Source organism: Gabonia massiliensis (assembly GCF_001403595.1).
GTDB lineage: Bacteria > Bacteroidota > Bacteroidia > Bacteroidales > Coprobacteraceae > Coprobacter > Coprobacter secundus.
This window is the reverse complement of record NZ_LN877939.1, coordinates 1257866-1315536: the sequence shown is the minus strand read 5'-3', so window position 1 is coordinate 1315536 and position 57671 is coordinate 1257866. Positions and strand designations below refer to the sequence as shown.

At 35.1% G+C, this 57671-nt stretch carries 50 protein-coding genes (1 of these 50 cut by a window edge); 28 read left to right on the top strand and 22 right to left on the bottom strand.

Features of this window, described 5'->3' with window-relative positions; genetic code table 11:
- Both BN2628_RS09930 and BN2628_RS09925 read right to left on the bottom strand, forming a co-directional pair.
- On the bottom strand, positions 1 to 334 hold part of the coding region annotated (locus BN2628_RS09930) for an OmpH/Skp family outer membrane protein (protein WP_055097046.1) (this coding region is incomplete at its 3' end). The annotated region extends 192 nt beyond the left edge of the window; 334 of 526 annotated nt are visible.
- Between the two features lie 30 nt (positions 335 to 364).
- Positions 365 to 577 carry a hypothetical protein gene (locus BN2628_RS09925; protein ID WP_021930544.1) on the bottom strand — a complete coding sequence of 71 codons (213 nt, stop codon included), beginning with the start codon at positions 575 to 577 and terminating at the stop codon, positions 365 to 367.
- 163 nt (positions 578 to 740) lie between these two features.
- Between BN2628_RS09925 and BN2628_RS09920 the strand changes: the two genes are divergently transcribed.
- Positions 741 to 2204: an aminoacyl-histidine dipeptidase gene (locus tag BN2628_RS09920; RefSeq protein ID WP_055097044.1), complete on the top strand. Its 1464-nt coding sequence runs from the start codon at positions 741 to 743 to the stop codon at positions 2202 to 2204.
- 401 nt (positions 2205 to 2605) lie between these two features.
- On the opposite strand, the gene BN2628_RS09915 is transcribed toward BN2628_RS09920, so the two are convergent.
- The 7 genes from BN2628_RS09915 to porQ form a co-directional block, all read right to left on the bottom strand.
- Positions 2606 to 4699 carry an HD family phosphohydrolase gene (locus BN2628_RS09915; RefSeq protein ID WP_055097166.1) on the bottom strand — a complete coding sequence of 698 codons (2094 nt, stop codon included), beginning with the start codon at positions 4697 to 4699 and terminating at the stop codon, positions 2606 to 2608.
- 32 nt (positions 4700 to 4731) lie between these two features.
- Complete coding sequence (locus BN2628_RS09910) at positions 4732 to 6990, bottom strand: RelA/SpoT family protein (RefSeq protein WP_055097042.1); 2259 nt, start codon at positions 6988 to 6990, stop codon at positions 4732 to 4734.
- Between the two features lie 340 nt (positions 6991 to 7330).
- On the bottom strand, positions 7331 to 7735 hold the full coding sequence (locus BN2628_RS09905) for a hypothetical protein (RefSeq protein ID WP_055097041.1): 405 nt from the start codon (positions 7733 to 7735) through the stop codon (positions 7331 to 7333).
- Between the two features lie 260 nt (positions 7736 to 7995).
- Positions 7996 to 8976: a 6-phosphofructokinase gene (gene pfkA, locus BN2628_RS09900; RefSeq protein ID WP_044225938.1), complete on the bottom strand. Its 981-nt coding sequence runs from the start codon at positions 8974 to 8976 to the stop codon at positions 7996 to 7998.
- 106 nt (positions 8977 to 9082) lie between these two features.
- A complete protein-coding gene (locus BN2628_RS09895) occupies positions 9083 to 9946 on the bottom strand; it encodes a 4-hydroxy-3-methylbut-2-enyl diphosphate reductase (protein WP_055097164.1) in 864 nt (287 codons plus the stop codon).
- Between the two features lie 10 nt (positions 9947 to 9956).
- Positions 9957 to 10655, bottom strand: a complete 699-nt coding sequence (gene cmk / locus BN2628_RS09890) for a (d)CMP kinase (RefSeq protein WP_055097039.1) — start codon at positions 10653 to 10655, stop codon at positions 9957 to 9959.
- A gap of 103 nt (positions 10656 to 10758) precedes the next feature.
- Positions 10759 to 11781: a type IX secretion system protein PorQ gene (porQ, locus tag BN2628_RS09885; RefSeq protein ID WP_055097037.1), complete on the bottom strand. Its 1023-nt coding sequence runs from the start codon at positions 11779 to 11781 to the stop codon at positions 10759 to 10761.
- A gap of 245 nt (positions 11782 to 12026) precedes the next feature.
- Between porQ and BN2628_RS09880 the strand changes: the two genes are divergently transcribed.
- The 12 genes from BN2628_RS09880 to BN2628_RS09825 all read left to right on the top strand — a co-directional run bounded on the left by BN2628_RS09880 (position 12027) and on the right by BN2628_RS09825 (position 24246).
- Positions 12027 to 13004 carry a polyprenyl synthetase family protein gene (locus tag BN2628_RS09880; protein WP_055097036.1) on the top strand — a complete coding sequence of 326 codons (978 nt, stop codon included), beginning with the start codon at positions 12027 to 12029 and terminating at the stop codon, positions 13002 to 13004.
- A gap of 13 nt (positions 13005 to 13017) precedes the next feature.
- A complete protein-coding gene (locus BN2628_RS09875; protein WP_055097034.1) occupies positions 13018 to 13716 on the top strand; it encodes a hypothetical protein in 699 nt (232 codons plus the stop codon).
- Positions 13713 to 14486, top strand: coding sequence for a TatD family hydrolase (locus tag BN2628_RS09870; RefSeq protein ID WP_044225926.1), 774 nt, complete (start codon positions 13713 to 13715; stop codon positions 14484 to 14486). Before BN2628_RS09875 ends, BN2628_RS09870 begins: the two co-directional genes overlap by 4 nt.
- 100 nt (positions 14487 to 14586) lie before the next feature.
- Positions 14587 to 15810, top strand: a complete 1224-nt coding sequence (locus BN2628_RS09865; RefSeq protein WP_044225922.1) for a 3-phosphoshikimate 1-carboxyvinyltransferase — start codon at positions 14587 to 14589, stop codon at positions 15808 to 15810.
- A complete protein-coding gene (locus BN2628_RS09860) occupies positions 15807 to 16217 on the top strand; it encodes a phospholipase (RefSeq protein WP_087880310.1) in 411 nt (136 codons plus the stop codon). Before BN2628_RS09865 ends, BN2628_RS09860 begins: the two co-directional genes overlap by 4 nt.
- 16 nt (positions 16218 to 16233) lie before the next feature.
- Positions 16234 to 17052: a metal ABC transporter permease gene (locus BN2628_RS09855; protein WP_044226464.1), complete on the top strand. Its 819-nt coding sequence runs from the start codon at positions 16234 to 16236 to the stop codon at positions 17050 to 17052.
- Between the two features lie 111 nt (positions 17053 to 17163).
- The gene (locus BN2628_RS09850) at positions 17164 to 19956 is read left to right on the top strand and encodes a type IX secretion system periplasmic lipoprotein PorW/SprE (RefSeq protein ID WP_044225919.1); all 2793 of its coding nucleotides are present in this window, start codon (positions 17164 to 17166) and stop codon (positions 19954 to 19956) included.
- A gap of 3 nt (positions 19957 to 19959) precedes the next feature.
- Positions 19960 to 21501, top strand: a complete 1542-nt coding sequence (locus tag BN2628_RS09845; RefSeq protein ID WP_044225915.1) for a T9SS response regulator signal transducer PorX — start codon at positions 19960 to 19962, stop codon at positions 21499 to 21501.
- Positions 21502 to 21525: 24 nt separating this feature from the next.
- A complete protein-coding gene (gene tsaE / locus BN2628_RS09840) occupies positions 21526 to 21945 on the top strand; it encodes a tRNA (adenosine(37)-N6)-threonylcarbamoyltransferase complex ATPase subunit type 1 TsaE (RefSeq protein ID WP_021930562.1) in 420 nt (139 codons plus the stop codon).
- Positions 21946 to 21957: 12 nt separating this feature from the next.
- Positions 21958 to 22176 carry an immunity 17 family protein gene (locus tag BN2628_RS09835; protein WP_055097032.1) on the top strand — a complete coding sequence of 73 codons (219 nt, stop codon included), beginning with the start codon at positions 21958 to 21960 and terminating at the stop codon, positions 22174 to 22176.
- A gap of 35 nt (positions 22177 to 22211) precedes the next feature.
- Positions 22212 to 23156: a glycosyltransferase family 10 domain-containing protein gene (locus BN2628_RS09830; RefSeq protein WP_044225909.1), complete on the top strand. Its 945-nt coding sequence runs from the start codon at positions 22212 to 22214 to the stop codon at positions 23154 to 23156.
- A gap of 325 nt (positions 23157 to 23481) precedes the next feature.
- Positions 23482 to 24246 (top strand): outer membrane beta-barrel protein, encoded by a 765-nt coding sequence (locus tag BN2628_RS09825; RefSeq protein WP_021930565.1) that lies wholly within the window; start codon positions 23482 to 23484, stop codon positions 24244 to 24246.
- Positions 24247 to 24314: 68 nt separating this feature from the next.
- On the opposite strand, the gene BN2628_RS09820 is transcribed toward BN2628_RS09825, so the two are convergent.
- The 5 genes from BN2628_RS09820 to hisS form a co-directional block, all read right to left on the bottom strand.
- Positions 24315 to 25223: a DMT family transporter gene (locus tag BN2628_RS09820; RefSeq protein ID WP_055097030.1), complete on the bottom strand. Its 909-nt coding sequence runs from the start codon at positions 25221 to 25223 to the stop codon at positions 24315 to 24317.
- 145 nt (positions 25224 to 25368) lie between these two features.
- Positions 25369 to 26316, bottom strand: a complete 948-nt coding sequence (cysK, locus tag BN2628_RS09815) for a cysteine synthase A (RefSeq protein WP_021930567.1) — start codon at positions 26314 to 26316, stop codon at positions 25369 to 25371.
- Positions 26317 to 26488: 172 nt separating this feature from the next.
- Positions 26489 to 27832, bottom strand: coding sequence for a sulfatase family protein (locus tag BN2628_RS09810; protein WP_055097029.1), 1344 nt, complete (start codon positions 27830 to 27832; stop codon positions 26489 to 26491).
- Between the two features lie 32 nt (positions 27833 to 27864).
- Positions 27865 to 28365 carry a GNAT family N-acetyltransferase gene (locus BN2628_RS09805; protein ID WP_021930569.1) on the bottom strand — a complete coding sequence of 167 codons (501 nt, stop codon included), beginning with the start codon at positions 28363 to 28365 and terminating at the stop codon, positions 27865 to 27867.
- A gap of 7 nt (positions 28366 to 28372) precedes the next feature.
- Positions 28373 to 29737 carry a histidine--tRNA ligase gene (hisS, locus tag BN2628_RS09800; protein ID WP_055097027.1) on the bottom strand — a complete coding sequence of 455 codons (1365 nt, stop codon included), beginning with the start codon at positions 29735 to 29737 and terminating at the stop codon, positions 28373 to 28375.
- A 217-nt stretch (positions 29738 to 29954) separates the two neighbouring features.
- Between hisS and BN2628_RS09795 the strand changes: the two genes are divergently transcribed.
- Positions 29955 to 30827 (top strand): nucleoside phosphorylase, encoded by an 873-nt coding sequence (locus tag BN2628_RS09795; protein ID WP_055097162.1) that lies wholly within the window; start codon positions 29955 to 29957, stop codon positions 30825 to 30827.
- Between the two features lie 377 nt (positions 30828 to 31204).
- On the opposite strand, the gene BN2628_RS09790 is transcribed toward BN2628_RS09795, so the two are convergent.
- From BN2628_RS09790 to BN2628_RS09775, 4 genes are all read right to left on the bottom strand, one after another.
- Positions 31205 to 32380: a TolC family protein gene (locus BN2628_RS09790; RefSeq protein ID WP_021930572.1), complete on the bottom strand. Its 1176-nt coding sequence runs from the start codon at positions 32378 to 32380 to the stop codon at positions 31205 to 31207.
- The gene (locus BN2628_RS09785) at positions 32377 to 35466 is read right to left on the bottom strand and encodes a CusA/CzcA family heavy metal efflux RND transporter (protein WP_055097025.1); all 3090 of its coding nucleotides are present in this window, start codon (positions 35464 to 35466) and stop codon (positions 32377 to 32379) included. The genes BN2628_RS09790 and BN2628_RS09785 overlap by 4 nt, the downstream gene beginning before the upstream one ends.
- 21 nt (positions 35467 to 35487) lie before the next feature.
- Complete coding sequence (locus BN2628_RS09780; protein ID WP_055097023.1) at positions 35488 to 36642, bottom strand: efflux RND transporter periplasmic adaptor subunit; 1155 nt, start codon at positions 36640 to 36642, stop codon at positions 35488 to 35490.
- Between the two features lie 98 nt (positions 36643 to 36740).
- Positions 36741 to 37142, bottom strand: coding sequence for a DUF6769 family protein (locus BN2628_RS09775; protein ID WP_154668447.1), 402 nt, complete (start codon positions 37140 to 37142; stop codon positions 36741 to 36743).
- 634 nt (positions 37143 to 37776) lie between these two features.
- On the opposite strand from BN2628_RS09775, the gene BN2628_RS09770 reads away from it, so the two are divergent.
- From BN2628_RS09770 to BN2628_RS09740, 7 genes are all read left to right on the top strand, one after another.
- Positions 37777 to 38592 carry a MotA/TolQ/ExbB proton channel family protein gene (locus tag BN2628_RS09770; protein WP_021930578.1) on the top strand — a complete coding sequence of 272 codons (816 nt, stop codon included), beginning with the start codon at positions 37777 to 37779 and terminating at the stop codon, positions 38590 to 38592.
- Positions 38593 to 38617: 25 nt separating this feature from the next.
- Positions 38618 to 39235, top strand: a complete 618-nt coding sequence (locus tag BN2628_RS09765; RefSeq protein ID WP_021930579.1) for an ExbD/TolR family protein — start codon at positions 38618 to 38620, stop codon at positions 39233 to 39235.
- An 11-nt stretch (positions 39236 to 39246) separates the two neighbouring features.
- Entirely contained in the window at positions 39247 to 39903 is a 657-nt protein-coding gene (locus tag BN2628_RS09760; protein ID WP_021930580.1) for an ExbD/TolR family protein, read from the top strand.
- 31 nt (positions 39904 to 39934) lie between these two features.
- Positions 39935 to 40765, top strand: a complete 831-nt coding sequence (locus BN2628_RS09755; RefSeq protein WP_021930581.1) for an energy transducer TonB — start codon at positions 39935 to 39937, stop codon at positions 40763 to 40765.
- Positions 40766 to 40869: 104 nt separating this feature from the next.
- Positions 40870 to 41103: a hypothetical protein gene (locus BN2628_RS09750; protein WP_021930582.1), complete on the top strand. Its 234-nt coding sequence runs from the start codon at positions 40870 to 40872 to the stop codon at positions 41101 to 41103.
- 14 nt (positions 41104 to 41117) lie between these two features.
- Positions 41118 to 42071 (top strand): PstS family phosphate ABC transporter substrate-binding protein, encoded by a 954-nt coding sequence (locus BN2628_RS09745; RefSeq protein WP_021930583.1) that lies wholly within the window; start codon positions 41118 to 41120, stop codon positions 42069 to 42071.
- A gap of 22 nt (positions 42072 to 42093) precedes the next feature.
- The gene (locus BN2628_RS09740) at positions 42094 to 43731 is read left to right on the top strand and encodes a tetratricopeptide repeat protein (protein ID WP_154668446.1); all 1638 of its coding nucleotides are present in this window, start codon (positions 42094 to 42096) and stop codon (positions 43729 to 43731) included.
- Between the two features lie 159 nt (positions 43732 to 43890).
- On the opposite strand, the gene BN2628_RS09735 is transcribed toward BN2628_RS09740, so the two are convergent.
- Both BN2628_RS09735 and BN2628_RS09730 read right to left on the bottom strand, forming a co-directional pair.
- Complete coding sequence (locus BN2628_RS09735; RefSeq protein ID WP_055097018.1) at positions 43891 to 45462, bottom strand: Rne/Rng family ribonuclease; 1572 nt, start codon at positions 45460 to 45462, stop codon at positions 43891 to 43893.
- A 287-nt stretch (positions 45463 to 45749) separates the two neighbouring features.
- Positions 45750 to 46022: an HU family DNA-binding protein gene (locus BN2628_RS09730; RefSeq protein WP_021930586.1), complete on the bottom strand. Its 273-nt coding sequence runs from the start codon at positions 46020 to 46022 to the stop codon at positions 45750 to 45752.
- A 320-nt stretch (positions 46023 to 46342) separates the two neighbouring features.
- Between BN2628_RS09730 and BN2628_RS09725 the strand changes: the two genes are divergently transcribed.
- Entirely contained in the window at positions 46343 to 47623 is a 1281-nt protein-coding gene (locus BN2628_RS09725; RefSeq protein WP_021930587.1) for a hemolysin family protein, read from the top strand.
- Positions 47624 to 47701: 78 nt separating this feature from the next.
- Here BN2628_RS09725 and BN2628_RS09720 read toward each other — a convergent pair whose 3' ends face one another.
- Positions 47702 to 48253, bottom strand: a complete 552-nt coding sequence (locus tag BN2628_RS09720; protein ID WP_055097016.1) for a DJ-1 family glyoxalase III — start codon at positions 48251 to 48253, stop codon at positions 47702 to 47704.
- 175 nt (positions 48254 to 48428) lie between these two features.
- A complete protein-coding gene (locus BN2628_RS09715; RefSeq protein WP_021930589.1) occupies positions 48429 to 49118 on the bottom strand; it encodes a YiaD family glycine zipper/OmpA-like lipoprotein in 690 nt (229 codons plus the stop codon).
- A 240-nt stretch (positions 49119 to 49358) separates the two neighbouring features.
- Here BN2628_RS09715 and aroC point away from each other — a divergent pair, with 240 nt between their 5' ends.
- The 6 genes from aroC to BN2628_RS09685 all read left to right on the top strand — a co-directional run.
- Positions 49359 to 50432: a chorismate synthase gene (gene aroC, locus BN2628_RS09710; RefSeq protein ID WP_021930590.1), complete on the top strand. Its 1074-nt coding sequence runs from the start codon at positions 49359 to 49361 to the stop codon at positions 50430 to 50432.
- Positions 50433 to 50436: 4 nt separating this feature from the next.
- Positions 50437 to 51795 carry a dipeptidase gene (locus tag BN2628_RS09705; RefSeq protein WP_021930591.1) on the top strand — a complete coding sequence of 453 codons (1359 nt, stop codon included), beginning with the start codon at positions 50437 to 50439 and terminating at the stop codon, positions 51793 to 51795.
- Positions 51796 to 51807: 12 nt separating this feature from the next.
- Positions 51808 to 52737: a tRNA modification radical SAM protein MnmL/YtqA gene (locus tag BN2628_RS09700; protein WP_055097014.1), complete on the top strand. Its 930-nt coding sequence runs from the start codon at positions 51808 to 51810 to the stop codon at positions 52735 to 52737.
- A gap of 18 nt (positions 52738 to 52755) precedes the next feature.
- Complete coding sequence (locus BN2628_RS09695) at positions 52756 to 53874, top strand: DUF362 domain-containing protein (protein WP_021930593.1); 1119 nt, start codon at positions 52756 to 52758, stop codon at positions 53872 to 53874.
- A gap of 282 nt (positions 53875 to 54156) precedes the next feature.
- Positions 54157 to 55365 carry a glycoside hydrolase family protein gene (locus tag BN2628_RS09690; protein WP_021930594.1) on the top strand — a complete coding sequence of 403 codons (1209 nt, stop codon included), beginning with the start codon at positions 54157 to 54159 and terminating at the stop codon, positions 55363 to 55365.
- A 197-nt stretch (positions 55366 to 55562) separates the two neighbouring features.
- A partial coding sequence (locus tag BN2628_RS09685) for a SusC/RagA family TonB-linked outer membrane protein (RefSeq protein ID WP_154668461.1) occupies positions 55563 to 57671 on the top strand: 2109 nt, incomplete at its 3' end.

The window sequence follows — 57671 nt, the reverse complement described above, 5'->3', positions numbered from 1 at the left end:
GACGTTCTTGTGACAAGAAGGCATTGTTTTGATATTTGCGTTGAAATTCAGCACCTTCTTTGTCTAATTCGCGAGCTTTTTCGTTAAAGCTGGCACGGGCATTTTCTTGACGGCGAATTAGTTTTTCATTTAATTCTTTGGCGTAATCATATTTCACCAATAAAGAATCTAGATTTACATATGCAATCGGAAGTCTATTAGAGGATGTTACATTGCTCTTTGCTGGAGTTTCAGTAGTTTGGGCAGTTTGTCCGGTATTATTTTTACACTGAATGAACAACATTGCAATAGCAAGAGCCATGGCCGAATGCATAAATCTGGTAGCAGTCTTCATAATTTTCTTGTTTTATCTGGCTAATAAAATTTAATTTTCATTTATCAAATCGGACAATCTTTTTCGATTGCGATCTTTCAAATCAGTGGTCATAGCACAAGAAATACCTCTTTTCTTCATTTCTTTGTTTGATCCAATATGACTATTGGGGAAATGTCCGTTTTTAACAAATATGACTTTTATTCCTAAAAGAATGAAAGCTATTGCAACAATCCCAATGGTTAAAAGTATCGTATTCCACATTTTGACTATATTTGTACTGCAAATATAAAAATAAACTCTGATTTAATTGGTTTATAGCTTTATTTTTGACCATTATATCATAAATGAAGCTGAATTTAACACTAATTTATCAGGATGTGACCTATTTTGATGTGTTTTTAACTCGATAATTTTGAATAAAGCAATGGAAGTAAAAGATTTAAAACCGGAACTGATTTGGCACTATTTTGATGAAATAACCAAGGTTCCACGCCCTTCGAAGAAGGAAGGCAAAATTCGTGCATATCTAAAGGCCTTTGCACAGGAACATGGATTAGAAGAAAAGGAGGATAAAACAGGCAATGTTTTAATTACAAAACCTGCTACTTTAGGATATGAAAAAGCTCCGGTAGTGATTTTGCAATCTCATATGGATATGGTTTGTGAAAAAAATAATGCTACTCAACATGATTTTGAGAATGATCCTATCGAAACATATATAGATGGTGAATGGGTGCGAGCTAAAGGTACTACATTAGGAGCTGATAATGGCATAGGGATGGCTGCTACATTGGCTGTTTTGGCATTTGATAATTTGCAACATGGTAAAATAGAGGCATTATTCACTGTTGATGAAGAAACCGGTCTGACAGGAGCTTATGGTATGAAGCCTGGGTTTTTATCGGGAGATTATTTGTTGAATTTGGATTCTGAAGATGAAGCCGAGATTTATATTGGATGTGCTGGAGGAATAGATACAACTGCAATATTTACCTATAAACCTACTATGACTCCATCAGATTATTTCTTTTTCCGTATAGAGGTCGGAAATCTGAAAGGTGGACATTCGGGGGGGGATATACATAAAGGATTAGGCAATGCCAATAAGATTTTAGCGCGTTTCCTGTGTAAATCCTATAAAAAGTATGATATGGTTCTTTGTAGCATAAATGGAGGGAATCTTCGTAATGCTATACCTCGTGAAGCTTCGGCTATAATTGGGGTTCAGCATAGTGAAAAAGAGAAGATTCGCGTCGATTTTAATCATTTTATTGCTACTATTGAGAGTGAACTTGGAGGAATAGAGCCAGATATGACTTTGGTAATGGAGTCTGAAGACAAACAAGGTCGCTGCATCGACCGTCAGACAACATTTGCATTAATCAATTCTTTAAATGCTTGTCCACATGGTGTTATTGCTATGAGTCGAGATATTCCAGGATTAGTAGAGACATCAACAAATCTGGCTTCTGTAAAAATGGCTCCTGAAGATAAGATTGTAGTAACGACCAGCCAAAGAAGCTCTGTAGAGTCATTGAAAGATGAGATTGCTTGTCGTGTGGAGAGTGTCTTTTCTCTTGCAGGTGCCGTAGTGACTCATGGGGATGGATATCCAGGGTGGAAACCAAACCTTGATTCTTGTATATTAAAAATAGCAAAGGAGGCTTATGAAGAATTGTATCGGATAACTCCGGAAGTAAAAGCTATACATGCAGGATTAGAGTGTGGTTTGTTTCTTGAAAAATATCCTAACTTGGACATGATTTCTTTTGGACCTACATTACGAGGTGTTCATTCTCCAGATGAGAGAATGCATATTCCGGCAGTTGAGAAGTTTTGGAATCATCTGGTTTTGATTTTGAAAAAAATATCGGAAATTGAAAAGTAAAATAATATAAAGTTGCTATTTTCCGGGTATTCCCATCATTATATGATAAAAGAGGCTGTTTCGTTTGTTTCAAAACAGCCTCTTTCGTGTTATAAGTGTGTGTGGTTAGGGCCTCACGGCTTTATCTTCATCTAAATTGATATCTTTTGACAGCTTTTATTAAACTGGGGAAATAAAGATTTTAGGAGTAGATTTTGCTCCTTTTTATTCCCTATTTCGCTTCAAAGGTAATGTAATTTTTTCAGGAGAAGAAATCTAAATGAAAATTTCAGTATTATATTTCACATATCATTATGCTATAATCTCTCAAATCAAAGTATTAAAAAATTATTATTAAGGCTCTTATGTTTAAAAAGGTGTTTTTTTGTCATATTGAGGAAACATTTTAAATACATTATTTTTTAGTTTTTCGAACTATTTTCCTGTTCTGGGCTTTTTCCTCCGTTTTTTTTCAATTCAGGATAGCTGATTCGGGTGTGGTACATTGTTTTTAATTTTTCGATGAACACGCTTTTTATGGTTTCTACATCTCGGAAACTTATGGGGGCATCTTTCATCAAGCCGTCTGCAATTTGGCCGTCAATGATATTATTGACTAATTTGGCTATAGATTCTTCTGTATATTCTTTCAAGCTGCGAGATGCAGCCTCTACAGAGTCGGCCATCATTAAGATTGCGGTTTCTTTTGTGAAAGGATTAGGACCAGGGTATGTGAAAGACTCTTCATTTATCTTGAAGTCTGGAAATTCATTTTTAAAAGAATTATAGAAATATTTAGTTTTACTTTTTCCGTGATGTGTACTAATAAAGTCTTTAATGGCTTGAGGCAACATTAGTTTGTCGGCCATTTTTAAGCCGTCTTTGATATGTTGTATAATGATTTGAGCGCTTTGTTCATAAGAAATTGCTTGATGAGGATTTACACCAGATTGGTTTTCAGTGAAAAAGGCTGGATTTCCGAGTTTTCCGATGTCATGGTATAGTGCTCCTGTACGTACTAATTGCGCATTAGCCCCTATTTTTATTGCTGCTTCGGCTGCTAGATTAGATACTTGCATCGAATGCTGGAACGTTCCTGGACATATTTCGGATAATTGCCTGAGAATAGGAGAATTGATATCTGATAGTTCTACCAATGTGACATTTGATACAAAACCAAATGTCTTTTCTAACAAATAGATAAGTAAATAAGCAAAAAGTAAAAGAATACAACTTCCACCAAAGTAGGCAAACATATTCCAGTTTATTTTAGTCCAGTCTCCTTCTGATAATAAAGTATATCCTAAATAAGAGATAGAGTAAGCTATAAATACCAAAATGGCACAGCGTACTAATTGTGAACGTTTTACTAAGTCACTTAATGTATCAATAGCAGTCATTCCGATAATGATTTGCAAAAATATGAATTCCATTGCAAATGGAGCTACAAAGGCACAAAGTAACACTGTTATTAAATGGGCATAAAGAGCTGTACGAGAATCTATAAAAGTTACGATAATAATTGGCAGAATGGCAAATGGTACAATGTATATACCTAAAACTTTTAATTGACTTGTAAAATAAGCTGTTAATGTCACACCGACTATCATTATAAGTAAGAAGCCTAATCGGCGTGCGTCATTAAATATTTTGGGGCGGAATAATGCTAAGAAAAGGTAGAAAAAAACATATAAGCAAATTATCACGATAGCTTCACCTAATATGGTGATTTCTCTACGATCAAGATTGATTGTTTTTTTTAGAGTTACTGTTTCGAGCGATTTTAATATTTGGTAAGTATGAGGAGACACTATTTCACCTCTATCTATGATTCTTTCTCCTGCTTGTACTACACCAGATGATATTGATATGCGTTGTAGAAGTTCATCTTTTGCTTTTTGAGTAGTACCAGCATCAAAAGAAAGGTTTTCAACGAGATAATTGTTTAAATTACAATCGTGCACGAGACTGCGACTACCTTCATCGGGCAAATTTTCTATTATCTTTTCGTATGCCATGCGTGGAGATAATAGAGACGACATCAGGTAGGTTTTTGAAACGTTATTTTCCAATACACGGATGGCTGTTATTTTTTCTTTTTGTAGTCGTTCGTAATCATTTGAAGAGACAATTCCTTGTTGATAGACCTCTTGTATTTCTTTTTGTAATAAGTTATATAAATAGGTTGGGAGCTTGCTTTTCAAACTTGTTTTATATGCGATTTGTAAACTTTCTGATTGTTTGGTGGCAATATTAGGATTGAATGTATAGAAAGGTTGGAAATCTTTTAATACACTATCTTGTTCGGTTTTGATTTGAATACTGCTTTTATATATTGGAAAGTCGAAAGACGCAGTTAGAAGTCCGTATCTCCAAGGTTTACCTTCTTGAAAATGATATCTGAATTTACCTTCTCTGGGGAAGAAATATAGAGTCAGCAATACAGCGGCAATGAAAAATAACGATTGAAAAATCGTTTGTCGTGAAAAAAACGCTTTTAATTTTTTTGATGCCATATTTATATTCATTAAAGATTATAAGACGTAAATCAGCTCATAATACGTGTTGCAGATTTTACCTCTTTTATTTTCTTTATATTATCACACATCCTCTCAACATCTTTGATGTTATGTACCAATACACTGATTGTTCCCTTAAACAATCCATCGTTTGTTTCTATGTTGAGATTACGAATATTTACAGCTAAATCATTTGAGATAATGCGGGTGATTTGGTTTAATACCCCAACTTGATCTATTCCAGTTATTTCGATTGTTGCAGGAAAAGAGTCAATAATATTATCATCCCATTGGGTCGAGACTAGTCGAGGGCCAAAGCTGCTTTTCAGACGCATAGCAACTGGGCAAGAGCGTTTGTGTACAATTACATTTTCATTTTCGTTGACATATCCCAAAACATCGTCTCCTGGTATTGGGTTACAACAAGTTGCAATAGTATAATTTTTGGTGCTTCCGTCGTCTTTAAGTATATAAGTTGCTTTTCTGTCTATTTTATTTGTCGGTTCGTTATTGATAACCTCTTGGGGTTGTTGTGTGGAAGGTTTATTATTACTGTTTCCGACAAATGGAATGCGCAGGTATTTCATAAAGACATTTTGTCCTTTTTCTTTGAAAAGTTTTTTAGTACTGTCGTTTAATGAAATTTCATCAGCGCCTAATCTGTAAAACAGTTCTTCTTTTTTGTCTATTTTATAGTGATTGAGAAGTTTGTCTATATTTCTAATATTATCTTCAAAGTTGTTTTCTTTCAGGAAGCGATTATATATTTCTTCTCCTTTGACTATTACTTGCTTTCTGTCTTTACGTAGGGCAGCCATTAGGCGAGTTTTTGCTTTAGCTGTTGTGATAAAGTTTATCCATTCAGGTTTAGGACTTTGGGATTTAGATGTTAGTATTTCTACCTGATCTCCACTCTGTAGTTTTTGGCTGATGGGAACTAATCGATGGTTTACTTTCGCAGCTATGCAATGATATCCCATATCTGAATGTAGGGTAAATGCGAAATCAAGAGCTGTAGCATCTTTAGGCAATGTTTTTAGTTCTCCTTTGGGGGTAAAGACGAATATTTCAGAAGCAAATAAGTTTAGCTTTATCGTATCTAAAAAGTCCAATGCATTGGGCTCTGGATTTTCCAAGATTTCTTTAATTGTTTTAAGCCAGATGTCTAGTTCTGATTCTTCATCGGAATTACCGACTTTATATTTCCAATGAGCAGCAAAACCTCGTTCGGCTATTTCGTCCATTCGCCGACTTCGTATTTGTACTTCTATCCAGTTGCCGTCAGGGCCCATTACAGTAACATGTAGAGCTTGATATCCGTTTGCTTTAGGACGACTTACCCAATCTCGTATGCGTTCAGGATGGACTTTATAGATATCAGTAATTACAGAATATATATTCCAACATTCTTTTTTTTCATCTTCTTCTTTAGGACAATCGAATATGATGCGAACTGCATATAAATCATAAACTTCCTCAAATGGGATGTTTTTTGTCTGCATTTTGTTCCAGATGGAATAAACGGATTTTACTCGAGCTTTCATTTCGAAAGATAGTCCCATCTCGTGCAATTTTTTGAGTATAGGAGCAGAAAAATCCTCATAAATAGCTTGACGCTTGGCTTCAGTGTCTGCAATTTTCTGAGTGATTTGCCTATAAGCATCTGGATGCTCGTATTTGAAACTAAGGTCTTCCAGTTCTGTTTTGATAGCGAAGAGTCCCAGTCTGTGAGCTAAAGGAGCATAGATGTATAATGTTTCTCCTGCTATTTTATATTGTTTACTGGGAGTCATGGAGCCTAATGTCCGCATATTGTGAAGTCTGTCAGCCATTTTTATGAGAATGACACGAATGTCTTCGGACATAGTCAATAGTAGTTTTCTGAAATTTTCTGCTTGGGCAGAAGCTTGGTCTCCGAATATACCCCCTGATATTTTAGTTAGGCCGGCAACAATCATTGCTATTTTTCGGCCGAATAGGTTTTCTATGTCTTCTACTGTATATTCGGTATCTTCTACAACGTCATGTAAAAGAGCGGAGCATATGGATGTCGATCCTAAGCCAATTTCTCGGCATACAATACGAGCTACGGCGATTGGATGTAATATGTAGGGTTCACCTGACCGTCTGCGGATGCCCCGATGTGCTTCTTTAGCAAATCGGAAAGCACGTTCGATAATATCCACTTTTTTACGATGGTTCGAATTCAGGTAATCTGTTAATAATGCCTGGAATTCTCGTTCTATCAATTCGTTATCTGCTTTTTCCGCTTCAGATATGTTGCTCATAAACTGTCCATTTTACATAATCAGCAAACTTAAAAAAAATAATTCAATTATAATAACAGTTTTAGGTTGATTATTCCAGATTACATAATGAAAAAATATCGAGTATATGCGACATTTCAGCGTTTTTTTTGTTTTTGAGACGATTTAATGTGTATCAAATAAATTGGTGTAAGAAAGTGAACATGTAATTTCTTTTGTATTGATAATTTTTTTGTGTAAGTTTTTTAATGTACTTTTAAGATTTGGATATTGGGCTATTATAGATAAAAAAGGCATTTTCCTTTCTAAGGAAAATGCCTTTTTATCTGAATTTTATAGAAAATACTTTAGTGTGCAATTATTATTCACCGAAAAGTTTGATTGAACCGATTGGCTGGATGGGCTTTACTGACCGGATGTTTATGTATTTGGCGGGATAGCCTGATACTGTGACTGCTTTATTCCTTTTTCCGAAAAGACCTTTTTTCTGAGTAATGGTGAAACGTGGGTCAACTAAAATATCAGCATTTGCTGATTCTAATGCTTTAGCGATCGCATTCTCTTTTAGTTCATCAAGAGTATATCGTTTGTTTAAGCGGCCTTTTAAAGTAGCTGATACACGTTCCTCTTTGACACTTAAATCAGCTTCTGCTGCTGTTTGTACTTTTACTCCTGGCTGAACACTATTCGCTGTAGTTAAACTGGTAGTACAAGAGCTGAATGTAACTGTAATTGCAATTGCAATAAAGAATGATATTTTTTTCATAAATTAAGAATTAAATAATAAGATAAATGTGATAGTTTATTATTGGACAAAGGTAGAAAAATAATATATCCTTTATTGATGTAAATATGCTGTTAATGAAGATTTTATATATAAAATATATACTTAAAATATTTTATTTAACTTATAAATCTCTTTATGAAAAATTTGAAAATGGAGTCTTCAATTATGTATTAAAAAAAACGTAACAATTTATTTTGTTACGTTTTTTTAATATGAGAAATACGAATGTTATTTTAAAGTTAGATAGAAAGAATACGTAATGTATTTAACAGCTCTCTGTTGATAGGTTTGTCGTTTTTTATAGCTTTATTAAAAGGAACATATTCTATTTGGTCATTACGGACACCAATCATTACATTTCGTTGATCTTCGAGTAGAGCATCTATTGCAGCAGCTCCCATACGGCTGGCTAAAATACGGTCATTGGCTGTAGGAGAACCACCTCGTTGAAGGTGTCCTAATATGGTTACACGAACATCATATTGTGGATATTCGTTTTTTACTCGTTCGGCTAGATGCATAGCCCCTCCTGTACTTGGGCTTTCTGCTACAAGGACAATACTACTGTTTTTTGATTTGCGGAATCCGTTTTTAATCAGTTCTTCAAGCTGATCTACTTCTGTTGCTATTTCTGGAATAATTGCTGCTTCCGCTCCTGAAGCGATAGCTCCATTTAGAGCTAAGAATCCCGCATCACGTCCCATGACTTCGATAAAAAATAAACGTTCGTGAGAAGTGGCAGTATCTCGTATTTTATCGACAGCTTCCATAATTGTATTTAAAGCTGTGTCATAACCGATTGTCGTGTCGGTACCAAATAAATCATTATCTATTGTCCCTGGTAATCCGACAATAGGGAAATTATGTTCTGTTGCAAAAATACGGGCACCCGTAAGAGTTCCGTCTCCTCCGATAACAACAAGAGAATCTATTCCTTCTTTCACCAGATTATCATAGGCTAATTGACGTCCTTCAGGTGTTTCAAATTCCTTGCACCGAGCTGTTTTGAGGATTGTTCCTCCTTGTTGTATGATGTTACTTACATTTTGAGTTCTGAAAGGAACTATTTCATCGGTAAGTAGTCCTTTATATCCTCTGTAAATTGCTTTTACATCGAAGCCATTGTAAATTGCGGCACGTGTCACCGCTCTAATTGCTGCATTCATGCCTGGGGCATCTCCGCCAGAGGTCAGAATTCCAATACATTTAGCTTTTGCCATAATTCAGAATTTTTAAATTAGCCTGATTTATCAGTTGCAAAAATATGAATTTATATTATAATGAGTGTATTTTGTACGTATTTTTTTAAAAGATAAAAATTTATTTTTATAGCTTCGACTGTAAATAATCAAATACTTCTTCCATGAGCCATTTGGGAGTAGATGTAGCTCCACATATACCGATACTTGATGTATTTTGCAGCCATTCATTTTTTATTTCGGAAACATTCGAAACGAGCTTTGAATTTGGATTTACTTTACAGCATTCCTCGAATAACACCCTTCCGTTTGAGCTTTTTTTACCGCAGACGAATAGAATCAAATCATGTTTTTGAGCAAATTCTCGAATATTAGGTATACGATTGGCAACTTGTCGGCATATAGTATCATAATATTTGAATGGCTTATCTGAAGATTGTTTTTGGGTTATTTGAGATACGATATTTTTAAATCCATCTACAGATTTAGTAGTTTGGGAATAGAGGCGGATTTCTTTTTGAAAATTTATTTTATCCAAATCTTCTACTCCTTCTATTATCAATGCTTTTCCTTGAGTTTGTCCTACTAGGCCATTTACTTCGGCATGTCCGGGTTTTCCATAAATTATAATCTGTGTTTGCTCCGGAGTCGTTTCATTATAAGATTTTTTAATTTTACTCTGTAATTGTAAGACAACAGGGCAGGTTGCATCGATGATTTCTATTCCGTTTTTACGTGCGATGTCGTAAGTTTCAGGAGGTTCTCCATGAGCACGTAGTAGTACTTTTACGTTATGTAGTTGCTCAAATTGTTCATGATTGATAGTGATTAATCCTTTAGTTCTAAGACGTTCGACTTCATTGTTATTATGAACAATATCTCCAAGACAGTAAAGAATTTCACCTTTTTCAAGTTCTTCTTCTGCTTTTTTTATCGCATTTACAACACCGAAACAAAATCCAGAACCTTTATCTATTTCTATTTTTACCATAGAATTTGATTTATTTAAAGAGGGCTTTTTGATATTGCTCATATAACCATTTGTCCTGTTCCTCTAATGTCATGTTGGAATTATCGAGCAGAATTGCATCATCGGCTTTTTTTAGGGGACTTTCACTCCTATTTTGGTCTATATAATCACGTTCTTGAACGTTTTTAAGAACTTCTTGATAAGAAATATTTTCTCCTTTGGCTTTTAGTTCATCTAACCGACGTTTAGCTCTGGTTTCAGCTGATGCTGTAACAAAAATCTTTAATTCGGCATGAGGAAAGACAGTTGTTCCAATGTCGCGCCCATCCATAACTATTCCTTTAGTTTTTCCTAAAGCTTGTTGTTGAGCGGTCATGGCTGTGCGTACAAATTTAAGAGCACTTACAGGACTGACAAGGTTGGAGACTTGCATACTTCTTATTTCCTGCTCTACATTTTTTCCGTTAAGCCATGTTTCAGGACGCCCTGATAGTGTATTTATTTTAAATTCAATATGGATATTTTGCATTTGTTTTTTTAGGCTATTTTCATCTATCAGATTTCCATCTATCAGATTGTGGTTAATACAGTACAAGGTGACTGCTCGATACATGGCTCCACTATCGATGTATATATAGCCAATTCTTTTTGCCAGACCTTTAGCCATGGTACTTTTTCCACAAGAAGAGAAACCATCTATTGCAATAACTATTTTATTATTTTGTTTCATGAATCCTAAATTAAAAATAGAAAGACAAACTTAAACAAAATAACTGAAATGACCGAAAATATAGAAGTAGATTTCGAATGGTTAAAAAGCTATTTAAAATTTGTTAGCGGAGAAATTCTGAGACGTTTGTTGTCAAGTTGACCATAAAAGTTGAACCTCCTATATGATGTTGCGTATATGACGCCCCTACAGCAAACATTTTTACTCTAAATCCGGCTCCGAGGCTAAATCCCGATAAGAAATTACGTTTGTAGGATTTCATGTCGGTACGAGTTTTATAATTGTATCCCAAAGCAATGTATAAGTTTTGAGAAGGTATATAGTCTGCTGCAAATATTAGATGACGAAATAGATTTGATGCAAAATTGTTTTTTTCTTTTAATTCACCATCGGTACCGTTCATCTGGTCGCTTATTGTTGTATATGGCAATTTCCATTGTGTTAAATATTGTGCTGTGACAGAAAATCGAAATGGGGCATGAGCAAGGGTTTTTGATAAACCTAATTGTATATCCCAAGGCAATTTCTCGAATTTATTGTTAAATCGTTTCAGCTGTCCTCCGGCATTTTTGATTACGGCCGATAGAGACAGTTCAGTTTCTGGGTTATAATAATTGATCCCCATGTCGATACATAGTGCAAGAGCCGAATATTGTTCATAATTTGAGTAAACAAATTTTCCGTTTATCCCCCCACGAAGACGATCATTGATATCATAAGAGAACATACCGTTAAAAATAATGTCTTTTGGACTGAATGTTCCAATGATTACTCCATTGTTTTCAGTTTGTTTCATTTCTCCGTAGCCGAAATATTGTATTCCTACCCCCCAGGCTCCTCGTTCTCCTGTTGCTTTACTGAAAGTTGCTCCCGCAATGTTAATTCCTGCTACATATCGCATATAGTTCAGATTCAATTGCATATCCATTTCTTGACCTAATAATGCTGGATTTTGAGTAGCCATAGTAACGTCTTCTTCTATTATGGATATATTATTCCCTCCTAAAGCATTGGCATGGGAAGATATAGGTATATTTAGAAAATCGTAGGATGATTTTCCTTCCTGAGCCAAACAGTTGAGGCTGATATAAAAGAAACTTATGAGGCAATATATAAGCCGGTTCATTATCCTAATGATGAATTATCTAAGGTTCAAAAATACATTTAATTTATGAATTGTTAAAATCATTTTTTTATTAAACATTCTCTTTAATAACGGGAAAAAAGAGAATACAGTATATTAATCTGAAAAATATCTTTCGTTTTTTCTTATTTTTCATGATTTGGACGTATATTTATGTTTTCTTTGTTAGTACCTTTTTTATAAAGTCGTAAAAAAAATGTATTTTTGAAACCGTTAAATGAATACAAATGAAGACAGTAGAACAATATATTGAAGCAATTAACCAAGGTTTGGCTCAGATTCCATATCCGGAGTCTCCGGATGAGTTGTATGCACCGATTCGCTATGAACTTTCTTTAGGAGGGAAAAGAATAAGGCCGTTGCTTACACTAATGGCTTGTGAAATGTTTGGAGTCGATTATCACCAAGCTTTGGCTCCAGCTTTAGGAATAGAAATATTTCATAATTTTACATTGCTTCATGATGATGTAATGGACAATGCTGATGTCCGTAGAGGAAAACCTACTGTACATAAAGTGTGGAATGAAAATACTGCAGTTCTGTCAGGGGATGCTATGCAGATTTTAGCATATATGCAGATTATGAAAGCTCCGGATTTTTATTTGCGGGAAGTACTTGATGTTTTTTCCCATACAGCAATGGAAATTTGTGAGGGACAGCAGTATGATATGGAGTTTGAGGTGCGGGATGATGTTACGGAAGATGAATATCTGAACATGATACGGCTAAAAACAGCAGTATTATTAGGTGGAGCTTTGAAAATTGGGGCGATTATAGCAGAAGCGGGCGCTACGTCTGCCGAAAAATTATATCAATTTGGAGTCAACATAGGTTTGGCATTCCAATTAAAAGATGATTATCTTGATGTTTATGGAGATCCTGTAGTTTTTGGGAAAAAGATTGGAGGAGATATTCTGAATAACAAAAAGACCTATATGTTGATTAATGCGTTACGACTTGCTAATGGGGAGGACAAAGAAGAGCTTTTGGGATGGCTGAATCGGGAGGACTTTGATTCGAAAGAAAAGATATCTTGTATAACAGCTCTGTATAATCGATTAGGAATTAAGGAGCTTTGTGAAAATAAAATGCAGGAATATTATAGTAAGGCATGCGGATGTCTTAAGTCTATAGAAGTAGAAGATGATAGTTATAAGAGTCCGTTGTTGCAACTTGCTTCGGACCTGATGTATCGAGAATATTAATTGTTTTGAAAAGATGCCATATCGTCGATTGCCGAATACTGATAGTGCGAGAATACGTTCTCTTGAATGTGTCGTAAACAAAGATGATATGTTTTTGGCTCCAGAACCTGTGTTATCTTATCATATTGTAAATGAAACAAAAGTTTTTTTACCTCGTTTTAAGTCTGCGTATACTCTTTATCATCAATATTTAGATATACAGGTAAAAGATAATGCTAAGTACCAAGCGAAACTTCGTAATGCCCGTATGTATATTTCTCATTTTATTCAGGTTTTGGGTATGTGTATTATGAGAAATGAGATAAAAAGGAGTGCCGTAGAATTATATGGTCTATCTCAAAGTCGTTTTATTGTACCTGATCTAATGAGTGAAAATGCTATTTTAGAATGGGGTGCAAAAATTATTGCAGGAGAGACGATGAGGATACAACAGGGAGGAACTCCTATTTATAATCCGGCTATAGCAAAAGTTTCTGTTCATTATGATATATTTAGAGAGGCGTTCAATATTCGGAAAAACGCTATGGCAAATACAGCGAAAGCTTTATTTGCGTTATCTCAGATGCGAGATATGGCTGATAAAATTATTCTTGAGGTTTGGAATCAGGTAGAAAAATATTATTCTTTACTACCTGAGACAGAACGTTTGGCAAAATGCCGCGAATATGGTCTCGTCTATTATTATCGTAAAAGTGAGAAGGAAAATAGATGATAGATACACATACTCATATATATTTGACAGAGTTCGACAATGACCGGGATGATGTGGTTTTAAGGGCTCGAGAAGCAGGTATTACAAAAGTTATTTTACCTAATGTTGATTTGACGACTATTCGATCGTTGGATGAGGCGGTAAATCGATATACCGGTTTCTGTTTCCCTGCTATGGGATTGCATCCGACGTCGGTGGATAGTAATTATAAAAAGGCTCTTGACCATATTGCAAAGTTACTTGATACAAGTGAATATTGTGCAATCGGAGAGATTGGGTTGGATTTGTATTGGGATAAGACTTTTATTGCGGAGCAGATAGATGCCTTGACTCAACAGATGAGGTGGGCGTCATCTAAAAAATTACCGGTAATTATACATTGTCGAGAAGCTTTGCCGGAAATTTTGCAAGTGTTGAAAGATTTGAAGCATCTTTCTTTGCAAGGCGTTTTTCATAGTTTTTCTGGTACGCCTGATGATGTTTCAATGATATCGGAATTCGGTGATTTTTATTTTGGTATAAATGGAGTGGCAACGTTCAAAAATGTACATATGGAAGATGTTGTTAAGAAAATAGGGTTACATCGCCTTTTGTTAGAAACAGATGCTCCATATTTAACTCCAGTACCTTTTCGAGGTAAAAGAAATGAACCGGCTTATATAATTTATACAGCCCGTCGTTTGGCAGATATTATGGGAATATCATTATCCGAATTAAGTAACCAAACTACCTACAATGCTTGCCGGTTATTTGGTTTATCTACCAAATAAAATATCTATTTTTTTATTCTTTAGAGAATGCTATATTTTCTGGTCTTATTTATATTGTATTTTTCGTTACTTTTGTATCAGAATACAAAACAGATAAAAAATGTGCATTCAGGTTTTTCCTCCAGATAGAAGTTGTGCTGAAGTTGATCTGCCAGCCTCAAAAAGTATTAGTAATCGGGTTTTGATTTTGAATGCTTTGAGCTATAGCCCATATGTTATTGAGAATCTTTCTGATTGCGATGATACTTGTGTTATGGTACGAGCATTAGAATCAAATGATACCTGCTTTGATATACATGCTGCGGGGACTGCTATGCGCTTTATGACAGCATTTTTATCTAAGATTGTGGGGGAGTGGGTCCTTACGGGATCAGAAAGAATGAAACAGCGACCGATTAAATTGTTAGTCGATGCATTATGTTCTTTAGGTGCTAAAATCGAATACTTGGAAAAAGAGGGTTTTCCCCCTCTAAAGATATATGGTAGCGTATTGGAAGGTGGGAAATTGAGCCTTAATGGAAATGTGAGTTCTCAGTATATTTCTGCTTTATTGATGATTGCCCCGTACATGAGAAAAGGCTTGGAATTGCACTTGACTGGAAATATTATTTCGAAGCCTTATATTCATATGACATTGCAGTTGATGAAGGCGTATGGAGTAGAAGCACAATGGCAAGGAAATATTATTATCGTACGGCCTGGAGAATATCGGCCAATTCCTTTTAAAATAGAATCAGATTGGTCGGCTGCATCGTATTGGTATGAAATTGCAGCTTTATTGCCCGGTTCGGAATTTGAGTTAGATGGTCTGCGGAAAAATAGTGTTCAGGGAGATTCTAAAATTGCAGAGTACTTTTTTTCTTTGGGGATTTCTACCCAATATACGAACAGTGGAGTGAAAATAAAATATAATGGGAATATGTGCCGCAAGATGGTTTGTGATTTGACTGACCAACCGGACTTAGCTCAGACATTAATTGTTACATGTGCGCTTAAGGGAATTCCTTTCAGATTTTCAGGTCTACAGAGTTTGAAGATAAAAGAAACCGATAGAATAGAAGCATTGAAAAATGAATTGAAGAAATTGGGTTATCTGATTACAGATATAAATGATTCTATATTGGAATGGTCTGGTGAACGATGTGAGGCTGAATCTGAGCCTATTATTGAAACATATGATGATCATCGTATGGCTATGGCTTTTGCTCCAGTATCTATAACAAGAGGCAGTATCATTATTCGTAATCCTAAAGTTGTAAATAAATCATATCCATCATATTGGAAAAATATTGAAAATGCCGGATTTAAAATTAAGGATATATGATCGTTGTCATATTGATATTATTGGCTATTATCTGCTTAGGGGTTGTGGCTGCTATTTTGCAGAAATCTTATAATTGGAAAATAGAAGAGAAAAAAGAACAGTCTGCCTCAATACAGTCGCTTGATGGGTGTTGTGGAGCGCATGAAATTTGTGAAAAAGAGAGTTTGTTGGCTGCGGTGAGTAAAAATATAGAATATTATGATGATGAGGAACTGGATCGATTTAAGGGCTATTCTTCCAATAGTTATTCTTCCGGTGAAGTCCAGGAATTTGCGGATGTATTATATACCCTGAGGAGTGAAGAAGTAGCAGGTTGGGTAAGAAGTTTACAATTAAGAGAAATAGAATTACCTGATCAGCTAAAGGATGAAATAGTAATGATTGTCGGAGAGAGACGCCGGTCTTAAAAACATAAAAAAACATATGTTAGAAATATTGCGATATTCATTTTTTCAAAATGCTCTTTGGGCTATTTTGTTGATTAGTTTAGCAGGGGCAGTGATTGGTACCTATGTTGTTACGCGTCGTTTGGTTTTCATAACAGGAGGTATAACGCATGCATCCTTTGGGGGATTAGGTTTGGGCTTTTTTTTAAGTCTTAATCCTGTTGCCATAGCTTTGATATTTGCCGTATTGTCTGCATTGGGTGTAGAATGGATGTCAAGGAAAAATTCTGTTCGGGAAGATTCTGCTATAGCTGTTTTTTGGGCTTTGGGAATGGCTGTAGGGATTATATTTATATTTCTTACTCCAGGCTATACCCCGGGACTTAGTGAATTTTTGTTTGGAAATATTCTGACAGTTACACATACAGATTTGTTGATTTTTGCTTTGTATACGAGTGTCCTGTTCCTCTTTTTTATTTTGTTTTACCGGCAAATAATATATATTGCGTTTGACCGGGATTTTGCTTATACACGCCGTATGCCTGTACGTTTTTTTGAGTATGGAATGATTTTTTTTATTTCTATATGTGTCGTATTGTCTATTCGTTTAGTCGGGATTATGTTGTTATTATCTTTATTGACAATGCCGCAATTGATTGCTGATTTATTTTGTAGTCGTTATAAAAGTATTGTTGTATTTTCTGCAGTTATAGGTATAATATGCGGTTTGGTCGGATTGTTTGTTTCGTATTATATAAATGTACCGGCAGGGGCATGTATTGTATTTGTTTTGGTTGTTTTTTATGGATTAGCTCGGGCTATTGTGAGAATAAAGCAACCTTATATGGTTGAATAGATGATAATTGGGGAGAGTTTAAATAATTTTGTTTTTAGAAGAAAGAGACAATAAAAATGTTGTTTATCTGTTTATTTTATTAAGTGATTGTAATAAAAGAGCAACGATAAGTTGAATAAATATTTAGAATATCTCTGTATAGGGTTTTTATGCCTGTTATCGGTAGCTTCATGTTCTGTAAAAAAGAATACGAAAGCTACTCGGGCTTATCATGCCATGACTACTCGTTTCAATGTCTATTTTAATGGAATTGAGAACTTTAAGGAACAGCTTAAAGTAATGGAAGATAAGTATGAAGATGACTATACTCGTGAACGAATCTATATGCATCCTGTATCGGCATATTCCAACCCGAAAGATGTTAAGCCGGGAGGAAGTTTTGATCGCACTATCGAAAAGTGCCAAAAGGCCATACAGCTTCATTCTATAAAGAAACGGCCGCTAAGAAATAGTAAAAAAATGTCTGATCCGAAGTATCGTGAATTTGTAACTCGGGATGAGTATAATCCGTTTATTCATAATGCTTGGAGTTTAATGGGAAAAGCTCAATATTATAAAGGTGATTTTTTGGGAGCTTCGGCTACGTTTATCTATATAACCCGGCACTTCACTTGGAAACCTGATTTAGTTGCAGAATCTCGTATTTGGTTGGCTCGTTGTTACCTTGAAATGGGCTGGCTGTATGAAGCTGAAGATGTATTGCAGAAAATTAATAATGATGGATTACCCGATAGCCAGACAACGTGGTTTGCCACTGTTAATGCCGATTATCTTATACGTAAAGGAGATTATAAGCAGGCAATTCCTTTTTTGAAAACTGCGATTAAAGCAGAAGGGAATAAACGCCAAAAAATAAGGATGACATACCTTCTGGCTCAACTTTATGCAATAACTGGAGATAACAATGCGGCTTATGCGGCTTATGAACGGGTTATTAAGAAGGGGCCGGACTATAGGACGGAGTTGAATGCCAGGATACGTCAAACAGAGGTCTTTTCAGGGAAAGATATGGAAAAGATTTTGAAAAATTTGACTCGAATGACTCGGCAAGCAAAGAATGCAGAATATTTGGACCAGATTTATTATGCAATAGGCAATTTGTATCTTTCTCGAAAGGATACGGCTAAGGCTGTTGCCAATTATATTTTAGCTGCAGAAAAAAGTACGCGGAATGGAAAAGATAAAGCAATAAGTCAATTGACTTTAGGTAAGATATATTTTGACCGTAGAGATTATGTAAAAGCACAACCGTGTTATGCAGAGGCCTTGCCTTTGATTGACGAAAGTTATCCAGATTATAGTGAGATTGCAAAGCGCTCAGAGGTTCTTGATGAGTTGGTAGTGCATGCTCAGAATGTCGAGCTACAAGATAGTTTGCAGCATTTAGCATCTTTACCAGAAGCTGAAAGGATGAATATTATCCAGAAAATTATTGATGACCTTATTGCTGAAGAAAAAAAGGCAGAAGAAGAAGCAAGACGTCAGGCTTATTTGGAAGAACAAGAGGGAATGATGGCTAATATGCCGGTGAATAATAATGGCGCTAAGCAGCCTACTGTACCTACTATGAATATGGGTAATGGAAGCAATGCTTGGTATTTTTATAATCCAGCGTTAGTATCGGCAGGTAAAACAGAGTTCCAACGTAAATGGGGGCGGCGTAAACTTGAGGATGATTGGCGTAGACGGAATAAGGCCTCATTCTCTATGAGTGATTTTGCTGATAATAATATCAATTATGATGAGCCGGAAGAAGGTGATATTGAAGAGATAAGTGATAGTATTGCAAAAGGAGATACGATAAGTAATGTTATGCAAAATCCTTTATCCTCAGATCCGAAAGACCCTCAATTCTATGTACAGCAGCTGCCTTTGACTCCTGAAGATATAGCTAATTCTAATGAAATTATCTCAGATGGTTTGTTCAATATGGGATTGATTTTAAAGAATAAGTTGGAAGATATGTCGGCAGCGATAAGTGCGTTTAATGAGTTGGATCATCGTTTCCCGGACTGTGAATATATATTGGAAACGTATTATAATATGTATTTGATGTATATGCGTATGGGAGATAAGGAGACTGCTGAGGTTTATAAAAAACGTATTATTGACCGCTTCCCTAAGAGTGATTATGCAATAGCATTGGCAGATCCCAACTATCTTGAAAATCTAAGGAATATGGACGTGATGCAAGATTCATTATATAATCAAACTTATGAAGCGTATTTGGCTAACAATAGTACTAAAGTTCATGAATATTACGAGTTAGTTTCCCGTAAGTATCCCTTGTCTGATTTGATGCCTAAATTTATGTTTCTTAATTCATTATCTTATATTGGAGAAAAGAATATTGAGGCTTTTCAAACTGGATTGAAGGAACTCCTTGAAAAATATCCTGAAGCAGATGTCAGTCCTGTTGCTTCAGGAATGTTAAAAGGGTTGGCTCAAGGGCGTACGATAGCGACAGACGGAGGTAGCCCAAAAGGGATGATATGGACTATGTCATTAGGAGGGGATGGAGATTCGTTATCGTTGAGCAACGATTCTGTCGCACCATTTACATTAGATAAAGATGTTCCTCATTCCCTTGTTTTAGTATATGAAACCAATAGTATATCATCAAATCAATTATTGTTTGATGTTGCTAAATATAACTTTTCTAACTTTTTGATTAAAGATTTTGATTTGGAAATAATCTCCTTTAACGAAATTAGTATGTTAATTATCAAAGGATTTAATAACTTTGATGAATTATCGCATTATCGGAAGATGATAGAAGGAGAGAAGGGTATACCGTTGCCTCCTGGCGTACGTCCGGTAATGATAAGTGATTCGAATTTTAAACTGTTGCTTGATGGGCGTAGTTTTGAAGACTATTTTAATTTTGTACAAGAGAATCAGTAGCTTATGAGAAATGATTTGATACTTTGGGCCGATGATGAGATAGATTTGTTGAAACCTCATATTTTATTCCTGAAACAAAAAGGATATGAAGTTGTTACAGTTTCCAATGGAAGAGATGCTCTGGAACAATGCGAGAAAGAGCATTTTGATTTGATTATTTTGGATGAAAATATGCCAGGGTTGAGTGGCTTGGAAACGTTGAGCCGTATCAAGGAGATTAGTCCGGAAGTCCCGGTTATTATGATTACGAAGAGTGAAGAGGAAAATATAATGAATCAGGCAATCGGTAATAAAATTGCTGATTATTTAATAAAACCGGTAAATCCAAATCAGATATTGTTGTCGATAAAAAAAAATTTATATCGGCGTGAAATTATATCCGAAAATACTACATCTAACTATCAGCAAGAGTTCAATCGTATTGGGATGCAGATAAATGAAGCATCACATTGGGAGGATTGGTGTGAAATATACAAAAGGTTGGTTTTCTGGGAATTAGAGCTGACTCAGGCCGATAGTAATATGGCGGATTTGTTGAAGATGCAAAAGGTAGAAGCAAATTCTGCTTTTGTGAAGTATGTGAAAAAAAACTATGAAAGATGGGTAACGACAGAGGACCATCCGCTTCTGAGTTATGAATTATTTAAAAACAGAGTGTTCCCTTTATTAGATGGGGGAGAAAGAGTTTTTGTTATTCTTATCGATAATTTCCGCCTCGATCAATGGAAGGTTGTAAAACCTATTTTGTCTGAGTATTTTACTTTTGATGAAGAATTATATTTTAGCATATTGCCAACAGCAACTCAATATGCTCGGAATGCAATATTTTCAGGGTTGATGCCAGATAGAATTGCCAAAATGTTCCCTGATTTGTGGGTAGATGAAGACGAAGAAGAGGGTAAAAATCTCAATGAAGCACCGCTGATACAGACTCAGCTTGATCGTTTTAGAAAGAGATATACATTTTCATATAATAAGATAAATGAATCTCAGTTTGGTGAAAAAATCATTCAGAATTTTTCACAACTGGAACGTCATCCATTGAATGTATGTGTACTGAATTTTATAGATATGCTTTCCCATGCTCGAACTGAGTCTAAAATGATTCGAGAGTTAGCTTATACTGATGCTGCATATCGTTCGTTGACAGAGTCTTGGTTCAGGCATTCTTCTGCTCTGGATTTGTTCAAGAAAATAGCAGAGAAAGATTATACTGTAATTTTGACTACAGATCATGGGACTATACATGTCGATAATCCTGTTAAAGTTATTGCTGATAGAAATACGAATACAAATCTTCGATATAAAGTAGGTAAGAATATGAGTTATAATCCAAAGCAAGTGTATGAAATAAAAGCTCCGGAGCGTTATGGTTTACCTTCTCCCAATGTGAGTTCCGCTTATATTTTTGCTACGAATCGAGATTTTCTGGCCTATCCTAATAATTATAACTATTATGTTAGTTATTATAAGGATACGTTTCAGCATGGAGGAATCTCAATGGAAGAAATGATGGTTCCTTTTGTAACAATGAAAAGAAAATAAATATATAACAATAGAACTGCTAAAATGGAAACGACAATACAGATAAAATCATTAGAAAGTATACAGGAAGCTGCACATGAATTTGTTCAGAAAATGGGAGATAGCACGGTATTTGCATTTCGTGGAGAGATGGGAGCAGGGAAGACCACTTTCATCAAAGCTGTTTGTGAAGAATTAGGTGTTGAAGATGTGATTAATAGTCCGACATTTGCAATAGTAAATGAATACCGTTCCAGAACAGGAGAATTGATATATCATTTTGACTTTTATCGGATTAATAAGTTAGAAGAAGTTTTTGATTTTGGATATGAAGATTACTTCTTTAGTGGAGCTCTCTGTTTTATTGAATGGCCGGAGAAAGTGGAAGATTTATTGCCGGGAGATTGTATAAATGTGTATATTTCAGAAAAAGAAGATAGAACTCGGGAGATAATAATAAAATAAGTTTTGTTGTATATGTCGGTAAGTTCAGTTATTGTAACGACGATATTTTTTTTATTGGGTATACTTTCTTTATTAGCTTCACTTGCTAATTGGGATTGGTTTTTTGCAAGTAAAAACAGCATTATATTTAGTCGTTGGTGGGGAAGGAAAGGAGCTCGAATATTTTATGGGATATTAGGAATTATTATTGTAGGAATGGCTATAATTCTTTGTCTGGATTTTTTTAAGTAATAATTATTCAAGAAAAGCAATACTTCATATCTTTTATGAAAACTATTAAAGTCAAATTTGTTGATTTTTGGAAAGGTTTTGATCCCCGCAATAATTTTCTGATGGATATCCTAAAACAGCGATATCATATTGAATTAAGTGAATCTCCTGATTATTTGATATTTTCTGTATTTGGTTTTACGAATTTGAATTATGAGAGGTGTGTAAAAATATTTTATACGGGAGAGAATCTTACACCAGATTTCAATATCTGTGATTATGCAATAGGTTTTGATTATTTGTCATTTGGGGATAGGTATATGCGCTTGCCATTATACGCAGTCTATGGTATTGAAAAGTTGGCTTCTCCAAAGGTCATAGATAAAGAAAAAGTTCTCAAACGCAAGTTTTGTAGTTATGTAGTTTCCAATAATATTGGAGCACCGGAGAGAAACCGTTTTTTCCATCTTTTGTCTGAATATAAAAAAGTCGATTCTGGAGGTAGGTGGGAGAATAATGTTGGAGGTCCCGTTCCTGATAAATTGGATTTTATTAAGGATTACAAATTTAATATTGCGTTTGAAAATAGTATGTATGACGGGTATACTACGGAGAAAATTATGGAACCTATGTTAGTTAATTCTTTACCTGTATATTGGGGAAACAGATTGATAAATAAAGATTTTAATCCAGCATCCTTTATTAATGTTTCTGATTTCCCTTCGCAGGAAGCTGCAGTTGAGCATATTGTTATGTTAGATAATAATGACGATATGTATTTATCTATATTATCGAAGCCGTGGTTCAATGATGAAAATTATTTGGATTGGAAAGTACGTTTTTTCCATTTTTTTGATAATATATTTAATCGACCGATAGATGAATGCAAATACTTGACTCCTTATGGTTTTTGTAGACATTATCGAAATCAATTACGATCGGCAAGATTGTTGAAACAAAGGTTGCGTCAATTAAGTAACCCTTTAAGATGGTTTCGATGATTTTTCATATGATGTCTTTTTATGGTTAACATTAAAATAATAAAATGTTTTAATGTTAATAATAGAAGATGTATTTATTCTATTTATATGCTTGTACATTTCTGTTTATATATCCATTATATAAATAATGATAATAAATATTGTGTTAAAATATTTAAAATGCTTTGTACTTTTCTTTATTTACTTAATCTTTGCACCGATTAAATTATAATATATAGTTAAAATATAAAAATCGTAGATATAGAAGCTATATTAAAGGTTGAAACGGCCTATAATTCAATTATACGTTTCAAAATTCCAAAATTATTAACTAAAAAAAATGAGTATGAAAAAATTAGCTCTTGTATTAGCTGTAAGTTTAGTTACATGTGCAAGTTCTTTTGCCCAGTATCAACCAGAAGCTGGGACAGTAACAACTGAAATTCAGTTTAATCCTTTTAACCAGGACGGAGAAAACTTTTCGATTGATGGTTTGAAATTGCGTTATTTCTTTAATGAAAAACACGCTCTTCGTTTGAATTTGGGTTTTGGTGTTGGTTCTAATAAATATTCTGACGATGGAGTAAATGAAACTACTGATGAAAAATGGTCGACAGATCTGAAGTCAAAAACTGGAAACTTTACCTTAGGTCTAGGTTATGAATATCATATAAATGTAGCTCCTCGTTTCTCTGTATATGTAGGAGGTGAAACTGGATTTACTGTAACTACGGCTAAGACTAAAATTAATGGTAAGACCGGTTCTGATGAGACAGATGTAACAATCAAAAACTATTATACAAATGATGTAGAGAATGGAATGGGAAATTTTGACCCGACAGATCCATTTAATGGAATTTCTCCAACAGGAGCTTTCACATATAACTTGCAAGCTTTGACAGGTTTTGACTTTTATATGTATAAAGGTTTATACTGTGGAGCAGAATTTGGTTTACAGTTCCGTACAACTAAATACAAAAATTTAGGTATTGAAGGTAAGGTTGCGGGTACTGATATTAAATCAGAAGATTTTGAAGATACTGCGAAGAGAACAAGCTTGAGCTTGGCATTTAAGGCTGTACCGGCAATTCGTTTAGGATGGAAATTCTAAGATAAACATCTAAAAATATAAAAATGCTTCCTCTCATTATTCTGTGAGGAAGCATTTTTTTTACTGCACTATTGTTTTTTAAGCCGGGATATGATGCTTTCTCCTTTAAAATATATTATTAAAGAACTGACAATGATAAGCATACCAGTTATGGTACTAAATGTCGGGTATTCTCCCTCTAACATGACCCAGCTGAGAATAGCTCCAAGTATTGGATTGATGAGGCGGCACATATTAATGTCGGAAACTTTACTCCCATTAGTTTGTAAGGCTATGAACCAAAAGCTGAAAGCAAAAACGGAAATGAAGACTAGTGTTCCTAAGCATATATAAAAACCGGTAGGTTTTCCTATAAAGCTATGAAATCCCTCAGTCGAAAGACCTATGATATAGATAAATAATCCCCCAAAAAACATTTGGACTGCATTTAGAAATATGGGATTTATTCGTGCTTTATCTTCTGATACAGAAATAGCAGAGTATCCTTGAAAGATGATACTTAAAATAAGTAGTATAATCCCCGCTAAACCTTTCCAGTCAAGAGGCTTGCCGTCACTTCCGGTACCAATAATGAGTATAAGGCCGATAAAACTTATAATTAAGCTGATTATTTTATAACAATTTAGCTTATCATTTCTCGCAATTAGATGAGCCAATAGGACATTTATTAATGGTGTCATTCCCATGATTATCGAAGATATAGCCCCACTGACAAAGTCAACTCCCCAGTAAAATGCTGTGTAGCCCATAAACATGTTGATGAATATTAGATTCAAAAATAATTTCCGGTTTTCCAGAATCTCTTTCCACATACTTTTATGCCAGGAATAAATGAATAGAATAATTCCTACAATAGTAAATCGTAATCCGGCAAAATTCATGGGAGTAAAGTCATAACTGAGTCCTTGTTTGATAAATGGATTGACAATGGCCCATAATACTGAAGCCATTATGGCATATAGTAGCCCTTTTTTCATAATGTATATTTGTTGGTTTGAAGATGCAAAGATATAAATAATAACTATAGAGTATTTATATCTCGATGTTGTCCCAAAGAAAATACCATAGAAAGGGTGATAAGGTCCTTTCTATGGTATTTGGGTGTATAGATTTGATGTTGCTTTATAGCGGATATTCTTCGAAGGCGTATAATACGGTAGATAAATATCTTTCTCCGGTATCAGGTAATAATGTTACAATACTCTTATTCTTGTTTTCTGAGCGTTGAGCTAATTGGGTAGCAGCATAAGTCGCAGCGCCAGAGGAAATGCCGACAAGAAGACCTTCTTGTTGGGCCAATTCTCTACTTGTACGTATAGCATCATCATTTTCGACTTTAATAATTTCGTCAACAACAATATTATTGTAAGTTTTAGGAATAAATCCAGCACCGATGCCTTGTATTTTATGAGGTCCGGGTTTCCCGCCGGAGAGTACAGGAGAGTCTGCCGGTTCTACTGCAATGATTTTTATATTTGGATTCAATTCTTTCAATCTTTCGCCTACACCACTGATGGTCCCTCCTGTACCTACTCCAGCGACAAATATGTCTATTTGACCATTGGTATCGCGCCAAATCTCTTCGGCAGTGGTTCTTTTATGAATAGCCGGATTTGCAGGGTTTTCAAATTGTTGCAAAATGATACTTCCTGGAGTATTGTTTCGTAGTTCTTCAGCTTTGGCAATAGCACCTTTCATTCCCTCAATTCCTGGGGTGAGTATGATTTCTGCACCTAAAGCTTTTAACAAATTTCTACGTTCGATACTCATTGTATCTGGCATAGTCAGTATCAATTTATATCCTTTTGCTGCGGATACGAATGCTAACCCTACTCCGGTGTTACCGCTTGTTGGTTCTATAATAACGGCTCCTGGTTGTAAATTGCCTGTAGCTTCTGCAGTTTCTATCATAGATAATGCTACTCTATCTTTGACACTTCCTGCGGGATTAAAGTATTCCAATTTTCCGATAATCCGAGCAGGAAGGTTATGTTTACGATTAAAATTGGAAAATTCCAATAATGGAGTATTACCGACTAAGTCGGTTAGTTGTTTTGCTATTTTTGTCATAATGTTCAATTTTTTTATTCTGTATTGTACAAAGGTATGGACCTCTTTAGAAAAATGCAATCACCCCTATAAGGTATTTTTCTACCATATATGTGGTATTTACAAAAGAAAAACCATTTGCCTTCTTAACATTGGAGAAAGACAAATGGTTTTTGTTATGATAAGTAAATCTTTATTTTATTTTAGGAGTTGCATTTTTTAGCTTAGGCACATTATTATTTTCGTGCCATTCATTTAATAATTTACGATGTTGGTCAAGTATGTTCTTATATTTTTCCTCAACAGCAAGATTTATCATTTCACCTCTATCATTGTTCATGTCGTATAGCTGTTCTCTATATTTACCTTTATCATAAACAATATATTTATAATTGCGGGTGCGCACCATCCATCCTTTAGTGGTAGAGTTATCGAATTGAGTTTCACAAACGATATAGTCGTGTATAGGTGTATCAGATATTTTTTCGACTATTGGTTTGAAACTTTTTCCTAAGCAATAATCAGGTATGTCGGCATTTGCAAATTCACAAAGTGTTGGCAATAAATCTATCCCGTTATTTATAAGTTGGTGCGTTATTTTACCTGCATTTTTGTTTTTAGGAAGTTTTACTATGAGAGGTATATTGGTAACTTCCTCATATAATGCAGATTTTTGATTCCAATGATGGGCACCTACACCATCCCCGTGATCTGAAGTAAAAATAATTAATGTATTTTCGCTAAGTTTTAATTGGTCAAGGGCATCAAGGAGTTTCCCAATTTCGGAATCTACATTTTCAACTAAACGATAGTATGCGTTCCTATAACGGCGCCAGTCATCAGGAGTATATCGAGTTACGGGATATCCTTTATAGTTGTTTTCTTGTTCTTGGCGAATGACATCAGCATCGTAAGGGGCAATTGCAAAATTTGCTGGTAGATTGGGACAATCCTCAATATTAGGTTCGGTTATTTCAGCGAAGGGCAGATTCTGACTTCGTGCATATTCACATATATTATGAGGATTATCATAAGCAGCAACTAAGAAAAAAGGTTTGTCGTGCTTTTGTTTTAGAAAGTCAATACAAGATTCAGATAGCCCGTAGTCGTTGTGCCCATACAATTTTTTAAATCCGTGTATTGAGTCCGGAATATCCGATTCAGGAATATGCCATTTCCCTGAATATGCACATTCATAACCTGCAGCTTGAATGAGGTTTCCGAGCCCTTTCCCCATATATTCTTGGGGAATAGATGAGCCATTAACTAATTGCTTCAACTTGCCAGGAGTTACACCTGTGAACATCGCTGCACGAGAAGGAGTACTTAATGGACATGCACAATAAGCATTGGTAAAACGTATACCATTTTGGGCAAGTCGGTCTATATTGGGTGTCTTGACATCTGGGTTACCGGTGCAGCTTAGGGCGTTAGCGGTATGTTGGTCGGTAAAAATATACACAATATTGGGTTGCTTTTGGGCGGATACAATACTGGCCGTTAATCCCAGAGCTCCCGTGATAAGCAGCTTCTTCATATATTTATGTGAAAAATGATTAAGTAAATTAATTATATAGTTATTGACATAATGTAATCATTCATATAATATCCGTTCCCGATAGGAAAATCTCCGCTACGTACTATTGTGTAACCCATATGTTCATAGAACTGTTTTGCTTTATTTGAACGGTTTACATTCAGTTCGATAGTACAAGGGGTATGAGGACAAAGACTTTTTATGTAATTAAAAGCAGTTTCCATTAGAAAACGTCCTGCTCCGGAACCTTGAGCATCGGGGAGTACATAAATTTTCTGTAGATGGAAAAGCTGTTTGTTTTCTTGTTCAATAGAAATATAGCCACAAGGTTTATTATCATTGTAAGCAATAAAGTATTGGTGCTTATCTGGTCCCATCTGTTGGTGGAGGGAGGGAATAGAATACATCATTTCAAACATATAATCCAATTGTTGAGGGGATAATATATTGCCGTATGTATGTTTCCACACTTGGGATGCCAATTGTTGTATTAGACCCGCATCATTTATATCGGCTTTTCTGACAGTAAACATCGTATTGTTATTTATTAATGAATGAAATAATATCTTCTGCAGAGAGTAATTGTTGTTCTCCAGTAATCATATTTTTCAATGTGATTTTGCCAGCTTCGATTTCTGTTTCTCCTACTAAAGCAACATAATTAATTTTTTTTGTATCTGCATATCCCATTTGCTTTTTCATTTTTGCTGCTTCAGGATATATTTCAGCCCGTATACCTGCAGTTCTGAATTGGGCGAGATACTTTATGCATATAGCTTCTTCTGTTTCTCCAAAATTTACAAACATTATCTGAGTGGTTTGTAAAGAATCTTTTGGATATAAATTTAGTTGATTTAATACGTCGAAAATGCGGTCGGCACCAAAAGATATGCCGACACCGGATATTCCCGGCATACCGAATACACCAGTGAGATTATCATATCTGCCTCCACCTGTTATACTTCCTATTTCTACATCTAATGCCTTTACTTCAACGATAGCTCCGGTATAATAGTTCAATCCACGAGCTAGAGTTAAGTCTATTTCTAATCCGGATCGCAAAGGCGAAGTATCGATTTTGTTAAGTATATATTCTAATTCATTGATACCTTTTATTCCTATTTCCGAATTCTTCAATATCTTTTTTAAGGTAGCTAATTTTTCTCGGTTGCTCCCTTTAAGTAGGATGATAGGTTGCAACATGGTGATGGCTTTATCCGGTATGCCTTTTAGGCGTAATTCTTCGTTGACTTTTTCTAATCCTATTTTATCGAGTTTGTCTATGGCTACAGTAATATCTATAATTTTTTGAGTTTCTCCGATTATTTCGGCAATTCCACTTAATATTTTTCTATTGTTTAATTTTATAGATACTCGTATTCCAAATCGATGGAATACTTCATCCATTAGTTGTAGCAATTCAACTTCGTTGAGAAGAGAGTCTGAGCCGACTACGTCTGCGTCACATTGATAGAATTCACGGTAACGACCTTTTTGAGGACGGTCTGCACGCCACACAGGTTGTATTTGGTAACGTTTGAATGGGAAGTTTATCTCATTCCGGTGCATGACAACAAAGCGGGCAAATGGAACAGTTAAGTCATATCGGAGACCTTTTTCACAGAAAGTAGCAGCCAGCTTATTTGTATTTCGAGATAGTAATTCTTCATCATTGGTATTTGAAAGAAAATCTCCTGAATTAAGAACTTTAAAAAGTAATTTATCTCCCTCTTCTCCATATTTTCCCATAAGAGTAGATAAGTTTTCCATTGCAGGAGTCTCAATTTGCTCAAACCCGAAAAGTCGGAATACATCGCTAATTGTATTGAATATATAATTGCGTTTGGCCATCTCTATGGGGGAGAAGTCGCGCGTACCTTTAGGTATGGATGGTTTTGCTGCCATAATTATAGTAGTTTCCGTAAAATGAAATGATAAATTAGTTATTCCTTACTTTTACAAAGATACTATTTTTTTTGTTTTTATTCTATTGACGACTTTAGGAATCGTTTTTACCAAAATTATTCATTAAGATATTTTCTGGTATTGCCAGACTAATGTATCATTCTTTTTTGTATATTCGTCTTCAACATTAGTAAATAACCTAATAGAAAGTATGGCTATGAAACATTTTCCTGAATCAGAATTAATTATCAATCAGGATGGGAGTGCATTTCACCTTCATATACGTCCTGAACAACTCGCCGACAAAGTAATTCTTGTTGGAGACCCTGGTCGAGTAGATCTTGTAGCTTCTTTTTTCGATATGCGAGAATTTGATATTTCGAGTAGAGAGTTTCATACTATAACAGGAGTTTATAAAGGAAAACGGATAACGGTCATATCTCATGGTATAGGAACAGATAATATAGATATTGTTGTAAATGAATTAGATGCGTTGTCTAATATTGATTTTAAAACTCGCTATGAAAAATCCGAGTTTAGACAACTGACAATGGTGCGTATTGGTACTTCAGGAGGTTTGCAACCGCATGTCCCTGTAGGCACATTTGTCATTTCACAAAAATCTATAGGTTTTGATGGGGTCTTGAATTTTTATGCCGGGCGTAATGCAGTTTGCGATCTTGATTTTGAAGAAGCTTTTTGCCAACATGTAAAATGGAATCCCCTATGGGCAAAACCTTATGTAATTGATGCTGATCCTGATTTGGTAGAACAGATTGGCCGGGGAGAAATGGTAAAGGGGGTTACTATTTCGGCTAATGGTTTTTATGGACCACAAGGTCGTGAATTGAGATTGCCATTGGCAGATAAAATGTTGAACAAAAAAATTGAGTCTTTCAAATATAAAGATGGTCATGTCGTGACAAATTATGAAATGGAGAGTTCCGCATTGGCTGGTTTAGCGAAATTGATGGGGCATAAAGCAATGACCGTATGTATGATTATTGCGAATAGAGTTGCACATAATGCAGATAGCAATTATAAAGATTCAATAGGAGATTTAATAAAAACAGTGCTCAATCGTATTTAAATTAGGTTATCATAAATATAGATAATTAAGAAAAGCGGCTCAGAACTTCCATTGTAAGAATCTGAGCCGCTTTGCCTCTTAATAAGGAAAAGATGTACCTTAATCTACTGCTTTTTGTATTATCTATTTTCTTTTTAGACTTTTGTTTTTGAAGCTTGTTTTTGAGCCTAATCAAAAAATTATAAAATCCAAAAATACCAATAAATGATTGATTTATCTTTCCTTTATTTAATGTTTTCCACCACTTTATCGGTGATGATAAAGAATATACAAAGATATCAAAAAATCAATATAAATATCAAAAATGTTTAAAAATTTTATGTATTTCTTGAATATAATGTTCTGATTGTTATAAGAAAAAAGAAATAAACGGCATTTTATAATTTATATTTATACAATTGTGCTACTAATTTTTGATATTCGCTTTCAAGTTGTATGTAGTTTTCGATAGTTTGATATACCTGGACTGCCTCTACAAAATATTCTGATAAAGAAATTTGACCTTCATTCAGGGCTTTTTTCAGTAAATCCAGTGTATTTTGGGAATTTAATAGTCTTTCGTAGTCCTGTTTTGATTTTTCGAGACTTACCGCTTGAGTATATATTCCCTGTAATGTTGTTTCATTAATCATTCTGGAACTTTCTATTTGCATATTTGTGTATAGGGACATTGCTTTTGCCTGCTTTATTTTATTTTTATTCTCGTACAATGGGATAGAAACTCCAAATGTTATTCCATTCGAGACGTCTTCTCCTGCTTCTCTTTTATACCCTAATTCAAATTTCGGGAGCCATTGAGATTGATTTAGTTTAATTTCTCTTTGTGCTATTTCTTTTTCTTTTTCTAAAGCAATTAAAGATGCATCGGCTGCTAAAGCTTCCACTTTCCAAGTATCAAAATCTGTAGGTAATGTTACCGGTGTGTATGTCGTCCCATTTAAAGTTATTGGTATACCACCATTGAAACTTTGTAATTCTTTTTTTTTGGTTTCAAGAGCAGATTTTGTCCTTCTTGATTCAGTCTGAGTGTTCAATAACTCCATATCTATTCTATTCGATTCCAGAATATTAGCATCTCCTTCCGATACACGTTTCTTATATAGTTCGGAGAGTTGTTCTGCATTTTGTAATCGTATATTTTGATATTCAAGTAAACGATTTAAAGCAATTATGTCTATACAGACGAGTTTGGCATCAAGTAAAATAGTTTGTCTTAATTCCCAGTCTTGTTGGTCATAAAGAGAAGATTTTAACTTTACTAATTTGTTACGATTTATATAAACTGTAGGGAAATCGAATCCTTGAGAAATTGTTAATTCCCGACTTGTCCCCAATGTTTTCGGATTACTCCACAGATGGTCATAAGCAATATTCGGATCAGGTAAAGTATTTCCGACAGAAGCTTCTAATTTCTTGGATTGTGAAAGTTGGGTATTTGCTTTTAGAGCTTTATTATTAGACTCTATATTTCTAAGAACTTCTTCAATATTATTTTGAGCTCTTATTCCTATGAGTGTAAAGAATGACAAAAAGATTATGATAAGGCTTTTCATATTTGTTCTTTTTTATGATTTAGATGAAGATAAACAATAGGTATAACAAAAGCGTTTAAAAAAGTAGATGTTATAAGTCCTCCCAATATAACTTTTGCCATTGGACTTTGAATTTCATTGCCAGGCAAATCTCCACCTAAAGCTAATGGTATCAAAGCTAAAGCTGAAGATAATGCAGTCATTAAAATTGGATTCAAACGGTCCAATGATCCGGTCAAGATTGTATCGGTCAAAGAATGTCCTTCGTTTTTTAATTGATTATAATGTGATACTAAGAGCATACCATTACGTGTAGCAATGCCAAATAATGAGATGAACCCTATAATTGCTGGAATACTGATTTCTCCCGTTGTAAATCGTAATATAAATACTCCGCCAATAAGGGCAAGTGGAAGATTTAATAAAATAGTACCGGCTTCTTTTCCATTGCGGAACTCATTATAAAGTAATAGGAAAATAACCAAAATTGATATCATGGAAGTGAATAGTAATGTACGGGATGCAGCTTGTTCACTTTCAAATTGTCCTCCGTATTCGATATGGTAACCTTCTGGTAATTGTATATTATTGTTTATTTTTGCCTGTATGTCATTAACGACACTTCTTAAATCCCTATCTGCAACATTGGCAGATATGACAATTTTTCGTTTTACGTTTTCTCTATTAATAGTATTGGGACCAGAGGAAGATTCTATGTTGGCAACTACAGCTAACGGAACTTTAGTCCCATTGGCATCTATCATTAGCTCTTTTATTTTTTCAATATTATCCCGTTGTGTATCGTTTACTTTTACAGTTAAATCAAAAGTTTTACTTTCTTCATATACTTGAGATACAACTTCTCCGGCCAGTGCAACATCGACAAATTCTGCAAATTCGGGGAGTGAAATTCCAAATTTTGCAAGCATTTCGCGTTTAGGCTTAATTTTCAATTGAGGACGTTCGATTTGTTGCTCTACATTTAAATCGACGACTCCTTTAATATCACTGATAGATGATTTTATCTGATTTCCTAAAGAGAACATACGGTTCAGATCGTCGCCGAATAATTTAATAGCGATTTTTGCCTGAGACCCTGATAACATGGCGTCGATACGATGTGAAATAGGTTGGCCGATTTCTATATTAACTCCTGACAAAGAGCTTAGTTTTTGACGAATGTCAGCAATCAATTCTTGGTGAGAACGGTCTTTTATTTCATAAGGAGCTTCAATTTCAGAGACATTTACACCCAATGCATGTTCATCTAATTCTGCTCGTCCGGTTTTTCTCGCAACTGTTTTTATTTCCGGTACAGATAATAACAATTCTTCTGCCCGTTGCCCGATTTTGTCCGATTCTTCAAGCGATATTCCGGGTAAGGTACTTATATTGATGGTGAATGAACCTTCGTTAAATGGAGGTAAAAAACTGCGACCAAGAGTGAAGAAAAGAGCCAAAGCCACAATAAATAATCCGAGAGTTCCTCCTAAAACAATATTCTTATGGTTGAGAGACCAAATCAAAGATTTTTTATATATGTTTTTTAAAGTTCTGGCTACCCAAGGCTCTTGATTGAGTTTGTCATTTTCTTTTTTATTCCCTAATAAATAACTGCATAGTACTGGTGTCAATGTCAATGCAACTATTGTAGATGCTAATAATGCTATAATAAAAGCTATACCTAAGGGCATAAGCATACGGCCTTCCATTCCTGATAGAAAAAATAGTGGGACGAAACTTACAATGATAATAAGGGTAGAATTTAATATAGGCATCCTGACTTCTTTAGAAGCTTCGAATATAACGTCTATTGCCCGTTTCCGTTCCTTTTCTGGCAATAATTTATTTTCTCTTAGTCTTTTATATACGTTCTCAACATCTACGATAGCATCGTCTACTAAAGAGCCTATAGCAATGGCCATCCCTCCTAAGCTCATCGTATTTATAGTTAAACCCATAAAATGTAAGGTGAGTATTGATACCAATAATGATAGGGGTAGAGCAACCAATGAAATAATTGTCGTTCTAAGATTCATTAGGAACAGAAATAATACGATAATAACGAAAAATGCCCCTTCAAATAACGATTTCTGTATATTATCTATAGAATTATCAATGAAACGAGACTGCCTGAACACATCATTCGAAATATATACATCAGGTGGCATAGATTTTTGCAAATCGATAATAGATGCATCTAATGCCTTGGTTAAATCTAACGTACTTGTATTTGGCTGTTTGGTAACTGTAACTAAAACTGCAGGGTTCCCTTTTTCAGAAGCTAATCCCAACTTGGGTGCTTTATTCCCTATTTGTATCGTAGCTATATCTTCTAATAGGATAGGGACGTTATTCTCTATTTTTACAATAGATTTGGAAAGCTCTTCTGTGTTATTAGTCGATAGTATTCCTCGAACAATATATTCATTTCCGAATTCGTATAAAATTCCTCCATTAGCATTTTGATTCATATTTCGGGTTACATTCATAACTTCATTTAGGCTTATACCATAGTGTTTCATTCGAGCTGGGTCAAGGAGTATCTGATATTCTTTGATTTCACCACCGATAACGGTAACTTGTGCTACTCCTCCAGTGGAAAGAAGACGTGGGCGAATTGTCCAGTCGGCTAATGTCCTGAGCTCTTGTAATGATGTGGTATCGGATGTAATCCCTAATATCATAACTTCTCCCAATATGGAAGATTGTGGCCCCATGGTCGGAATTCCTGCTGTTTCAGGGAGAATCCCATTCAGAGCGGTAAGTTTTTCAGAAGTTATTTGGCGAGCCCTGTATATATCTGTACCCCAGTTAAATTCTACCCAGACAACGGAAAATCCGGTAGTAGAAGATGAACGTACACGTCTCACATCAGTCGCTCCGTTTACTGCTGTTTCGACAGGAAATGTAACCAAACGTTCTACCTCTTCAGGGGCCATTCCTGGGGCTTCGGTCATGACTACTACAGTAGGGGCGTTAAGGTCGGGAAATACATCTACGTCCATATTTATAGCTGTAAATGTTCCGGCAAATAAGAGAATTATGGATGCTATCAATATAAGTAGACGGTTATTCAGAGAATAACGGATAATTTTATTTAACATACTCTTTTTCCTTTAATGATATTAGTGACTGTGAGAATGACCTTCAGGTATTATATTGCTGTTGGCTGCCAGTTTTATTTGGTAAGCTCCTTCTGTAACTACTCGGTCACCGGCTTTAATTCCTGATAATATTTGTACATCTTTACCATTGTTGGCTCCTATTTGTACTTCCTGCTTTTTGTATCCGTCTTCGTCTAATTGTATATATACGAAATAGGCTCCCTGCTCTTCTGTGAGTGATGTTATGGGGAGAACAAGAGCTTTTTCAATAGGAGCTGATAACAGATATACTTCAACAAATGCTCCCGGGATAATATCGCCTTTGTTATCGAATTCAAAAGTGACAGGAATATAGAATGAGTTGTTACCTGAAGATTTTCCATATGAGACCATTCGTCCGTTTAGTTGGGGGAGCTCATATATTTTATTATCATAAGGGGTTTTGAAATTTGCAGTCCGAATAGTAGGTAATGCTTTATAATTTCGTTCTGATAAATCGGCTCGAAGAATTAATTTTTTGTTTTGAGATATACTTAAAAGAGGTTGTCCCGTTGTTACATAATCACCCTCGTTCACTAATTTATTTTTGATATACCCACTTATTGGAGATATGACTGTTACACCTTTCACTCCTAATCTGTTTCCTGTGGCTTCATATGCAATACGAGCTGTTTCAAAATTTTGTTTAATTTGATTGTACTCTTTTTCGGATATTATTTTATCCTTAATAAGGGAATTAGCTCGTTTCAATTCGGTTTCTGCACTTTCATAAGCAATACGCAATTTTTCCGTTTGGTCTCCGTCTACTATATTTTTAGAAGAAATGGAGGCTAAAGTTGTTCCTGCAGCTACATAACTTCCGTCGACAATTCGAGTTTTGCCAAATGCTATAACTCCAGGAACGGTTGCTACTATAGTACTTTCATCTCCTTGTGCTCCAGAAATTTGCCCGCTTGTTTTTATAATTTGATTAAAATTCTTAGGTTCAATAGTTTCTACTTTGACTCCTGATGCCTGTGCTTTTTCTTTTGGTAGAATAATCTCGTCAGAGTGAGCCTCTTCTGTTTTATGATTGTGGATATCATTGTCTTCTTGATTGGAGTGTGAAGATGTAGAATGGTTACAACTTATTAATATGTAAGCCGATAATATAAGATATAAGAAAATTTTTTCCATTGTGTAATTGATTGTAAATTAGTAATGAGAATATATCAATAGTCTTTGTATCTCGCAGATACAAAAATGTACATACATAATAATTACGTATGTTCAAATTACCCAATGGAATGAGGAGGAGCTCTTAACTCGGAAGAGTGGGATAATAGAATTCCATGTAATTGTTCTACATATACCGAACAATTGAGAAAATCGGTAATGTTGGTTTCTATAGGACCAGTAGGAATTTCTGATAAGTTAAATACTGTCTGTACAGGTTGGATATGAATGCACGAAACATGGCATATGTGGATTCTTTCTGCTTGTTTGAATTTTGCAATACAATTGTCATCGCAAGGTACCTTATGGCAATTTTGAGTATCTGTCGGAACGGTTTCTGTAGCAAAAGCTTGTAAACAAAGCATACCGTTGTCGTGATGATGATGAGGTAATACGGCTATTGCCAACATTATAAATGTAGCAAGGCATAAAAAAAATATTGATGATGTATTCCTCTTCATGCCGCAAATATAGTAAACAATCTGGATAATTAATAAAAATATTTCTTGCACCTTTTTTATTTTTAACAACTTGTTTAATATATATTTTCTCTGTTTAGATGGGAGAAATGTAATTGTGACGTTAATTTATTGAATGATTGTAAAATAAGAATTTGCAATTAACATTGTTTTATTATAGCTTTAAAAAAAGTATTGGCTGAATATTTCAATTTAGTGTGTTTTTAACTATAAAAACAATAAAACCGCGGTTTAAAGGGGCATCAAAAAAAAGCACATTATTTTTTTATCTGAAAATATTGTACTACATTTGACGCACAAATGTTTATTGGATTATTGTGCAAACAGGGGATATTCTTATAAAATATCAGGCAGAATACAATTAAAAAGATAAACTTTCGTTTTTCTTATATGATGTAGTATAAAATGTAAAAATGAAAGTTTAATGTTCCGTTTGAAATACACATGAGATACCATGGATGCTGATAATGGATGAAACAAGCGTAAAATTTATATTTAAACTAAAAACAAAAAGACTAAAGCTTCTTAAAAAACGAGGCTTGTTTTGAAAGACGGATTTACAATTATTATCAAACTAATTTAATTTAACAGTCAACCACTTAGAATTTTTTTTATTATGGAAACTAAAAAAACAAAAAAAGTTAAAAGATTTCGTGGCATTGAGTCTGCATTCTTGGTGATCGTAGGATGTTTCATTGTTGCCCTTTGTATTTTTAAATTTGTTTTGGGTAACCCTGACAACTTTATGAATGGAGATCCTTCCGGTCATCCACTGCCTGGAAATATGTTAGGTACTATTTATAAAGGAGGTATCATTGTACCAGTTCTTCAAACTTTATTATTGACCGTATTGGTATTGAGTGTTGAGCGTGCTTTTGCTATCTCTAAAGCTAAAGGAAAAGGTAATCTAACTAAATTTGTTCAGAATATTAAAAATGCTTTAGCTGCTGGTGATATACAAAAGGCTCAGGATCTTTGTGACAAACAAGGAGGTTCAGTTGCTAATGTTGTTACTTCTGTATTGAACAAATATGTTGAAATGGAGGGTAACGATACATTGACCAAAGAACAAAAATTGTCTTATATTCAAAAAGAGGTAGAAGAAGCCACTGCATTGGAACTGCCGAGTTTAGAGCAAAATCTTGCAGTTGTAGCAACTATGACAACTTTAGGAACTTTGGTCGGACTGCTGGGTACTGTGTTAGGTATGATCAAGTCATTTGCTGCTTTGGCTAATGCGGGTGCTCCTGACTCTGTAGCATTGTCCACTGGTATTTCTGAAGCACTTGTAAATACGGCTTTTGGTATCGCAACTGGTGCTTTGGCTGTAATTTCTTACAACTTCTTTACTAGCAAAATCGATAAAATTACTTATTGTATCGATGAAGTTGGATTTACAATTGTCCAAACTTACGCTGCTACGCATAAATAATTAATTAAGAAAGGAACGATTAATTATGCCAAAAGTAAAAGTAAAAAGGAAGAGTACGCTCATTGACATGACCGCGATGAGTGACGTGACTGTACTTTTGCTTACATTCTTTATGTTGACCTCTACTTTCGTGCAGAAAGAACCTGTGCAGGTGGCTACTCCTGCTTCGGTCTCGGAGATTAAGATTCCCGAGATTAATATCCTTCAAATATTAGTCGATCCTCAAGGAAAGATTTTTATGAGCTTGGATAAACAGGAAGATCGGGTAGCGGTATTAGAGGAATTAAGTAAAGAGTACAATGTCAATTTTACTCCTGAACAAGTAAATAAATTTAAACTTATCAATTCGTTTGGAGTTCCTATCAAGCAGATGCCTGCGTTTTTGGATCTTCCTACGGATGATCAGGATCGTTTGTTGAAGGATTATGGTATTCCCATTGATACTACAGCAAATCCTAGTAATGAGTTTAAAGCTTGGGTGAAAGCGGCTCGTGCGCAGAACCCGGATTTGAGAATTGCAATTAAAGCAGACCAAGCGACCCCGTATCCTAATATTAAGAATATCATGACTTCTTTGCAGGATATACGAGAAAATCGTTATAATCTGATTACGACACTTAAAAGCGTACCCGCAGAAAATTAAATTGAACCATTATGGCAGAAGTACAACAAAAAGACTCGGGGGGAAAGAAGGGTAAACAGAAAAAAATGAATATCCGGGTAGACTTTACCCCGATGGTCGATATGAACATGCTTTTGATTACATTCTTTATGCTCTGTACGTCATTGAGTAAACCGCAGACTATGGAAATTAGTATGCCATCCAATGATAAGAAGATTACAGAAGAAGATCAAACTAAAGTTGCAGAATCTCGAGCTATTACGTTAATATTGGGAGAAGATGATAAGGTGTATTATTATGTAGGATTACCCGATTATAATGATTACACATCATTAAAGGTTACAACGTATGATGCTGACGGTTTACGGGCTTTGTTACTTGATCGGAATAGAGATATAGTCGCAAAGATTAAAGAATTAAAGAAAAAGAAGCTCAATAAGGAGATCACAGACGAACAATATGACGAACAGGCTATAGAAATTAAAGGTGTTAAAACTGCGCCTGTTGTTATGATTAAAGCTACTGATGATGCTACTTATAAGAACCTGGTTGATGCTCTTGATGAGATGCAGATTTGTAGTATTAGCAAATATGCTATCGTGGACCTGACAGAAGGCGATGAATTCTTAATTGATAACTTGAAACAAAAAGGAGCCCTGACGGGGCAAATTGATGAATCAAAATTGTAACAAAAACTAATGACACTAAAAAGTAGAAGAAATGGCTAAAATAGATTTAACTTCGAGAGAGTGGTGCGATTTGGTTTTTGAAGGTAGGAATAAAGCTTATGGCGCTTTTGAATTACGTCAAAGTTCGCCTAAACGTCATAATATAGCTATGATTATAATTATAGTTGTTGCTGTTATTGCGTTTTCTGTTCCTGCTTTGATTCGTTTCGTAACTCCCGAAAAAGTAGAAGAGGCTATGACAGAGGTTACGACATTGTCGAAACTTCCTGAAGCTGAAGTAAAGAAAAATGAGGATTTAAAACCTCTTGCTCCGGAGACTCCTCCTCCTCCTCCTTTGAAAAGTTCTATTAAGTTTACGGCTCCCGTAATCAAAAAGGACGAAGAAGTAAGTGAGGAAGATGAGATAAAATCTCAAGATGAATTGGCAAAAAATGATAAAGTTGCTATTTCTATTGCCGACGTAAAAGGTAATGACGAAATCAATGGTGCTGATATTGCCGATTTTAAAGAAGTTGTAAGACCGGAAGCTCCGAAAGAAGAAAAAGAGGTTCCTTATCAGGCCGTTGAGCAGATGCCTCAATTTCCTGGTGGTGACGCTGAGTTGATGAAATATATTCAGGATCATTTGAAATATCCTGTAATTGCTGCTGAAAATGGTATACAAGGTCGTGTTATTGTACGTTTTGTGGTATCAAAAACAGGAGAAATTCAGGATGTAACAGTATTGAGGGGGGTAGACTCTTCTCTCGATAAGGAGGCTGTTCGTGTGATAAAATCGATGCCTAAATGGATTCCTGGAAAACAAAATGGTAATAATGTAGCCGTTTATTTCACCGTACCGGTTATGTTTAAACTTATGTAATCTTGAATTGTTTATATACAAGATACATGATATAGTATACTCCGCAATCCCTGTATCCTTTTTTGGATGTTTGGGTTGCGGGTATTTTAGATTAATACAAGCCTATGGAAGAGAAAATGGAAAAGACCGGGAGAAATGATGCTCCGAGAAGATTAAATCCGGGATATATATTCGGGATATTTATGATTATAGTTTATTTAGGAATGGCCTATTTACTAGTGTTTACTCCGTTGTTTGAACAAAATTTTTCACCGGCATTTCGTTATTCGATAGGAATAGTATTTTTGATATATGGAGTTTATCGAGCTTACCGTCAGGTAAAAGCTTATAAAAAATAGAAAGGAGGCCTTCTATGATATTCCGTTTGAAAAGGTGGATGCCGTTAGTGGCAGTGATGTGCGTTGCTGGAATTGTCTCCTGCAATACTTCTCCAAAAGAGAAGCAAGATACACCTACGTCTGGTGTTATCAGAATTAGTGCAGATGAAACTTTTGCACCTATAATACAACAAGAGATTGATGTGTTTGAGAGTACATATCCTGATGCAGGAATTGTACCTGAATATGTTAGTGAAGTAGAAGCTATTACGATGCTTATTCGTGACAGTGTACGTTTGGCTGTTACGACACGTAGTCTTACAAAGGAAGAAGAGGCTGCGTTGAATAGTAAAAAACTGTTTCCTAAGACTGTAAAGATTGCGACTGATGGTATCGCTTTGATTATAAATAAACAGAATCCAGATTCGTTGATTCGAGTATCTGATATTCGTAAAATTCTGACAGGAGAAATAACAGACTGGAATCAAATATATCCGAAATCAAATTTGGGTAAGATACAATTAGTATTTGATAATGCTAATTCCAGTACAGTGCGTTTTGCTATAGATTCTATATGTCAAGGGAAACCATTATCCCCTGATTTGAGAGCACAAAAAAGTAATTCTGGGGTGATTGATTATGTTGCTCAAGACCAGAATGCTATTGGCGTAATTGGTGCGAGTTGGATTGGTAATAAAAGTGATACGACCAATCTTTCTTTTTCTGACAAGATTACAGTTATGAATGTTACGGCAGATGATGTTGCAACTTTAGCAAATAGCTATAAGCCGTATCAAGCATATTTAGCAATGGGAACTTATCCGTTGACTCGGAATGTATATATAATTGTTACTGATCCTCGAAGTGGTCTACCCACCGGTTTTACGACATTTGTATCGTCAGATAAAGGACAACGTATTATTTTAAAAGCTGGAATGGTTCCTGCAACGCAGGCCATCCGGATTGTCAATGTAAGAGATGAATTATAATAATTAAAATAAGGTTTAAGTTATGAAGATTAAATTCCTATTACTTTCATCGCTGATTTTTGTAGGAGGGATGACTATGAAAGTTTCGGCAGCCAGTTATGCCGATGGTATAGAGTATTTTAAATCAGGGCAGCCGGATCGTGCTAAAATAATTTTGCAACGAACATTTAACGATGCTAGCACAAATAAAGCAGAGGCCTGTTATTATTTGGGAGAAATATATTCGGGCATGCAGAAAAATGATTCAGCAATGTACTATTATAAAGAAGGTATAAAGATTGATCCTCTCTATCCTTTTAATAAAATAGGTGAAGCTAAATTGATGTTAAAATCTAATACTAAGGGGGCTGAATCTATTTTTAAGGAAATATTAAAAGAAAAAGCGAATAAGAAAAATCCTGCTGTTCAGTTGGCTATTGCTAAGGCTTATTATGAAAATGTAATGCCAGAATATCAGAAATATTTAGATAAAGCAATTGATGCAGATAAGAAATTTGCAGAAACTTATTTATTCCAAGGAGATATGCTTGTAGATAAAAAGCAGTATGGAGATGCTTGTGGATATTATGAGATGGCAATCAGTTTTGATGTAAATTGCGTGCCTGCTTATGTAAAGTATGCAAATATTTATTTCCCGATTAATTCAACACTTGCTATACAGAAATTAGAAGATTTGAAAGCTTTGGCTCCCAATTCTGCTATCATGCAACGTGAATTGGCTGAGGCTTATTATAAAAATAATCAGTTTGGAAAAGCTGTAGATGCATATGCTCAATATATGGCTAATCCTAATCATTTTGATTCCGATCAACCTCGTTATGCTGCGTTGTTGTTCTTTGACAAAAAATATGATGAATCACTGGCTTTGGTAAATGAATTGTTAAAGAAGGACCCCAATAACTTTGTGTTGAAACGTTTGGCGATGTATAATTATAATGAGCTTAAACAATACGATAAAGCTCTTGAAGCTGCAAAAACGTTTATGCCGACGTTGGATAATCCAGGATTTACCAGTCGTGATTACGTGATGTATGGGGCAATATTGATAGAGAATAAGCAAGCAGACCAAGCAATTCCTTTGTATGAAAAAGCTTTGCAAGTAGATACTGCTAATGTACAACTTTACCAAGATTTGAGTGACGCTTATCGTATGGCAGGGCAATATGGTAAAAGTGCTGATGCATATAAAGAGTACATGAAACGTACAGGAGAGGCTTCTACTATGGATTATTTTTCATTAGGAGGTATTTATTATCGGGCAGGAAGTACAGCCCCTTCTACAACTCCAGAAGAATTAGCTGTGAAGAATGCTTATTTCATGGAAGCAGATAGTTTATTTACTCTTGTTGCAGAACGTGCTCCTGAAGATTATCGTGGTTTCTTGTGGCGTGCTCGGGCAAATGCAGGGCTTGATCCTGAGACGGAACAGGGTTTAGCTAAACCATATTATGAACAAGCTATGGTGCTTTTAGAGAAAGATCCTTCAAGTAAATCTGCATTAGTAGAATGTTATAAGTATTTAGGATATTATAATTATTTAAAAGAATATGCAGGTAATGTGAAAGGTTTCCCTGAGACTCGTAAGTATTGGAATAAGGTGCTGGAGGTATCTCCAGAAAGTGCTGACATAAAAGCCGCATTGGACCAGTTACCTAAATAAGATATTCTGATTTAATAGTGTAAAAGTAGTTTGTATTTATTTGCTATTTTTATTGTTATTATAGAAAAGAAAGAATAAAGTGAAAAAGTAAAAGCCTGAAAATTTTTAATTTTCAGGCTTTTACTTTTTATTACATAATAAAAATAAAATCTTTATTAACTACTTTATTTCAATTTCTTCTTTTAAATCAATCTCTTCTTTTTCTTTATTGTAAAATTTATATTCGAGAAAAGCAAGTGACTGATCCGGTATTAATTTAAAATGAAATGTATATTTACATTTCCATTGCCATTTAAGGGAGAAAAATCCCTGATTGATAAATGCTGCAATAAAAGGATGCACATGTAAGTAGAAGTTTTTGATCTTGAGTTTATTGACCATGTATGCAATCTTATCTTCTAACCGATCTGTAAATAAAATTGAGGGGCGGATAGTACCTTTGCCAAAACATGTAGGACAATCTTCATTAGTATTGATATCAAGAGCCGGACGTACACGTTGTCTTGTTATTTGCATCAGTCCGAATTTACTTAATGGTAGGATATTATGTTTTGCCCTATCTGCTGCCATTAGCTCTTTCATGCGGTCATATAGCTTTTGACGGTTCTCTGGGTCTTGCATATCGATATAATCGATAACAATGATACCACCCATATCCCGCAGTCTTAACTGGCGGGCAATTTCTTCTGCGGCATACATATTTACGTCTATAGCATTGCTTTCTTGGTCAGAAGTTGATTTTGAACGATTACCACTATTGACGTCAATTACATGTAAAGCTTCTGTATGTTCTATAATCAAATATGCTCCGCTTTTAAATGATACTGTTTTACCAAATGAAGATTTTATTTGCTTAGTTATTGCAAAGTGGTCAAAGATGGGTAAATCACCTTTGTATAGTTTTACAATATCTTTGCGTTCAGGAGCTATTAGGCTTACATAATTATAAATTTGTTGGAATACGGTTTCTTCGTTGACATGTATACTTTCGAAAGATGTGTTGAATATGTCGCGAATTATACCGACTGTTCGTCCCGTCTCCTCAAATATTAGAGATGGAGTTTTGGCTTTTTGAAGCTTTAACAGAGAGTCTTCCCAGCATTTTACTAATGTTTTGAGCTCATTATCCAGTTCTGCTACTCTTTTATTCTCTGCTACGGTACGTACGATAACTCCAAAATTTTTAGGTTTTATACTTTGGATCAACTGTTTTAACCGAGCTTTTTCTTCGCTGGATTTTATTTTTTGAGATACCGATACTTTGTCGGCAAATGGTATTAGTACGAGAAAACGTCCGGCAAAAGATATTTCGGCAGTGAGGCGAGGGCCTTTGGACGAAATAGGTTCTTTGGCAATTTGGACTAAAACTTCTTGCCCTACTTTTAAGACATCACTGATCGTTCCTTCTTTATCGATATCGGGCAATGTATTGAATTTGCTGATTGATAATACCCGTTTGCGGTCAGATAAAGATTGTTTTACGAATTTTGCACATGAGTTAAATTGTGCTCCTAGGTCTAAATAATGTAAAAATGCATCCTTTTCGTAACCTACATCTACAAATGCAGCATTTAGTCCAGGCATAAGTTTTTTGACTTTTCCTAAATAAATATCGCCTACCGAAAACGATATATTTCGAGCTTCTTTTTGCAATTCTACTAAACGTTTGTTTTCGAGAATTGCAATGGAAACTTCTTTAGGTTGGACATCTACTACTAATTCGTTGGACACTGTTAAATTTTTTTAGGTTCCGAAAATTTGGTGTTAAAATCTGTGCTTTTTTATGCTTATTTATTAAAGCACAAAGAACAAACTTAGAAAAGACCTTTTCTTATAAGTTTGTTCTTCAAAACTCTTAATAAAACTGTAGAGTATACAGACATTATTTTTTCTTCTTATGTCTGTTTTTTCTCAGTCTTTTTTTGCGTTTGTGTGTGGACATTTTATGTCCTTTTCTTTTTTTTCCGCTTGGCATGATTCTATGCGTTTAAAATATTAATACTATATAACTGATTTAGTTATTTAACTTCTCCCATGAATGTTTTGGCAGGTTTAAATGCCGGAATATTATGCTCGGGAATAATGATTGTTGTGTTTTTTGAAATATTGCGGGCAGTTTTTTGTGCTCTTTTCTTAACGATAAAACTACCGAAACCTCTTAAATAAACGTTGTCTCCTTTTGCTAACGAGCCTTTTACGGTGTCCATGAATTGTTCCACTGTTGCAAGAACAATTGCTTTTTCAATACCGGTATTCTTTGAAATCTCGTTTACAATGTCTGCCTTAGTCATTTTTTTACAATTTTGTTATGATTATGTTATACTTTATGTTATTAATTTTTTGGCTTGCAAATATATAGCTTTTTCTCTTTTTAAAAAAGTCAAACCTTATATTTTTAAATTGGTAAGCCGTATTTTCGGACGTTAAATTGCAAATATCGGAATTATTTTTCAAACAAAATGCTAATACACAATAAATAATGAATATTTCTTACTGTAAAGGTCGAAAGATGATATTTTATTATTTTTACAATATTTCTTTGCTCATAACATATATATATTGCATTAATTATTTTATCTTTAAGCCTGAATAAATTTGTATTTACTCAAAAATGGAAATTTTTATTATTATTGTTCTTATTTTGATGAATGGTGTCTTGTCGATGTCAGAGATCGCATTAGTTTCGGCTCGTAAATCTCGTCTTGAAGCAGATGCTAAGAAAGGAAGCCTTGCTGCTAAAACTGCATTAAACTTGTCTAATGAGCCAGATCGTTTTTTATCTACCATACAGATTGGTATTACTTTGATTGGTATCCTTACTGGTTTGTATTCCGGAGAATCTTTAGCTGCCCCTTTTGCATTGATACTCTCCTCTTTTATTCCATCTGCATATACTTTAGTTGTTGCTCAAGTTATTATTGTAGTGGTTGTAACATATTTGACTTTAATTATTGGAGAGCTGGTTCCTAAACGAATAGGAATGGCCTTTGCAGAAAAGGTTTCTAAGCTTGTAGCTCGGCCGATGAATCTACTGTCGTTATTGGCTTCACCTTTTGTTTGGTTATTATCAAAAAGCACAAAAATAGTAATGCACTTGTTGGGATTAGATAAAAATAGTGAAGAAAATAAAGTCACAGAAGATGAAATAAAAGCAATAATTCGGGAGGGAACAGAAGATGGCGAGGTTCAGGAGGTAGAGCAAGATATTGTTGAGCGGGTATTTAATCTGGGTGACAGGAATATTGGTTCGATAATGACACACCGGAATGATTTGGTGTGGATCGATATGAATATGTCTCGGGAAGAGTTGAATAAAACGATTCTTGAGGATATGTATCATGTGTATCCTGTTTCATCAGGTAAGCTGGACAATGTTTTGGGTGTTGTCTTTTTAAAAGATATTTTTGGAAAGATAGAATCTTCTGATTTTGATATAAGTACGGTGATATGTCCTGCCCATTATATGCCAGAGACGTTGAGTGTTTATAATGCTTTGGATAAGATGCGCCAGAATCGACTGAAATATGCTTTGGTTACTGATGAGTTTGGAAGTATACAGGGCATTGTGACATCAAGTGATATTATGGAAGCTCTTATTGGTACATTGCCGGATGCGGAAGAAGCTCCGGATATTGTAGTTAGAGAAGATGGGTCCGTATTAGTTGACGGACAATGTTCTTTTTATGATTTTTTGGCATACTATGATTTAGAAGAACTGTACCCCGATTATAATTATAATACAGTTAGCGGGCTCATTTTGGAAAGATTAGAGCATATTCCCCGTACTGGAGAAAAATTGCATTGGTTAGATTTTGAAATAGAAGTAGTTGATATGGATGGTGCCCGTATTGATAAAATCTTGGTAACACGAGTGGCAAATGTGGGAGAGTGAAAAAATTGAATGATAATATAAAACATAGGGGCTGATAAAAAATATCAGCCCCTATGTTTTATACGTTTGAAGTTCCAATTATTCATTGAGTAGCATGCCTTGAGCCACTTCGTGAGCTTTATCTTTTCCGAGACTTTTCACGATGATTGCAAGAGTGAATGCAATAGCCATCCCTGGCCCTTTACCTGTTATGATATTATCGGATACCTCTACTGCTTTTGCTGTGTAAGTTCCTCCGGCTAAGTGGGATTCGAAGCCTGGGTAACAGGTTGCATTCTTTCCGTTTAATAAGCCTAAATCGCCTAAAACTGATGGAGCTGCGCAAATTGCTGCGATATTTCCCTTGACAGAAGCGTGGTTTTTTAATAATTGTCTAAGTAATTTGAATTCTCCCAAGTGTGTTGTTCCTGGTAGGCCTCCTGGTAGTATAAGCCAGTCAATATCAACAATGTTTTGGGGTTCGTATAGCATATCTGCTATAATGGCTATACCGTGTGCACCTTTAACTTCTTTTTGAGATGTGATTGATACTGTTTTTATAGGCATACCAGCACGCCGCATCATGTCTACTATGGTTGTAGCTTCTGTTTCTTCGAAACCTTCAGCTAGAAATAAGTAAGATGTTTTCATAATTGATAAAATGTATTGATTAACATATTATTCTCTTTTTCAGTGCAACTAAGAGAGAATACATTGAAACATAACAAATATAGTTTTATTTTTTCATAAAAAAAAGTGTTAGTAAAAACTTAATTCTTACTAACACTTTTTTTTAAATGGTTAAATTCTTTTGTGAAGTATAAGCTTATTGTAATGTTCCGTTTTCTGCTTGTTTTATCATATTTTCATTTGCAGTAATATAAATGTCAACTCGACGATTCTGTGCACGACCTTCGGCAGTACTGTTATCTGCTACAGGTTCATTATATGCTTTCCCAGCCGTAGTCATACGACTGTTGGGAATTCCGTTTTGGTTCAAGAATGTTGCGACAGCTTGTGCTCGTTGTGTTGACACTCTTTCATTTACAGCTAATGTCCCGGTATTATCAGTATGCCCCCAAATTGTTATATCTGTTTCGGGATTATTGATAAGCGATATTGCAAACTCTTTGAGAGCAGCTTTAGACGAAGAACTGAGAGTAGTCCCGTTTGTTGGGAATAATATGCCACTAGCAAAGGTTACCTTTACAGCTTTTAGGCCATTTGTGTCAGTAACAGTTTCTACTTCTGCTCCTTGTATTTTTTCAAGTTCCGCTTTTTGCTTATCCATTTTTTTCCCAATTAAAGCGCCTGCGCCAGTTCCGACAGCTGCACCCACAGCTGCACCGATTGCTGCGCCTTTACCTTTTCCAATTAGAGCACCTATTCCAGCTCCTACTGCAGCTCCACCGGCACCGCCGATTAGAGAACCTTTACCTGTGTTGTTCATTGTCCCACAACCCGTAAATAAGATGGCTACAGACAATAATACGGCCATGAATTTTACTTTTTTCATTTCTTACTTATTTTTTAGTTAGATATTTAAAATCTAATTTATCTTATGAATTGATAAATCAAAATTACCTAAATTTTGATTACTATGTTCATATTTATGTATATTTTTTAAGTAAAAAATTTTTCTTTATTCCTTTTCTGATACTTTGTAGCATGAATTATACTCTGTGGATGTTATAAATTAATTGATGATTCGGAAAAAAAATGTACCTTTACTCTTAGAATAATAAACGTATTATAAATGAATACATTTGGAACCATATTCAGATTGACATCTTTTGGTGAATCTCATGGTAGGGGAATAGGTGGAGTAATAGATGGTATGCCTGCTGGAATAAAAATTGAATATGATTTTATTCAGAATGAGTTGAATCGTCGTCGTCCAGGGCAATCTTCTATTGTAACACCTAGGAAAGAAAATGACAAAGTAGAATTTTTGTCTGGTGTATATGAAGGATATTCTACTGGAGCTCCGATAGGTTTTGTTATTTATAATGAAAACCAGCATTCCTCCGATTATAATAATCTGAAAGAAACGTTTCGACCTTCGCATGCAGATTATACATATACCCAAAAGTATGGAATCCGAGACCATCGGGGAGGAGGACGATCTTCGGCTCGAGAGACAATTGCACGTTGTGTAGCAGGAGCGTTGGCGAAGCTTGTCTTGAAAGAGTTGTCTATCGATATAAAAGCTTTTACCTCACAAGTTGGAAATATAAGTTTGTCAAAAGATTATCGCCAGTATGATTTGTCTCGAATAGAAGAAAATATTGTTCGATGTCCAGATGAGAAAAAGGCCGCCAAAATGATTGCATTGATTGATGAGGTCCGTGCAGCTGGTGATACAATTGGAGGAGTGATAACATGTGTTATACAGAATATGCCTGTAGGTTTAGGCGATCCGGTCTTTAATAAGTTGCATGCAGAGTTAGGAGGAGCTATGTTAGGAATAAATGCGGTCAAAGGATTTGAATATGGAATGGGTTTTGATGGAGTACAATATAGAGGCTCACAAATGAATGATGTATTTGTACAAAAAGATGGTCGAGTGTCTACATTGACGAATAATTCTGGTGGAATACAGGGCGGAATATCTAATGGCGAAGATATTTATTTCCGGGTAGCTTTCAAACCTGTGGCAACAATACTGAGAGATATACAGACTCTGGATAAAAGTGGAGCAGAAGTGATTTTGAAAGCAAAAGGAAGGCATGACCCCTGTGTGTTGCCGCGGGCAGTCCCCATCGTTGAAGCTATGGCTGCTATAGTAATACTTGATCATTATTTATTGAATAAAACAAAACACATTTGATATTATGGAAGCTAAACAATATATTGAAAAGAATAGAACACGTTTTTACGATGAGCTGTTTTCTCTGATTCGTATCCCTTCGATTAGTGCTCAACCTGAACATCAACAAGATATGAGAGCTTGTGTAGAACAATGGAGAAAATTGCTGCTATCGGCAGGAGTTGATACAGCAGAGATAATGGAGACATCATCAAATCCTGTTGTATTTGCTACAAAAATAATAGACCCTTCTGCTCCCACCGTTTTAGTGTATGCTCATTATGATGTTATGCCAGTGGAACCTTTAGACTTATGGGATACTAATCCGTTTGAGCCGGTCATACGTGACGGGCGTTTATGGGCTCGTGGAGCTGATGATGATAAAGGCCAGTCTTTTTTGCAAGTTAAAGGTTTTGAGATTGCTTTGAAAGAAAGATGGTTGCATTGTAATGTGAAATTTTTATTTGAAGGGGGTGAAGAGATTGGCTCCCCTGGATTAGCCGAATTTTGTGTAGAGCATAAGGAGATGTTGAAATCTGATATTATTTTGGTATCAGATAACAGTATGGTGGGGAAAAATGTCCCTTCTATCACAACAGGATTGCGTGGTCTTGCCTATTGGGAAGTCGAAGTAATTGGCCCTAATCGAGATCTTCATTCCGGTATTTTTGGTGGAGCGGTTGCTAATCCTATTAACGTTTTATGCAAGATAATTGCAGATATAACGGATAAAGACGGGTATATTACGATTCCTCATTTTTATGATGATGTCGAGGAGGTGTCGGCTGCCGAACGTGCAATGTTGGCAGAAGTTCCCCATAATGATAAAGATTATGCAGAGTCAATTGGTGTGAAAGCTTTATTTGGAGAAAAAGACTTTTCGACATTAGAACGTACAGCAATACGTCCTACATTTGATGTGTGTGGAATTTGGGGAGGTTATACGGCAGAAGGTTCCAAAACGGTGTTGCCGTCAAAAGCTACCGCAAAGATGTCTTGTCGTCTTGTCCCACATCAGCAACATGAAAAAATATCACAATTGTTTATTGATTATATTTATTCTGTAGTACCTGATTATGTTACGGTAAAAGTAACCCCGATGCATGGAGGAGATGGCTATGTGTGTCCTATAGATATGCCAGCTTATAAGATTGCAGAAAGAGCTTATGAAAAAGCTTTTGGTAAGCGTCCTTTGGCAGTTCGGCGAGGAGGGAGTATTCCTATTATTGCGGATTTTGAAAGGATTTTGGGTGTAAAATCATTGTTGATGGGATTTGGTTTAGAATCAAATGCAATACATTCTCCAAATGAAAACCAGCAAATTGAGATAATGGAAAAAGGTATAATTGCTGTAGCTGAGTTTTATAAAGAATTTGGAAAATGATGATTATGTACAATGAATAAGATGTATTATTACGATTTTGGAACATTTCTTAAACAGCAATTCCCATTTAAAGTTCAAAAAATCTCTATAAATGCGGGATTTACTTGCCCAAATAGGACAGGAGAAAAAGGTTGGGGAGGTTGTACGTATTGTAATAATCAAACTTTCAGTCCTGAATATTGTCATACGGAAAAATCTGTTACGGAACAGGTAAAAGAAGGGATTTCTTTTTTCGGGAAAAAGTATCCTGAAATGAAATATTTGGCTTATTTTCAGGCTTATACAAATACATATGATTCGATAGATTTATTAATCGAAAAGTATGAAGAAGCTTTGCACATTTGTGGTGTTGTAGGCATCATTATTGGAACGCGCCCAGATTGTGTGTCAGATGAACTTCTTTCATATTTATCAGATTTAGCCAAAGAAACGTTTGTTTTAATAGAATATGGAGTTGAGTCTACCAATGATAGTACACTGAAGTTTATTAATAGAGGACATACATATGAAGACTCAGAGAAAGCGATTATACGGACTGCTAAAGCCGGCATTATGACTGGGGCACATATGATATTAGGTTTACCTCATGAGTCTCGAGATATGATTATTTCCCATGCCGTACAGCTTTCCCGCTTACCTCTGACGACGTTAAAACTACACCAGTTACAACTGATAAGACATACTCGAATGGCACATCAATATGAAGAACATCCCGAATGGTTTCATTTGTACAATGTAGATGAGTATATTGATGTAGTAATCGATTTTATGGAATATTTGCGATCAGGTATTGTTCTCGAACGTTTTGTATCACAGTCTCCAAAAGATTTGTTGATTGCTCCACAGTGGGGTCTTAAGAATTATGAATTTACAGCACGATTATTGAAAAAAATGAAAGAAAGAGATACATGGCAAGGTAGATACACAAAAGGGATATTATAACATTTAAAAACTTACTTTATGGAATCGTCTAAAGTTTATTTTACAGATTTGCATACCACTCCACGTCGAAATCTGTTGGATAAAATGGAATTAGTAGTTCGAAAAGCAGGAATAGCAAATATTAATTTTGATCATCAGTTTGCTGCGATTAAAATTCATTTTGGAGAGCCGGGAAACTTAGCTTATATACGTCCTAATTATGCAGCACGTATGGCTTCATTATTAAGGGAATTAGGCGCTAAACCTTTTCTTACAGATTGTAATACATTATATTCTGGAGGGCGTTCGAATGCAGTTGACCATTTGCAAAGTGCAATGGAGAATGGTTTTAATCCTATATCGGCTCAATGCCAAGTGATTATTGCAGATGGTTTAAAGGGAACAGATTATAGCGAAATTGAGATAGGGCAGGAATACTGCAAGACTGCAAAAATTGGGGCAGCTATTGCTGATGCTGATGTGATTGTAACAATGAATCATTTTAAAGGACATGAACAGACAGGTTTTGGAGGAGCATTAAAAAACTTAGGAATGGGATGTGCAAGTGTGGGCGGGAAATTGGAGCTACATTCGGCTTCTGCCCCTGTTGTAGATAAGGATAATTGTCGTGGGTGTAATATTTGTGTAAAGCATTGTGCTCATGATGCTATACATTTAAATTCAAATCATATAGCCGAGATTGATTATAATAAATGTGTTGGTTGTGGACAATGTGTGGCTTTGTGCCAATACGATGCAGCAATATTAGGAGAAGGTGATACTTCAGAACGGCTCAATTGCAAAATTGCAGAATATACATTGGCTGTTTTAAAAGATAAACCAAACTTTCATGTTAGTTTTATTATGAATGTCTCGCCGGAGTGTGATTGTTGGAATCACAATGATGCGGCTATAGTCCCTGATTTAGGAATTGCTGCTTCATTTGATCCTGTAGCATTAGATGCAGCTTGTGCCGATATGGTAATGAATGCTCCGGCAATTCAAGGATGTAAGTTATTTGAAGAACATCAGCATGAGCATTTGGAAGGAGTGGATAAATTTAAGTTAATGCATCCTGATACAAATTGGCAAGCGGGTCTTGAACATGCTGAAAAAATTGGACTTGGAACTCGAGACTATGAATTGATAAGAATATGATGTTGCAATGAAATTTTATAGGAAATAAAGAATATCCCATAGAGTTTTTAATATAAATTCTATGGGGTATTTTTTTAGTATATTATAATTTTATATAGACTTGTGTATTTGTTTATTAGGAAATATGTACAGATTTAAACTACTTGTGTACAAAATTCAATTTAATATTTGAAAGTAATAAGTTCTTTTGTAACAGAGAAAGAGACAAAAATATAATAAGATTAAAATTGGGTAAGATAAAGCCTTTCAGTTTAATCTTAATCTAATAAATTAAAATTGTACATGAACAAAAATTGTTATTGGGTTTTATTCCTTATTGTGTTGTTACCTGTTTATTCGGTCTGTTCTCATGCTACGGAAAAGGAATCGATGCAAACAGTTATAGAAAAAGCTTTAGAGCACGCAAATAATCAAAGTTTGATATTAGCAAAAAATGTTACTGCTCTTCCAGGAAAGTTACCGAAGTCTATAAAAAATGGAAAATTGGAGACATCTTCATCTGATTGGTGGTGTAGTGGTTTTTTCCCAGGGACATTATGGTATTTATATGAATATTCTGATGATGAAGAGATTGGCAAATATGCAACTCTTCTTACCGAACGTATAGAAAAAGAGCAATATAATAAAAATACACATGATTTGGGATTTATGCTTTATTGTAGTTATGGAAATGCATTGCGTTTAACAGGAAAGAAAGTATATAAATCGATATTAATTAATGGTGCTAAATCTTTGAGTACACGTTATAACCCAGTTGTTGGATGCATACGTTCATGGGATTTTAATAAGGATAAATGGCAATATCCGGTGATTATTGATAATATGATGAATCTTGAGTATTTGATGTGGGCTTATAAAGAAACTGGAGATGAAAGATTTAAAACAATTTCTGTCAATCATGCAAATAAGACGATGGAGAACCAATTTCGGGCGAATTACAGCTGTTATCATGTAATTTCATATTCTCCGGAGACAGGAAAGGTGATGGTCAAAGGAACTCATCAAGGGTATAGTGACGAGAGTGCATGGTCAAGGGGACAGGCTTGGGCTCTATATGGGTATTCAATGATGTATAGAGAAACTAAAAATGAAAAATACCTTGTTCAAGCAAAATGTATAGCCGATTTTATACTGAATCATCCGCGTTTGCCGAAAGATAAAATTCCTTATTGGGACTTCGATGTACCAGAAATACCGAATGTGTTAAGGGATGCTTCTGCTGGAGCTATTATAGCATCGGCATTGATAGAAATGAGCCAATTTGTTGATAAAGATACTGCTAAAAGATATTTAGATGTTGTTGAAACTCAAATAAGAACTTTGGCTTCTCCTGATTATACAGCAGCTATAGGAACAAATGAGGGATTTATCTTAAAACATAGTGTAGGTTATTTCCTTGCAGGTTCAGAAGTAGATGCACCCCTTACATATGCTGATTATTATTATGTTGAAGCTCTTTTAAGATATAAAAAGTATATTTTAAATAATTAACCGTATAAGATATATTTTAAAAATAAAGAAAAACTTGATATAAAATAATAACCATGAATAGAAATTGGCTATATCAAATTGAAGTTGCTAGAGATAATTGATATAGGGAAGGTAGTTTTAAGCATATACAATTTGTTGAGGTATTCGAAAATAGTTATTTAAATTTTATTATGATATAATTTGAAAAATTTATTTATATGAAAAAACACAGGAAATCAAATCAAAAAGTCCGTTGGCTCAATTATTTAGAGGTAAAATGGAGTTTATTGTTTGTAATGTTGTTGATGTCTGTGGCTGCATTTTCACAACAAACGGTGACGGGAGTTGTCAAAGATGCTGTTGGAGAGCCTTTGATAGGAGCCTCGGTGATGGTAAAAGGAACGACAACCGGATCTATTACCGATATTGATGGTAAATTTTCTATTAAAGCATCTACAAATTCAATATTAGTTTTTACATATGTCGGTTATCAGAATCAGGAGATTCCTTTAAATGGAAAAACTTCATTGCAGGTAGTCTTAAAAGAAAATTCTAAGGCATTGGATGAAGTTGTGGTAGTTGCATATGGAGTGCAGAAAAAGGAAAGTGTGGTTGGGGCCATTTCACAAGTAAAAAGTACCGATTTGGCTCGTTCGGGTGTTCCTACATTGTCTACATCATTGGCTGGACGTGTTCCAGGTATGGTTACTGTACAAACTTCCGGTATGCCGGGAGCAAGTGAACCTAAGATTTTTGTCCGGGGATTATCTTCTTTTACTGGGAATAATCAACCGTTGGTACTAGTGGATGGAGTAGAGAGGCCATTAAGTGATATAGATGCTTCAGAAGTAGAAAGTGTATCCGTATTGAAAGATGCTTCTGCTACAGCGGTTTATGGTGTTAAAGGTGGCAATGGAGTTATTTTGGTTACTACTAAAAGAGGAAAAGAAGGAAAAATGGAAATCTCAGCCAGTGTGGAACAAACCTTAAAACAGTCTACGAGTAGTGGTATACAAGAGAACTCATATAATACGTTGCTTGGCAGGGATAAAATGTATCGTAATCAAGGGAAATGGAGTAATGTTTTGGGGGAGAGTGTCCTTGAGCACTATCGTAATCCTGCTAATCCGTATGAGCGGTATATTTATCCTGACTTTGACGCTTGGGAACAAGGGGTAAAACCTTTTGCATGGGATACTAGAGCTTCGGTTTCTGCAAGAGGTGGAACTAAATTTGCTAAATATTTTTTAATGTTGAGTTATCTGCATGAGGGTGATTTGTTAGCATCAGACCAGTCATTATATAATGCTGATTATCGTTATGATAGGATGAATTATCGTATGAATTTTGACTTCGATGTAACGAAGACAACTCGAGTTTCTGTGTCGAGTGGAGGTTATATTGGAACTACGAATTATGGTGGTAATTCCAGTTCAGGAGATAGTGGAAAAATCTTAAATAGTTTGTATACGCAACCTCCTTATGTTTCTCCATTTGTTTATCCAGCATGGTTTGTAGAGAAATACCCTGATTCTAAAAATCCGACAATCTCAGACCGTCCGGCAGGAAATTTAGTCTCTCCGTCTGCAGGTACAGGATTTTTTACTCACAATTATAATGGGACGACACGTACTGTGAAAGACCGTTTTGGTATTGATGTGAATTTAGATCAGAAATTAGATTTTTTGACAAAAGGGTTATCTGCTAAATTAAATTTTTCATACAATAACTATTCGACATGGAATGGTGGAGGAATTACTTACACCAGTGATTATTATATTTTTAATATTGATGGAGATAATTACTACTGGGATCGTTATTTAGGAGGAAGTCAAAATGATTATGATGAAGTAACAGAACCTTATCAAACTACTGTTTCTCAGGATCGTAATGCAGCTTCGTATGATTATGTATATAGTTTCCAACTCAATTATGCGAGAACTTTTGGAGATCATACGATAACAGGATTGGGTTTATTTGAACGTAGAATTCAGCAAGTTGGTTCAGAATTTCAACATAGAGAAGAAAAGTGGAGTGCTCGTGTTACTTATGATTATTTAAGTCGCTATATGATTGAGGCTACCTTGGGAGTCTCCGGTTCCGAACGTTTTGCACCAGCTAATCGTTTTGGTTATTTCCCTTCGGTTGCTGTTGGTTGGAATATAGCAAAAGAACCTATTTTTCTACGGATTATGCCAAAAGAGTTTAGCAATTTGAAATTACGTTATTCGTATGGAGAATCAGGTAATGATCAGGTTGCAGGATTTTTATATATTTCTGATTATACCAATAGTATAAGTTTCAATTTAGGGGGACCTACATCAAGC

Bases quoted from the DNA above. Each gene is read 5' to 3' on its own strand.
- BN2628_RS09925 (WP_021930544.1), bottom strand. From the start codon at position 577: ATGTGGAATACGATACTTTTAACCATTGGGATTGTTGCAATAGCTTTC.
- BN2628_RS09920 (WP_055097044.1), top strand. From the start codon at position 741: ATGGAAGTAAAAGATTTAAAACCGGAACTGATTTGGCACTATTTTGAT.
- BN2628_RS09915 (WP_055097166.1), bottom strand. From the start codon at position 4,699: ATGGCATCAAAAAAATTAAAAGCGTTTTTTTCACGACAAACGATTTTT.
- BN2628_RS09910 (WP_055097042.1), bottom strand. From the start codon at position 6,990: ATGAGCAACATATCTGAAGCGGAAAAAGCAGATAACGAATTGATAGAA.
- BN2628_RS09905 (WP_055097041.1), bottom strand. From the start codon at position 7,735: ATGAAAAAAATATCATTCTTTATTGCAATTGCAATTACAGTTACATTC.
- pfkA (WP_044225938.1), bottom strand. From the start codon at position 8,976: ATGGCAAAAGCTAAATGTATTGGAATTCTGACCTCTGGCGGAGATGCC.
- BN2628_RS09895 (WP_055097164.1), bottom strand. From the start codon at position 9,946: ATGGTAAAAATAGAAATAGATAAAGGTTCTGGATTTTGTTTCGGTGTT.
- cmk (WP_055097039.1), bottom strand. From the start codon at position 10,655: ATGAAACAAAATAATAAAATAGTTATTGCAATAGATGGTTTCTCTTCT.
- porQ (WP_055097037.1), bottom strand. From the start codon at position 11,781: ATGAACCGGCTTATATATTGCCTCATAAGTTTCTTTTATATCAGCCTC.
- BN2628_RS09880 (WP_055097036.1), top strand. From the start codon at position 12,027: ATGAAGACAGTAGAACAATATATTGAAGCAATTAACCAAGGTTTGGCT.
- BN2628_RS09875 (WP_055097034.1), top strand. From the start codon at position 13,018: ATGCCATATCGTCGATTGCCGAATACTGATAGTGCGAGAATACGTTCT.
- BN2628_RS09870 (WP_044225926.1), top strand. From the start codon at position 13,713: ATGATAGATACACATACTCATATATATTTGACAGAGTTCGACAATGAC.
- BN2628_RS09865 (WP_044225922.1), top strand. From the start codon at position 14,587: ATGTGCATTCAGGTTTTTCCTCCAGATAGAAGTTGTGCTGAAGTTGAT.
- BN2628_RS09860 (WP_087880310.1), top strand. From the start codon at position 15,807: ATGATCGTTGTCATATTGATATTATTGGCTATTATCTGCTTAGGGGTT.
- BN2628_RS09855 (WP_044226464.1), top strand. From the start codon at position 16,234: ATGTTAGAAATATTGCGATATTCATTTTTTCAAAATGCTCTTTGGGCT.
- BN2628_RS09845 (WP_044225915.1), top strand. From the start codon at position 19,960: ATGAGAAATGATTTGATACTTTGGGCCGATGATGAGATAGATTTGTTG.
- tsaE (WP_021930562.1), top strand. From the start codon at position 21,526: ATGGAAACGACAATACAGATAAAATCATTAGAAAGTATACAGGAAGCT.
- BN2628_RS09835 (WP_055097032.1), top strand. From the start codon at position 21,958: ATGTCGGTAAGTTCAGTTATTGTAACGACGATATTTTTTTTATTGGGT.
- BN2628_RS09830 (WP_044225909.1), top strand. From the start codon at position 22,212: ATGAAAACTATTAAAGTCAAATTTGTTGATTTTTGGAAAGGTTTTGAT.
- BN2628_RS09825 (WP_021930565.1), top strand. From the start codon at position 23,482: ATGAAAAAATTAGCTCTTGTATTAGCTGTAAGTTTAGTTACATGTGCA.
- BN2628_RS09820 (WP_055097030.1), bottom strand. From the start codon at position 25,223: ATGAAAAAAGGGCTACTATATGCCATAATGGCTTCAGTATTATGGGCC.
- cysK (WP_021930567.1), bottom strand. From the start codon at position 26,316: ATGACAAAAATAGCAAAACAACTAACCGACTTAGTCGGTAATACTCCA.
- BN2628_RS09810 (WP_055097029.1), bottom strand. From the start codon at position 27,832: ATGAAGAAGCTGCTTATCACGGGAGCTCTGGGATTAACGGCCAGTATT.
- BN2628_RS09805 (WP_021930569.1), bottom strand. From the start codon at position 28,365: ATGTTTACTGTCAGAAAAGCCGATATAAATGATGCGGGTCTAATACAA.
- hisS (WP_055097027.1), bottom strand. From the start codon at position 29,737: ATGGCAGCAAAACCATCCATACCTAAAGGTACGCGCGACTTCTCCCCC.
- BN2628_RS09795 (WP_055097162.1), top strand. From the start codon at position 29,955: ATGAAACATTTTCCTGAATCAGAATTAATTATCAATCAGGATGGGAGT.
- BN2628_RS09790 (WP_021930572.1), bottom strand. From the start codon at position 32,380: ATGAAAAGCCTTATCATAATCTTTTTGTCATTCTTTACACTCATAGGA.
- BN2628_RS09785 (WP_055097025.1), bottom strand. From the start codon at position 35,466: ATGTTAAATAAAATTATCCGTTATTCTCTGAATAACCGTCTACTTATA.
- BN2628_RS09780 (WP_055097023.1), bottom strand. From the start codon at position 36,642: ATGGAAAAAATTTTCTTATATCTTATATTATCGGCTTACATATTAATA.
- BN2628_RS09775 (WP_154668447.1), bottom strand. From the start codon at position 37,142: ATGAAGAGGAATACATCATCAATATTTTTTTTATGCCTTGCTACATTT.
- BN2628_RS09770 (WP_021930578.1), top strand. From the start codon at position 37,777: ATGGAAACTAAAAAAACAAAAAAAGTTAAAAGATTTCGTGGCATTGAG.
- BN2628_RS09765 (WP_021930579.1), top strand. From the start codon at position 38,618: ATGCCAAAAGTAAAAGTAAAAAGGAAGAGTACGCTCATTGACATGACC.
- BN2628_RS09760 (WP_021930580.1), top strand. From the start codon at position 39,247: ATGGCAGAAGTACAACAAAAAGACTCGGGGGGAAAGAAGGGTAAACAG.
- BN2628_RS09755 (WP_021930581.1), top strand. From the start codon at position 39,935: ATGGCTAAAATAGATTTAACTTCGAGAGAGTGGTGCGATTTGGTTTTT.
- BN2628_RS09750 (WP_021930582.1), top strand. From the start codon at position 40,870: ATGGAAGAGAAAATGGAAAAGACCGGGAGAAATGATGCTCCGAGAAGA.
- BN2628_RS09745 (WP_021930583.1), top strand. From the start codon at position 41,118: ATGATATTCCGTTTGAAAAGGTGGATGCCGTTAGTGGCAGTGATGTGC.
- BN2628_RS09740 (WP_154668446.1), top strand. From the start codon at position 42,094: ATGAAGATTAAATTCCTATTACTTTCATCGCTGATTTTTGTAGGAGGG.
- BN2628_RS09730 (WP_021930586.1), bottom strand. From the start codon at position 46,022: ATGACTAAGGCAGACATTGTAAACGAGATTTCAAAGAATACCGGTATT.
- BN2628_RS09725 (WP_021930587.1), top strand. From the start codon at position 46,343: ATGGAAATTTTTATTATTATTGTTCTTATTTTGATGAATGGTGTCTTG.
- BN2628_RS09720 (WP_055097016.1), bottom strand. From the start codon at position 48,253: ATGAAAACATCTTACTTATTTCTAGCTGAAGGTTTCGAAGAAACAGAA.
- BN2628_RS09715 (WP_021930589.1), bottom strand. From the start codon at position 49,118: ATGAAAAAAGTAAAATTCATGGCCGTATTATTGTCTGTAGCCATCTTA.
- aroC (WP_021930590.1), top strand. From the start codon at position 49,359: ATGAATACATTTGGAACCATATTCAGATTGACATCTTTTGGTGAATCT.
- BN2628_RS09705 (WP_021930591.1), top strand. From the start codon at position 50,437: ATGGAAGCTAAACAATATATTGAAAAGAATAGAACACGTTTTTACGAT.
- BN2628_RS09700 (WP_055097014.1), top strand. From the start codon at position 51,808: ATGAATAAGATGTATTATTACGATTTTGGAACATTTCTTAAACAGCAA.
- BN2628_RS09695 (WP_021930593.1), top strand. From the start codon at position 52,756: ATGGAATCGTCTAAAGTTTATTTTACAGATTTGCATACCACTCCACGT.
- BN2628_RS09690 (WP_021930594.1), top strand. From the start codon at position 54,157: ATGAACAAAAATTGTTATTGGGTTTTATTCCTTATTGTGTTGTTACCT.